At 32.3% G+C, this 57671-nt stretch carries 44 protein-coding genes (1 of these 44 running past the window's edge); 20 read left to right on the top strand and 24 right to left on the bottom strand.

What is annotated here, in order from left to right:
- Both BUC31_RS16395 and BUC31_RS16400 read left to right on the top strand, forming a co-directional pair.
- The coding region (locus BUC31_RS16395; RefSeq protein WP_170861975.1) for a T9SS type A sorting domain-containing protein at positions 1-381 on the top strand (381 nt) is incomplete at its 5' end.
- A gap of 256 nt (positions 382-637) precedes the next feature.
- Positions 638-1729 carry a GNAT family N-acetyltransferase gene (locus tag BUC31_RS16400; protein WP_073246280.1) on the top strand — a complete coding sequence of 364 codons (1092 nt, stop codon included), beginning with the start codon at positions 638-640 and terminating at the stop codon, positions 1727-1729.
- Positions 1730-1815: 86 nt separating this feature from the next.
- Here the strand turns inward: BUC31_RS16400 and BUC31_RS16405 are convergent, their stop codons facing one another.
- The 10 genes from BUC31_RS16405 to BUC31_RS16450 all read right to left on the bottom strand — a co-directional run bounded on the left by BUC31_RS16405 (position 1816) and on the right by BUC31_RS16450 (position 12614).
- The gene (locus tag BUC31_RS16405; protein ID WP_073246281.1) at positions 1816-2484 is read right to left on the bottom strand and encodes an acyltransferase; all 669 of its coding nucleotides are present in this window, start codon (positions 2482-2484) and stop codon (positions 1816-1818) included.
- Positions 2485-2530: 46 nt separating this feature from the next.
- A complete protein-coding gene (locus BUC31_RS16410; RefSeq protein WP_073246282.1) occupies positions 2531-3658 on the bottom strand; it encodes a glycosyltransferase family 4 protein in 1128 nt (375 codons plus the stop codon).
- A complete protein-coding gene (locus tag BUC31_RS16415) occupies positions 3655-4305 on the bottom strand; it encodes a sugar transferase (RefSeq protein WP_073246283.1) in 651 nt (216 codons plus the stop codon). The genes BUC31_RS16410 and BUC31_RS16415 overlap by 4 nt, the downstream gene beginning before the upstream one ends.
- A gap of 4 nt (positions 4306-4309) precedes the next feature.
- Complete coding sequence (locus BUC31_RS16420) at positions 4310-5374, bottom strand: hypothetical protein (protein ID WP_073246284.1); 1065 nt, start codon at positions 5372-5374, stop codon at positions 4310-4312.
- Positions 5375-5482: 108 nt separating this feature from the next.
- Positions 5483-6640 carry a glycosyltransferase gene (locus tag BUC31_RS16425; RefSeq protein ID WP_073246286.1) on the bottom strand — a complete coding sequence of 386 codons (1158 nt, stop codon included), beginning with the start codon at positions 6638-6640 and terminating at the stop codon, positions 5483-5485.
- Between the two features lie 31 nt (positions 6641-6671).
- Positions 6672-7724, bottom strand: coding sequence for a glycosyltransferase family 4 protein (locus BUC31_RS16430; protein WP_073246288.1), 1053 nt, complete (start codon positions 7722-7724; stop codon positions 6672-6674).
- The gene (locus tag BUC31_RS16435; RefSeq protein ID WP_073246290.1) at positions 7725-8813 is read right to left on the bottom strand and encodes a glycosyltransferase; all 1089 of its coding nucleotides are present in this window, start codon (positions 8811-8813) and stop codon (positions 7725-7727) included.
- Between the two features lie 70 nt (positions 8814-8883).
- Entirely contained in the window at positions 8884-10218 is a 1335-nt protein-coding gene (murJ, locus tag BUC31_RS16440) for a murein biosynthesis integral membrane protein MurJ (RefSeq protein ID WP_073246292.1), read from the bottom strand.
- 149 nt (positions 10219-10367) lie between these two features.
- A complete protein-coding gene (locus BUC31_RS16445) occupies positions 10368-11540 on the bottom strand; it encodes an O-antigen ligase family protein (protein WP_073246294.1) in 1173 nt (390 codons plus the stop codon).
- 9 nt (positions 11541-11549) lie between these two features.
- Positions 11550-12614: a glycosyltransferase family 4 protein gene (locus BUC31_RS16450; RefSeq protein ID WP_073246296.1), complete on the bottom strand. Its 1065-nt coding sequence runs from the start codon at positions 12612-12614 to the stop codon at positions 11550-11552.
- 193 nt (positions 12615-12807) lie between these two features.
- Between BUC31_RS16450 and BUC31_RS16455 the strand changes: the two genes are divergently transcribed.
- A complete protein-coding gene (locus BUC31_RS16455) occupies positions 12808-13752 on the top strand; it encodes a glycosyltransferase family 2 protein (RefSeq protein WP_073246298.1) in 945 nt (314 codons plus the stop codon).
- Between the two features lie 68 nt (positions 13753-13820).
- On the opposite strand, the gene BUC31_RS16460 is transcribed toward BUC31_RS16455, so the two are convergent.
- The 7 genes from BUC31_RS16460 to BUC31_RS16490 all read right to left on the bottom strand — a co-directional run bounded on the left by BUC31_RS16460 (position 13821) and on the right by BUC31_RS16490 (position 23746).
- Positions 13821-15800: a polysaccharide lyase domain-containing protein gene (locus BUC31_RS16460; protein ID WP_073246300.1), complete on the bottom strand. Its 1980-nt coding sequence runs from the start codon at positions 15798-15800 to the stop codon at positions 13821-13823.
- A 614-nt stretch (positions 15801-16414) separates the two neighbouring features.
- Entirely contained in the window at positions 16415-17695 is a 1281-nt protein-coding gene (locus BUC31_RS16465) for a nucleotide sugar dehydrogenase (protein ID WP_073246880.1), read from the bottom strand.
- Between the two features lie 140 nt (positions 17696-17835).
- The gene (locus tag BUC31_RS16470; protein WP_073246302.1) at positions 17836-18828 is read right to left on the bottom strand and encodes an SDR family oxidoreductase; all 993 of its coding nucleotides are present in this window, start codon (positions 18826-18828) and stop codon (positions 17836-17838) included.
- Positions 18829-18918: 90 nt separating this feature from the next.
- Entirely contained in the window at positions 18919-19854 is a 936-nt protein-coding gene (locus tag BUC31_RS16475) for a hypothetical protein (RefSeq protein ID WP_073246304.1), read from the bottom strand.
- A gap of 1 nt (position 19855) precedes the next feature.
- The gene (locus BUC31_RS16480; RefSeq protein WP_244534069.1) at positions 19856-21193 is read right to left on the bottom strand and encodes an MBOAT family O-acyltransferase; all 1338 of its coding nucleotides are present in this window, start codon (positions 21191-21193) and stop codon (positions 19856-19858) included.
- A 136-nt stretch (positions 21194-21329) separates the two neighbouring features.
- A complete protein-coding gene (locus tag BUC31_RS16485; protein ID WP_073246308.1) occupies positions 21330-22352 on the bottom strand; it encodes an NAD-dependent epimerase in 1023 nt (340 codons plus the stop codon).
- Positions 22349-23746, bottom strand: a complete 1398-nt coding sequence (locus BUC31_RS16490) for a nucleotide sugar dehydrogenase (RefSeq protein WP_073246310.1) — start codon at positions 23744-23746, stop codon at positions 22349-22351. The genes BUC31_RS16485 and BUC31_RS16490 overlap by 4 nt, the downstream gene beginning before the upstream one ends.
- Positions 23747-24034: 288 nt before the next feature.
- On the opposite strand from BUC31_RS16490, the gene BUC31_RS16495 reads away from it, so the two are divergent.
- The 4 genes from BUC31_RS16495 to BUC31_RS16510 are packed head-to-tail and all read left to right on the top strand — an operon-like array spanning position 24035 to position 30279.
- Positions 24035-25123, top strand: coding sequence for a DegT/DnrJ/EryC1/StrS family aminotransferase (locus BUC31_RS16495; protein WP_073246313.1), 1089 nt, complete (start codon positions 24035-24037; stop codon positions 25121-25123).
- Positions 25120-27057: a polysaccharide biosynthesis protein gene (locus tag BUC31_RS16500; protein WP_073246314.1), complete on the top strand. Its 1938-nt coding sequence runs from the start codon at positions 25120-25122 to the stop codon at positions 27055-27057. The genes BUC31_RS16495 and BUC31_RS16500 overlap by 4 nt, the downstream gene beginning before the upstream one ends.
- A gap of 38 nt (positions 27058-27095) precedes the next feature.
- Positions 27096-27878 carry a polysaccharide biosynthesis/export family protein gene (locus tag BUC31_RS16505; protein WP_073246316.1) on the top strand — a complete coding sequence of 261 codons (783 nt, stop codon included), beginning with the start codon at positions 27096-27098 and terminating at the stop codon, positions 27876-27878.
- 34 nt (positions 27879-27912) lie between these two features.
- On the top strand, positions 27913-30279 hold the full coding sequence (locus BUC31_RS16510; RefSeq protein WP_073246318.1) for a GumC family protein: 2367 nt from the start codon (positions 27913-27915) through the stop codon (positions 30277-30279).
- 6 nt (positions 30280-30285) lie between these two features.
- On the opposite strand, the gene BUC31_RS16515 is transcribed toward BUC31_RS16510, so the two are convergent.
- Together BUC31_RS16515 and BUC31_RS16520 are read right to left on the bottom strand one after the other, a co-directional pair.
- A complete protein-coding gene (locus BUC31_RS16515) occupies positions 30286-31026 on the bottom strand; it encodes a tyrosine-protein phosphatase (RefSeq protein WP_073246320.1) in 741 nt (246 codons plus the stop codon).
- Between the two features lie 361 nt (positions 31027-31387).
- On the bottom strand, positions 31388-32140 hold the full coding sequence (locus BUC31_RS16520) for a helical backbone metal receptor (protein WP_073246322.1): 753 nt from the start codon (positions 32138-32140) through the stop codon (positions 31388-31390).
- A gap of 321 nt (positions 32141-32461) precedes the next feature.
- Here BUC31_RS16520 and BUC31_RS16525 point away from each other — a divergent pair, with 321 nt between their 5' ends.
- The 3 genes from BUC31_RS16525 to BUC31_RS16535 all read left to right on the top strand — a co-directional run bounded on the left by BUC31_RS16525 (position 32462) and on the right by BUC31_RS16535 (position 37311).
- The gene (locus BUC31_RS16525; RefSeq protein WP_073246324.1) at positions 32462-35839 is read left to right on the top strand and encodes a methylmalonyl-CoA mutase family protein; all 3378 of its coding nucleotides are present in this window, start codon (positions 32462-32464) and stop codon (positions 35837-35839) included.
- Positions 35840-35948: 109 nt separating this feature from the next.
- Positions 35949-36530 (top strand): MiaE family protein, encoded by a 582-nt coding sequence (gene miaE, locus BUC31_RS16530; protein ID WP_073246326.1) that lies wholly within the window; start codon positions 35949-35951, stop codon positions 36528-36530.
- Between the two features lie 409 nt (positions 36531-36939).
- Positions 36940-37311, top strand: a complete 372-nt coding sequence (locus tag BUC31_RS16535; protein WP_073246328.1) for a hypothetical protein — start codon at positions 36940-36942, stop codon at positions 37309-37311.
- A gap of 69 nt (positions 37312-37380) precedes the next feature.
- Here BUC31_RS16535 and BUC31_RS16540 read toward each other — a convergent pair whose 3' ends face one another.
- From BUC31_RS16540 to BUC31_RS16560, 5 genes are all read right to left on the bottom strand, one after another.
- Positions 37381-37962 (bottom strand): hypothetical protein, encoded by a 582-nt coding sequence (locus BUC31_RS16540; protein ID WP_073246330.1) that lies wholly within the window; start codon positions 37960-37962, stop codon positions 37381-37383.
- Positions 37963-38125: 163 nt separating this feature from the next.
- Positions 38126-39373, bottom strand: a complete 1248-nt coding sequence (locus tag BUC31_RS16545; RefSeq protein ID WP_139251997.1) for a hypothetical protein — start codon at positions 39371-39373, stop codon at positions 38126-38128.
- A gap of 80 nt (positions 39374-39453) precedes the next feature.
- A complete protein-coding gene (locus BUC31_RS16550; RefSeq protein ID WP_073246334.1) occupies positions 39454-39810 on the bottom strand; it encodes a PEGA domain-containing protein in 357 nt (118 codons plus the stop codon).
- Positions 39811-39882: 72 nt separating this feature from the next.
- A complete protein-coding gene (locus tag BUC31_RS16555; RefSeq protein ID WP_073246336.1) occupies positions 39883-40239 on the bottom strand; it encodes a DUF6567 family protein in 357 nt (118 codons plus the stop codon).
- Between the two features lie 575 nt (positions 40240-40814).
- Positions 40815-41813, bottom strand: a complete 999-nt coding sequence (locus tag BUC31_RS16560) for a hypothetical protein (protein ID WP_073246338.1) — start codon at positions 41811-41813, stop codon at positions 40815-40817.
- Positions 41814-41947: 134 nt separating this feature from the next.
- Here BUC31_RS16560 and BUC31_RS16565 point away from each other — a divergent pair, with 134 nt between their 5' ends.
- From BUC31_RS16565 to BUC31_RS16610, 10 genes are all read left to right on the top strand, one after another.
- Positions 41948-43174 carry a PDDEXK-like family protein gene (locus tag BUC31_RS16565; RefSeq protein ID WP_073246341.1) on the top strand — a complete coding sequence of 409 codons (1227 nt, stop codon included), beginning with the start codon at positions 41948-41950 and terminating at the stop codon, positions 43172-43174.
- A 246-nt stretch (positions 43175-43420) separates the two neighbouring features.
- Entirely contained in the window at positions 43421-45793 is a 2373-nt protein-coding gene (gene hsdR / locus BUC31_RS16570; RefSeq protein WP_073246343.1) for an EcoAI/FtnUII family type I restriction enzme subunit R, read from the top strand.
- A gap of 139 nt (positions 45794-45932) precedes the next feature.
- The gene (locus tag BUC31_RS16575) at positions 45933-46427 is read left to right on the top strand and encodes a hypothetical protein (RefSeq protein WP_073246345.1); all 495 of its coding nucleotides are present in this window, start codon (positions 45933-45935) and stop codon (positions 46425-46427) included.
- Positions 46424-47854 carry a class I SAM-dependent DNA methyltransferase gene (locus tag BUC31_RS16580; protein WP_073246347.1) on the top strand — a complete coding sequence of 477 codons (1431 nt, stop codon included), beginning with the start codon at positions 46424-46426 and terminating at the stop codon, positions 47852-47854. The genes BUC31_RS16575 and BUC31_RS16580 overlap by 4 nt, the downstream gene beginning before the upstream one ends.
- Position 47855: 1 nt before the next feature.
- Positions 47856-49496: a restriction endonuclease subunit S gene (locus BUC31_RS16585; RefSeq protein ID WP_073246349.1), complete on the top strand. Its 1641-nt coding sequence runs from the start codon at positions 47856-47858 to the stop codon at positions 49494-49496.
- Positions 49493-51697, top strand: a complete 2205-nt coding sequence (locus BUC31_RS16590; RefSeq protein ID WP_073246351.1) for an AAA family ATPase — start codon at positions 49493-49495, stop codon at positions 51695-51697. Before BUC31_RS16585 ends, BUC31_RS16590 begins: the two co-directional genes overlap by 4 nt.
- Positions 51684-52658 carry an HNH endonuclease signature motif containing protein gene (locus tag BUC31_RS16595; protein WP_073246353.1) on the top strand — a complete coding sequence of 325 codons (975 nt, stop codon included), beginning with the start codon at positions 51684-51686 and terminating at the stop codon, positions 52656-52658. The genes BUC31_RS16590 and BUC31_RS16595 overlap by 14 nt, the downstream gene beginning before the upstream one ends.
- Before the next feature lie 309 nt (positions 52659-52967).
- Positions 52968-53669 carry a ribonuclease HI gene (rnhA, locus tag BUC31_RS16600; RefSeq protein ID WP_073246355.1) on the top strand — a complete coding sequence of 234 codons (702 nt, stop codon included), beginning with the start codon at positions 52968-52970 and terminating at the stop codon, positions 53667-53669.
- A gap of 25 nt (positions 53670-53694) precedes the next feature.
- Positions 53695-56103 carry a UvrD-helicase domain-containing protein gene (locus BUC31_RS16605; RefSeq protein ID WP_073246357.1) on the top strand — a complete coding sequence of 803 codons (2409 nt, stop codon included), beginning with the start codon at positions 53695-53697 and terminating at the stop codon, positions 56101-56103.
- A 10-nt stretch (positions 56104-56113) separates the two neighbouring features.
- Positions 56114-57671: the 5' portion of an McrB family protein gene (locus tag BUC31_RS16610; protein ID WP_073246359.1), read on the top strand. Its footprint extends 785 nt past the window's final position; only the first 1558 of its 2343 coding nucleotides appear in the window; its start codon is at positions 56114-56116; its stop codon lies off the right edge, out of view.

Consider the following 57671-nt stretch of genomic DNA (forward strand, 5'->3'; position numbering starts at 1 on the left):
GACGGGGAACTGGATGTTACCTTCCTTCACGGTACTGAGAATACATTGGTCAATGCCATCGAAGTGAAGAAAATGATCAGTGTAAGTTCAAAAACTCGTTTTGTAATTAATGAAACAATTAACAAATTTGATTTCTCTATTAGTCGTAATCCTATTACCACAACAGATCAAATTCAATTATCAATTGTGAGTCCGAATGAAGTAGCGGGAATAATCAAAATTTATGGATTGGATGGTAAATTAATAAACACTACTAAAGTCAAGTTCAATGAAGGTAGAGATGAAGTAGTGCTTCCTAATTTAAACTTACAGCAAGGCTACTATTTGGTGCAAGTTGAGAATAATGGTGCGTTCATACTTAGAAAGATATTGATTAATTAGTTGTTTTAATTCAACTGATAAAAGTGTAACATTTGTCGTATAAATTGACAATTAGTAGACATTTAACTACTTTGTTGGCAAGAAATTTTATATTTGAATTAGAATTTAAAATACTTTTTTGTGAAGTTGTGCTTTTAGTGAATAAAAATAAGCTGAAGTACTCCCTAAATAACAGTGTTTAATTCTATGTATTAAAAGTAATTGTCATAACAATTCTTTTAGATTTAAAACGTTCTATTTTACAAATTAACCATACATGCAGTCTACTCAGACCTACAAATTAACTGTACAAGCGTTAGATTCAGAAGAAATATTAGATTTATATTCGAAATCTTTAGATAGTCTAAACTGTGTTTGCCCATATTATGCTTACGAACTTTTATTAAGTGATGAAAATGAAATTCAAAAACTTCATTTTTTCTCATTTAATGATGAAGATGGTTCTTTGCTAGCTATTATGCCTTTCTTGGTACGCGATATCATTATCAATGATGAGAATACGGGTCTAAAAGATGTAAGTAGTCCTTGGGGTTATAATGGTCCATATTTTAAAGAAAATGCTAGTTCTGATTTAAAAACGAAATTTTGGAAGCAAGTTGACGAATGGTATGCTAGTGAGAACATCGTAACAGAATTTGTTCGTTTTAATTTATATGGTCATTATTCAGAATATACTGGTGAAACAGTACACACGCTACTAAACGTTAGAGGAAATATTACAGATTGGGAGCAGTTTTGGTCTAATTTAAAATCGAATACTAGAAATCAATTTAGAAAAGCTGAGAAATTAGGTCTTTCTTTCAAATTGGTATATAAAGACATAGAAAAGGAGCACATAGCTGCTTTTTATGATTTATATATAGATACTATGGATCGTAGAGATGCAAAAGACTTTTTCTACCATAAATTAGATTATTTCGTTCATTTATGGGAAATGAATAAAGATAAATGTGCTATTGGTTTAGTTTATAAAGATGGTGTAGCCATTTCTACTGAATTATTTCTTTTAACACATGATACTGTATATTCATTCTTAGGGGGTACAGATGCAAATTATTTTAAGCTAAGACCTAATGAGTATTTAAAAATTAATGCCATACAGTGGGCGGGTGAAGCTGGTTTTACCTATTACAATATCGGTGGTGGTTTGTCTAACAGTAAAGAAGATAATTTATACTTATATAAAAGAAAATATTTTCCTTTAGATGAAGATGTAGATTTTTACACTGGTAGAAAAATCTTAGATGAAAAAGCCTATGATAAGTTGGTGGCCATGAATAAGTCAGATGCTGATATTGTAGCTTCTAAAGACTTAGCTAATGGTTATTTTCCTAAGTACCGAATGTAATATTTAGGGTTTTATGGAAAAGGTTCTTAATAGTAATTTTATTAAAAATGGCTGTTTTAAATTGTTCTAGAGTATAGAATTTCCTCTTATTTCCAATGTGCGTCTTCTTTTAATAGTTTGGCAGGATGCCCGCCTATTAAGCAGTTCTTTTGCTCAAACCTTCCTTTTACTATAGAATTACTGGCTACTATACTGCCATCAGCAATGTAAGATCCTTTATAAATTTTTACACCACAACCGATCCACACATTATTACCTATATAGATATCTTTTGTTCTTGGTACCTTCTTAGGGTTTTTGACTTTTTTTGGATAATATATTTCATGAAAGTCTTCATCTAAAAACTGACAATCCCAAGATATGGCACAGTTGTCACCAATACTGACTTTGTGTACTACGACCATTTGGGTATAAGAATTCATATAGCCGCCTTTACCAATCTCTAAAACACCACCTTCTCTTACATCTATCTTACAGCCTTTTCCAATCGAAAACCCACCTTTAAAAATAAGTTGACCACTAATGTTTAAAAAAGTTTTTTCCGTGGGAGTGGCAAAATTTACTGTTCGTAAACCTATAAGAACTCTTTTACCTTTAGTGGTTATATTTTTGTTACCGTAAATTTTAACCTTGGGGTATAGAACAATGTTCTTTTTGTGAACGAGCTTGTAAAATAAAGAATACAATACCACTTTTATAGTGCTAATGTTCCCTTCATCGCAAACTTCTTTAAGTTTGAGGTATTGATTTTTCATTAATATTGGCTAGTGGATAGCAAATATATAAATACCAAGAGGTATTTTAAAGTAATTCTTTATAAACCTCCAAAGTATTGTTGATCATTTGCGTTTTTGTAAACTTTTCTAATGCTGTTTTTCTAGCCGCAACACCTAATTTACTACGTAAATCTTCATTTGTCAGTACTTTTTCTAAAAGCTTCGCTAGTGCAGCTTCATCATCCATTGGGAAAATAAATCCGTTTTCACCATCGGTAATTTGATCATAAGCGCCATTAGAATTTGAACGAATAACACAGCAGCCACCCATCATAGCTTCTACGGCAACTAATCCAAAAGTGTCTGAGCGTGAAGGAAGTACAAAAACATCGAATAGTTGATAATAGGGCTTAGGATCTCTAAACGACAGAATTGTTATTTGATTTTGTAGCCTATTATCTTTCAAAAAAGTGTCAAACCACTCTTTTGATCCATTAGATTCATAATCACCTAAGAGAACAATATGTATTTTTTCTTTTAGTTCGGGCGATAGGTATTTACCAATGGCGTTGGCTAAAACATCTTGCCCTTTCATTGGGGTAATTCTACCAACCACACCAATTATAATTTTATCTGTTGGTATATGTTCTTTTTCTTTTAGGGCAACTAATGTAGCGGCATCTTCTACTTCTGCAAATCGCTCATCTATACCATGGTATACCATACGTATACTTTCTTCTGGCGAATGCATAACACGCTCGGTAAATTCTTTAGAACCTTCACTTACTGCAATCAGTAGGGTAGGGTGCTTGTATCTGAAATTAGGTGTTATGGTGTCTGCATGGACTGTAGAGACACATTTTTTGCCCAAAAGCCATGGTACAAATGTCATATTTGGCGAATGGCAGTGAATAACATCGGCATTTATTTTTTTTACTTGTAACATTACCTTCGAAAAGCTGAGAATGGTTTGTATTCCCTTTTTAATAGCATTTCCTTTAGGTTCTTTAAAATAATGCATGTGTACCCCAAGATGCTGGAATTCACTTTTAAGGTTGTCAAAAAACTCGGTATTATTTGAAGATTTTATTTTATAACCACTGGTTAAAATATGAACTTCATGCCCCTTCTCTACCATACCTTTAGTTAAATCTAAGATATTGGTAGCAAGCCCATCTTTACCAAATCGCATTACAATAAAGAGAATTTTCATGAGATAGGTTGAATATGTTGAAATTCAGGTTGTCTTTGACGAATAAGGTCCATGGCCTCAGTAGTTGGGTTGGCATTAGGGTCAACTTCAATATCTGCAGATTTTATAACTTTTTGAAAAGTCATCCATAGAATTTTTACATCATTAGCAAAACTTAAATTTTCGACATATTTTACATCGTTTTCAAATTTGCTTTCCCAAGTAATTAAATTTCTACCAGATACTTGCGCGAGACCTGTAATACCTGGTCTTGCAACAAATCTTTTACGTTCTTCAGTAGTGTAGTAGGGTAGGTATCGTATTAAAAGTGGTCTAGGCCCTATTAAACTCATTTCACCCTTGATCACATTCAATAATTGTGGTAATTCATCTATTGAAGTTTTACGAACAAATACGCCAAGAGGTGTTAAACGTTCACTATCAGGTAATAAGTTGCCTTCAGCATCACGTTTGTTATTCATAGTTTTCAATTTCAAAATCGAAAATATCTTTTCGTGTCTACCAGGTCTTCTCTGAACAAAGAAAGGGCTTTCTTTAAAACTGATGGCTAATATAATTGCGGTTATAACTACAATAGGTAAAACCAAAAGAAAGCCAAATAGGGCAAGAAAAAAATCTAAAGGTCTTTTAAAGTATTTTTTATACATGATATTATTTATTAGAAGTAATCCAATTATTAATTGTTGTGATGATATAGTTTAAATCGGTAGTATCAAACCTATAATCCATATGAATATTCAGCAAATAGGTATATTCGGTGGTCAAATCGTTTGTGGGCCATAATAATGCCGGGTAAATTTGATTTGTTACCAAGTGCTTTTTTAATTCATTTAAAGTGTCTAAGCTTTTGAAAGCTAGTAATAACCCAAAAGGAGCTTTTGTTTCGTGACGCACTATTTTAAAAGTATCGCTTTTTTTAAGCTTTGGGTAGGTATAATCTACATTCTTTTTTTTGAAACTATTAAAGTCGGTATGTATATATTGATTGATAAAAGCTGCATGAGCTGCTGAAACTTTATAGACTTCATAAATAGAGCGTACCATCAATTCTCCATTCATGTACTGCTCTAAATAACGTTCTTTTTGCCCATTTTTAGTACAGGTAGCTTTTAGTTCCATTGAGCCTATAATGGTATCCCAAGCTTCGTTCATTGGGTTTTCACCAGAATAACTGTCAAAAATATCAGAATTATTTAGGCTAATATCACTTTTAGACGCTTTAGGTTTCCAGGCAATACCACCCATTGGTATAGGTAATGTTTTACGTAACGATGCAAAACAAAAGTCAGCTTTACTGTTTAAGCTACCTTCGCTTAACCAACCATGCGAATGGTCTTCAATGATAATTGGTCTATCGCCCTCTGGTATATCTGTATTTTTTAATCCCCAGTAATTATTGACCATCACCAAATCTTTGGTAGACTTAAATTGGGTCCAATCAATTTTTGATTCAGGATCGAAAGGGTCAACATAATAATATTTTATGCTCTCAAATTCATGATTCATCCATTCTTTTACAAACGGGCAATAGTATTGAGGCATCCAAATAGTACCTATAGGGGTAGCTGCTTGAATTCTTTTAATTAAATATTTAAGTGCATACCTACCGGCGTAGAAAAGTATAGTCTCACCAAAATTAGGTGTACTTACTTGGGGCAACTTTCTGCCGTAAGTGCCTTCTATAAAAGATCCGTAACCAATAATCTCTTTTTGCATAGTACAAAGAAACCAAATTCAAATGATAGTTAATACCGTATTCGAAGAAGTTCTAATTTAATTGTTGAAAGGAATAAATAATTATAAAACTATAAAAGTATATGTGTCTTAGTTGTTTTTAAGTAACGCTTCATATTCTTTATGCAAAAGTTGCCAAATCAACTTTTGATCGTATCTGTCTATTATCATTTGTCTGCATTTATCTGATGAATAGCTATTTAAATCTCTTTCAATAAATTCAGATATCGCTTTTTCAAGTAATGGGGTATTTTTTACAGGAACAATAACTCCATTTTCACCAGAAATAATAATTTCGTTACTACCATTAATATCACTGACAATGACAGGTACTCCCATAGCTCCAGCCTGCATTACTACATTTGGGAAGCCTTCTCTATAACTTGGAAAAATCATAGCATCAGATATCGCCAAATACGGTCTAACATCTTCGATCCAGCCTGCCATTTTAATTTTTGGATGTGTATCTAAAATTTCTTCAGTTTTTGGCTTAATAGGGTCTAGGTCCTTTTCAGGTGTACCGCCTACAATTAACGTGACATTATCAAACTTAGTGGCAACTTCAACAAAAGCATCTACTAGTTCGTGAATTCCTTTATCATTTACTATTCTGCCTAGAAAGATTAAAACAGTCTCTTCTTCGCCTATGTTTAATGATTTTCTTAAGTCGTTTTTTGCTTTTTCAGAGAAGAGTGCGGGGTCAAAATGTTCTATACTTACCCCGTTAGAACTGCCTTCACCTATAACTTTTAATTTACTCGGTTTGGTGAATTTTTCCTGTTTTACAAAAGCATCTAAACCTTTTGAGTTAGGGTATACTTTTGTAGCACAAGCATACGTTATTTTTTCTACTACATTTAATAGAATTCTTTTTTTCCCTGTAGCTTCCATTAAAGGCAAGCCTGCAATGGTATGTAATCTATTGGGTACACCTGCTAATAATGCAGCTAGAAGCCCTAAAGTACCAGCCTTAGGCGTGTGGGTATGTACAATTGCTGGTTTTTCTTTTCTAAAAAAAGTATATAGTTGCCAAACTGCCCTTAAATCCTTGAAAGGGGTGATTTTTCTGGTCATGTCTATACCTTTAGTACGTACCCCCTCTATTTCGGTAACTTCAGCTAATACCGGGTCTTTTGATGATACACCAATAATATCATAGAATTGGTTCATATAAGACAATTGCCCCTTAAGTAATATTTTAAGAGATGATGCTACTGTAGTAACTCTAATTATTTTTTTATTGGACATGTAACGTTATTCTAAATATTTAAAACATTATCTAGCACTGTGAATATAACTGTTGATGACGGTCGTATATTTTATCGATGTCAAATTCTGTATGTACTTTAATTTTAAACTTCTGAGCTTTTTGTTGTGCTTTTTGATAATCAGACATCAAATCTATTACTTTTAAGTGAAAGCTGTCTAATTCAGCTAGATATCCTGTGGTGTCATCTAAAAAATCCGGTATACTACCAACGGGGGTTGTAATTACAGGTAGACCAATAGATCCTGATTCCAATATAGAAATAGGCATCCCTTCCCAAAGAGAAGGCATAATTTGAGCGCTGAAATCTTTTAAAATATCAGGTACATCATTTCTAAAACCCATAAGTTCTATATGGTCTTGTACTTTGAGTTCATCTATTTTATGAATCAATGAATCTTTTAGCGGACCGCTTCCTAGAAAATATACCTTAAAATTGGTATATCCATTATCTTTTAACTTTACTACCAAGTCAGGTATAAAAAGTGGATTTTTCTGTTCTGTTAAGCTTGCTAAAAATAAAAATTTAAATATTTCAGGATCATTCGGTATAAGTTCTTTACTGTTTTTAAACTTAATTAGGTTAATTCCATTAGGCAGTATTACTCCTTTTTTTAGATACCATTTTTCTCCTCTATCAGAAAAAATAATGTCTTTAGCCCTTAATGGTTTTGTTATAAATAACAACCATCTACGCATAACGCTACTTACAATATTGTTATGTAAAGTGAACACAATCTTTAATGAAAAACCACTTAGTTTTAATAATATGGCCACCCATAGCGCATGAAACATATGGCAATGAACCACAGGCTTTGGTTTAAAAGGTGTTAGAATGCTCTTTAGTTTTTTAAGACCTTGACCAAGCTGAGAAAATGAATCAATGTTTAAGAATTCGCACGTTATGCCTAGTTTGGTAAACTTATGTTCAATGTCATTTAAGCTTGTAACAGAAATGACTACGACTTTTTTATTATCATTCTTAGCTCTTTGGCTTAGGTCTAAAACCAAATGTTCAGCGCCACCACCAGATAGACCAGTTATAATATGAATGTTATAGGTCATTTAGTTATTGGTTTTACTTAAAAATAGATTCTCATAATCTGCAATAATCTTACTTTCATTATATCTAGAAACTACAGCATTTCTTACTTCAGCTAAATTCCAATCTTTACTGACTGCATGCACAATTTTATCTAAATATTCGTTTTGATCTTCAGCAATAAAACCATTTACATCCTCAATTATTATTTCATTTATACCACCAGGGGCGTTAAATGCAACCACAGGTGTGCCTACTGCACAACTTTCTAATAACACATTAGGGAAACCTTCAACAAAAGAACCTAATAAAAAGATATCATGCTGCTGTAGCAGAGTAGAAACTTCGTTAGAAAATGGAATGTGGGTTACTTTATCGGCTAGGCCATATTGTTTTATAACACTAAAAATTTCATCTTTTAGTTCTCCGTTACCAACGATAGTATAAGAGAAAGGTATTTTTAAATCTTTTAGAACTTCTAAGATTCTTAAATGCCCTTTTCTGCCAGAAAGACTACCTACGGTTATTAGTTTGACCGGCTCACTCTTGTCACGTAATTCTGTTTTTAGTTGGTATTTATCGGAAATAGGATTGTTTATAATAGCAATTTTATCTTCTGGAAAATTAGATAGTTGTTTAATGTCTTCAGCCATATCTATAGATTGGCATACCATTACATCTAATTTGTGCATTAAATATTTATTGAGCCAAGGTGGTAAAGTTGCTTTTATATGTTGCACCTCTGCTAACTTACTTATCACATTTACTTCTCTACCAATAAAGATAGTCTTTGAGAAAAATATTTTGCACAGACCCAGCATTATATTTACATGACCAATGGTGCCAAAAACAATATCTGGTTTTCCATTTTTTATAGTTTTATAAACTGTGCCAAAACTTCTAGAAACCCTGTCGTGATTTAGAAATACTACGTTAACATCTGGTACTTTAAATGTAGCATCTTTATTGGATCCTATGACGAAAAGGGTGGTGTCAAATTTAGATTTGTCAATTTTTTGTGCAACAAAAGACACTACACGTTCAGCTCCTCCAGCTCTAAGTGACGGTATGAAAAAGAATATTTTAATTTTATTTTTACTGGAGTTCAGCATATCTGAAATATTATAATATTTATGTAATTAGGTTTAATTATTCTTTTGGTATTTAGTTATTCAATTCATTTTAAATAGCAAATGTTTTTGAAACACTTATACTATACCAAAATGTAAAAATCATTTTTAAAATGATAACTACACTCGTGCAAATGGCAATACCTAGAATACCATAATACTGTATAAATACATAATCTAAAATTATGTTTAAGATTAAAGCGACTAGTGATGAATATGCCATAAACGCATTTTTATTGATACTAGTTAAAAAATTAACTACAACCATACCGCAAATTGTGAATGGAGTGTGTATCAGAAATATCTTTTGCATGGTAGAAACTATAGTTGAATCTTCAGAGGTGAATTTATTTCTCTCATAAAATAGTTCAACTAGAAAATCTGAAAATAAAATTCCTACAATTGCACAGATGGTAGAAACTATAAATAAAAGTTTCACCATTTTTAAGTAAGAATTAAAAGCTTTTCGTTGATTGTCAATAAACATGCTTGAAAATTTGGGTAATAAAACATTGTTTAAGGCCACTACTAGAATACCGATTAAAAATGCAGGAATCTTTTGTCCATAATTAATAGCCGCAATTGAACCTACAAGTAATTGGGCAGCAAAATACTGATCAACGACACTATTCATACCTGTTAAAAAACCAGACGAGACTTTCGCAGGTACTTGTTTAAGCATTAATTGAACGTTGTCATCTTTTATGTTCGGTTTAGAAATAGAAATAATATTTTTTTGTAAGCAAATAAAAATTAAAAATAGTATGCCCAATACAGAACCCACTAGTGTACCTATTGCGAGAACATTATAACCTAGTTCTTCTTTGAAAAAAGCAAGAAATAAAATCGTGATTATTGGAATAAAAAAACTAGGTAAAGAAGAATAAACAAATTCTCCTTTAATATTCAACATTCCAGATAGAAGAGATGAAATGCCCCATAAAAATATACATGGAGCCAAGAAATAAAACTGAGACTTAATCATTGAATAAAAAAGCTCATCATGATTAGGAAAAAGGGTTTCTAAAAAAATATCTGTTATTAGGTATGCAATTAAAACAAATATTGCTGATGTTACTATGGTAATTAAAAAACCGGTAGCTTGAAATGAAGCAGGATTTTTTCCTCGCTTTAACTCTGCAACATAATTTGGAATAAACACGCCTTTAAATGCGCCTAAAAAAACATTTTGAATAAAACCAGGTACTAATATAGCAATGAAGAATGTGTCTAATATTAATGAAAGGCCAAAACTAGAAGCAATATAGGTTTCTTTGAAAAAACCCAAAAATTTACCTAATAATGTAATGCTTGCTACAATAAGTAAATTACGAGCAGTACTATTATTTTTGGAAAAGATGTTTTTTATAAACTGTTTTGGATTCAAATTCAATATTTAATCAATAAATTTTTATTTTTTTGGAATATATTTTAACGGGAGTATTATTTACCATTTAAAACCCTTTAAATAACGATTTATTGTAATTATTAAGAAATAACTATCATTTGAAAATTTTGAATTATTCTCTTTAAGTATTATGCTTCTATTGTATTAACCTTAAGGTTAATTAAATCTTCTTGTTTAGAAGTTTCCTTTACCTGAATATGTATCCATAATAAAATAAAAAGTGAATAGTTAGATGTGAGAAAATTATGATTTGTCATTAAAAATAAACTAAGACCTAGCATCATCATTAATAAATGTGGTTTATCATTGAAAACTTTATAACTTTCAAAAAATAGCCAAATCATATATACAAGAAATATTGTTATCGGGATAATTCCACCTTCACCCCATATTAAGAGATAAGTATTGTGAACACCAACTGGTGGTGCAATACCAGAGCCAAGAAATGATTGATATCCATTACCCAATATCGGTTTGTTTTGCAATGCGTCATAATATCTGCTCCATGTATGCCATCTAGAATCTTTGTCAATGCCTTTTGATTTTGATTCATTACCTGTTAGAGATGCGCTTATCTGTTCCAATCTTGGATTTTTAACGGGAAGAAATTCATTATATATAAGTAGTGAACTAAGTATTCCAAAACCTATTGCTAGCATTTTAATATTTTTAATACTTAGTTTAATTGATAGTATATTTATTAATATCCATGTGATTACGAATGTTCTTGAAAGTGTAAAAAGACCTAAAAGTGTAAAGGCTGCTTTACCAACGATTTTATAGACTTTTGGCAATAAAAAAGAGGCTGAGAAGCCCATAAGACAAATAAGACCTCCATTGTTGGGGTCTAAATAAAAACCACTATACCTGCCATAATCAGCCTTAGGGTCATTAAATAAAAACATATTTCCTAAAATTGATAATGCTCCAATCATTAAAAACCACCACATTTCAATTTTACTAGTTTTTTTTAAAACTTCATAGCCACCCCATATCACAATGAAGTATTTAATTGCGATTACAAGAAAAAATCTAAAATCGGGCATATACTGTTGGTCAACTAGACCAGATATTAAAAAGTAGGATAAACCAAGTAGTAACATACCCTTACTATTACCACTTTTGCCATTGATTACAACATATAGGACTAATAAAGCATAAGATATGTAGCTAATCAAGGATGAAATTGAGCCATTCATATATGTTAAAAGAAAAGCAGGTAAATTCCATAGAAAAAGTCCTAAGATTAAATATCTTAGAACTGGTAAACTATTTTTCTCTTTGTCTAAATTACTTGTCATTGATAGTAACTATTGGTTAACAGATAAAATTAATTTTTCCCACTTTTCTAAAATAGCGTTCAATCCATAATTTGAAACAGATTCTGGACCTTTTTTTGCTATTTTAAGTCTAAAATCAAAATCGTTTATTAATAATTCAAGACCTTCTTGCATAGCTTTGCTATCTTGATCAGTAATTAATAAACCGTTGCTATTGTTTGTAATTAATTCACTCGGACCTGAAGTGCAATTATAAGAAATGCACGCCATTCCGTTAGATAATGCTTCCATAAGACCCATTGGTAATCCTTCAAATTTTGAGGGTAGGGCGAAAATTTGGGAATCTTGCATAATCTTATCTATCGCTTTTACGAAACCTAAAAATTTAACCTGTTTTTGTATTTCTAAATCAAAAGAAATTTTTTGTAATACTTTTAATCCCTTTTCTCCATCACCAGCAATTACTAAGTTCCAATCTTTATTTTTTTTAAGTATAGGGGCTGAAATGTGTAAAATTTGATCAAAGCCTTTATTTTGATATCTATTCAAAGAACCTACTACTAATATGTTTTTTTTTCTTTCTTCGAAAGACTTAATTTCAGTAGGAATTATCAATGGATTAGGCATAATTTCAACATTTGCCTTGAAATTTTCATAATATGGTTTGTCAAATTTTGTAAGTACTGTAGTTACATCAGCAAATCTATAGAAATACTTTCTAATGATGTCTTTTTTTCTGGTAGAGGGGGCTGTATGATTTGTGTGTTCGGAAATTATTAACTTAATTGAATATATTTTACTAACAATTATTGCCGTTAAGTTGTTTGATGGTAAAAATGAAATTAAAATATCTGGTCGTTTTTCTTTTTGTTTGTAATAGGTGAAAAGATTTTTTATCGAGCGTATTGTTTGATTTTTATTGTTACCACCATGTAGTTTTACACGATTAATATTTGTAGATAGTTCGTAATCCTGTCCTTCATGAAAAGTAATTAATTCTACTTCATGATTATTAACAAGACCATTCGCTATTGTTGACATGACGCGTTCTGCACCACCACCAATAAGAGAAGGTATTACGAAATGTATTTTCATTTTGGAATTATAATTTTAAACTGCGAATATAGAACCTACTTTAGGAATATTCCTATAGTAATTGTTTAAACGCATTTTATGGCGACAAAATTATATAATGTGATATATTAATCTTACTACTATTTAGTAATTAAAAATAGCTATAGTGTGTTTATGGTTTATAATTAATATTTTCGTTATTTATTTATATAAAATGTTGAAAAATTTACTTCCTGTTTTTAATTTAATCGAAGAGGAAATTTATAAATACAAATTTACTGTATTTGTACCTGTATATAATGCAGCGGAAACCATTAGCTTAGTTTTTGATTCTTTAAATGCTCAAACCTTTAAGGATTTCGAAGTTATTATTATTAATGATGGATCTTCTGATAATTCTCATGAAGTTATAAATAGTAAATTACCGGATTTGAGTTTTGACCATACTTATATTAATAACATTGTTAATGTAAACAAATTTGGTATATTATTCGAAGCAGTTGAAAAAGCTAAAGGTGAGTTTTTTATAATTCATGATTCTGATGACCAATGTACATCAAATGCTTTAGAAACATTTTTACGGCAGTATAATTCAATACCCAGCGAATTAAAAGACAAGATAAGTGGTGTTACATGTAAATGTAAGAATCAATTTGGAGAGGAAATAGGTGCGAAACTACCAGCAGATCCTTTGTATAGTAATACTTTCGAAAGTTCAATTAAATATGGTCTGTCTTTTGAGAAATGGGGCTTGGTAAAGACCAGGCTACTTAAGAGTATAAAAATCGATAAGTTTATTGTAGGTAAAGGAATGATTCCAGAAAGCTTTATTTGGATGATTTTTGCAAAAAATAAGTTTCTAACTAAATATTGTTCTGATGTAATTAGAATTTATTTTGTAGACAATCAAAACAGTTTGTCTACATTAAAGTATGATAAAAAAGCTCTTGGAATGGGTTTATATGCCATAATGTTCATGAATTATTTTTATGAGGATTATTTGCTAGTTTATCCAAAACACTTTATAAAAAGGCTTGTGTCTCTTTTAATGGCAAGCAAATATTTAAAGTACACTTTTAAAGACTATTATCAGAGTATAGATTCTGTGATATTAAAAATTATATTCTCTGTACTTTGGCCTTTTAAATCTTTCTTATAAAAAAATAACCTTGTTAATAATTATATTAACAAGGTTAAAAAATCCTTTTATTGAAATATACTATTAATTTATTTTGAATCTACTTGATTCATATATTCTTCAATATTTTCATAACCGTCACCATCAAAGTCACCTTTGTAACTTTGATTTAGATTTCCAAATGTTCTAATTTCCCAAGCATCAGCCATTCCATCATTATCTGAATCATAAGAGTTTGGTCGTGAATTGGAAGGAATATTAGGTAAAATCCATTCACTTACTTGGTGCCAGGTTTTTTCAGTTCTATTAGCTACAATATCTAATAGCTTACTGTCATTGGAATCTAAGAATACTTGAACCTCGCCACTGTTGTCTAAGAATTTATTAGCACCAATATTTCTATCTACAATCATTTCATTATAAGTTTGCTGAGCTGTATTTGGAGTTAATTGGTTTGGGATATTATTATGGGCATGTTTCGAATTGGTAAAAAAGGAATCCGAAAGTTTATTTTCTCTTTTGTAAAAATCTACCCAAATACTTGTGTTGTCAGAATTTGCATTAGAATAATAATTAAAACCTTCATAACTGTTACCTTCAGTAAAAATAACAGGATACTTGTTTAGACCTAATTCTTGATGAGCATGGCTAACTGTCGAATTACTTGCAGGTCTACCATGCCAATTGCCAATATGATTAAGGTTTAACTGATAATATGTATTCATCATTTTAGATGGTGAATCATAAATTAAATTATTAATTACTTCAGCATTACCATTGTAACTTATATTTGGTGTTCGATTTCCTCCAATAATAGCATTATTATTAAAGCTAACGTTATCGACAAAATTTTCAGGATTGTTTGGTTTGTTAGAGTTTACACCAATTGCAACATTAGTGTGACCATCAGCAAGAAGGCAGTTCTGTATGGTCAAGTTATTTATGCCATTACCCTCCGCAACTACAATTTCGTCTATGTAAGCACCCACAAGTTTGTCATATGAAAAAGATGCACTACAATTTGATAACATTATATTTTTACCGCCATAAAACAAGAAAGCCCAAGTATATGAATCATCATCTGCAATTCCGTCTATATTTCGTTTGATACCATCCTTATCATAAATTGGTCTACTTCTTAAATATCTAAATATTAAATTTTCGTTATCACCATGTCGTCCATCCAGTCTGAAAGAACCACCAGTTAAAGTAATACCTCCTTGTGGTGCCGATTGACCAAATATTGTTTTATTATTTACGCCATACATTCCATCATAACCAAATTGTGCCTGAGTTCCTCCTACACCTAATTCAATATTACCTGAAATGTTAAAAACGATATAGCCAACATTTTCATTTTGCATTGCCGGGAATAATCCGCCTTCGTAATATTCATCTTTGCCATTTTCTGCTGGAAAATAGGTTAAAGCTTTATTTCTGTCTAGTGTATTGATTATTGCTAAAGCTTTTCCTCTTCCTCCTGTAGCATTAGAGCCACCACCATAGGCGCTAGGGAATGCTTTTACAGGTCCGTTATCATTAACTGATATAGTTACAGTTGCTTGTTCTTCAGTTCTTTCACCAGTTTCCTCATTAACTACTTCTGCAGTATAGGTGAAAGTATCTTCCTCAGGTGCTGGAGTTGTTTCCTCTGGAGTTGTTTCTTCTGGAGTTGTTTCTTCTGGAGTTGTTTCTTCTGGAGTTGTTTCTTCTGGAGTTGTTTCTTCTGGAGTTGTTTCCTCAGGGCTGGTATCGTCTCCAATTTTATAAGTTAAAGTGTTGTCATCATTGATAGTTACAAAACCATTAATAGGTGATGATGTCTCTATGATAGTGATATTGCTATTAGAACTTACATTATCATTATTTAAAACATCCATTAAAATGGTAGTTTGACCTTCGGCCATATAAAAACTATCATTAATTAACAACGCATTTTCAAATTGAGTATCATCGGTAGTAATTACATACTCAGATAATAAATCGGCATCTTTACTGCAGGAAAATAGAAATAAGGTGGCAAAAACTGACAGGGTCAATTTAGTGGAGAAACGAATGAACTTTGACATAAGTAGGTAAATTGCTTTTGAATTAAAAATAATTACTATTTGGGTTACAATAATAATCTAATAATTTAATTGGTCGATGAAATAACTGTTATTTTCGATGAACTGCATGTATTGTTTTGGGGCACCTGATGTTCAACGTTGTAAATCAATTTTTATTTCTGTAAATTAAATTATTCGATTAAAAGAATTTTAAACATTCAATTATTATTTATAACCCTATGGTTACGTTCCTTCTTAGATGATTGGATGTTTTTGATCGATGAACTACACTGTTTTTTTTAAAAAATCGACCAAATACTCATTTTCTTAACATCCAGCTAACATTTTTAAGAATTTTTCTAATCCGTTAGCTATTTTTTTTAATTCTAAAAAGTGACGCTTGACGCTGAACGCATAGCGCTTACTGCTTTTTGAAAAACGCTAAACACTTATCGCAGAACAATTCATAATTTGTTCTATAATAACTATTGCTATTCTTGAATTACTATTCTTAGTGCGTAATAGATATTGAAGAATATCTACTGTATAGTGGAGAAGATTATAAATTATGTCAAAAAAAAGCTTGTAAGAATATCTCTATTCATACAAGCTTTTAATTTTTGAATCGAAAAGTTTTACAACCTTGCGTCTACGTCTTTCTTAAGAATGCCTTTAACGTCATATAAGACACCTTCTGGCTTAAGTAAACTCTTTAGTTCCATTTCTAAAAATTCTTTATGTGCTACCGTTAAAACAATGGCATCGAATTTTTCAGTTGGTAATTCTTTAACGACATCCATTTTATATTCATGAGCAACTTGTTTTGCAGAAGCCCAAGGATCATAAATAGTAACATCTGTTCCGTAAGATGTTAAATTGCTAATAACATCCACCGCTTTGGTATTTCTAACATCTGGGCAGTTTTCTTTAAAAGTGATACCTAATACTAGAATTTTACTGCCTTTGATTTTAATATCTCTTTGAACCATTAATTTTATAACCTCTGAGGAAACGTATTTACCCATGGTATCGTTCATACGTCTACCTGCTAATATAATTTCTGGATGATAGCCAAATTCTTGTGCTTTTTGAGCAAGGTAATAAGGATCAACACCAATGCAGTGACCACCGACTAAACCTGGCTTGAAAGGAAGAAAGTTCCATTTGGTACCTGCTGCTTCTAATACATCATGGGTATCGATGCCCATTAAATTAAATATTTTAGCTAATTCATTAACGAAGGCAATATTAATATCACGTTGCGAATTTTCGATTACTTTGGCAGCTTCAGCTACTTTTATAGTTGGTGCTAAGTGCGTACCTGCAGTAATAACAGAGGCATATAGTGCATCAACTTTTTTTCCTACTTCGGGAGTAGAACCTGAAGTTACCTTAAGAATTTTTTCTACAGTATGTTCTTTGTCTCCCGGATTAATACGTTCTGGAGAGTAACCAGCAAAGAAATCTGTATTATAAACTAAACCGCTTTCTTTTTCTAAAACCGGAATACACTCATCTTCAGTAACCCCAGGGTATACCGTTGATTCATAAATAACCGTGTCACCTTTCTTTAATACTTTACTTACTGTTTCAGAAGCTTTGTACAGTGGGGTCAAAATAGGTCTGTTGGTGCTGTCTACAGGAGTTGGTACGGTGACAATATAATAATTACAATCAGCAATATCAGCTAACTGGTTGGTGCAAAATAAGCCAGTTTCCATTTTTGGACCATCTTTTTGTACAGCCTGTAAAATATCATCTTCAACCTCAAGAGTACTATCATGACCCTTTCTAAGTTCATTAATACGTTCTGTATTAATGTCAAAACCTATAACAGGATATTTAGTTGCAAATAATCTAGCAAGTGGCAAGCCTACATAGCCTAAACCAATAATAGCAATTTTAATGTCTTTCATAATCTTAATACTACGGTTATTTTTACTAACCTTAAATTTATCAGAAAGGTTGCGATAAGCAACCATTGTTTATATTTTAACTCCTAACTCCTAACTCCTAACTCCTAACTCCTAACTCCTAACTCCTAACTCCTAGAATATTACTTCAAATTCTCCCAATACCATTTAACCGCCTCTTTAAGTCCAGTTTTAATATCAAATTGAGGATCGTAGTGTAATAATTCTTTTGCTTTGTCAACAGAAGCTAAGGAATGTGGTACATCGCCTGCTCTTGTAGGGCCGTATACATTTTTCACGGCTTTTATTTTTGGGTCGTATTCCCCTAAATACTCTTTTAATAGTTCTGTTAATTCGTTTAAATCGGTACGTTCACCATAAGCTGTGTTATATACGGTATTCATCGCGTTTTGGTTGTCAGAAACTATGGCGCGAACATTCATTTGAATTACATTATCGATATATGTGAAATCTCTAGAAAAAGAACCATCACCATTAATAACGGGAGATTCATAATTCATTAGTTGCATTACAAATTTTGGAATTACGGCAGCATAGGCACCATTAGGATCTTGTTTTCTTCCAAAAACATTAAAATAACGCAAGCCGATCGTTTCTATACCGTATGTTTTACTGAATACATCTGCATATAATTCATTCACATATTTTGTGATAGCGTAGGGGGAGAGCGGTTTACCTATTATATCTTCTACTTTGGGCATATTGGTTGAATCGCCATAGGTAGAGGAGCTAGCTGCATAAATAAAACGTTTTACCTTGGCGTCGCGTGCAGCTACCAGCATATTTAAAAACCCAGATACATTAACATCATTACTGGTAATAGGGTCATTTATAGACCGTGGTACAGAACCTAAAGCGGCTTGATGTAAAATGTAATCTACACCGGTACATGCTTTTTGGCAATCGTTCAAATTTCTAATGTCACCTTCAATTAATGTAAATTTTGGATGATCTGCTAAAGGTGCGACATTTTCGCGCTTACCCGTAGCAAAATTATCTAAGCAGGTAACTTGATTGCCGTTTTGTAATAAGGCGTTACAAAGGTTAGAGCCTATAAAGCCGGCACCACCTGTAACTAGTATGTGAAAATTAGAATTAAGATTGTATAAACTCATGTAATTTTAATATAATAGTAAAGTTGTATATAAGAACTCTGTAATTTGAGCATTAGTATGTTAAATGTTCATTTAATATAGATAAATAGATTAATTATTTATGATTAATCTAGCTTTAATCGAATCTGTAAAGATATCTGCTCCTTTATTTGACAAGTGTGAATTATCTCTCCAATTTTCTAATGATCGATTATTTTTAAATATGTCGGTAAGATTCCAATAGGTTATTTTCTTTTTACTCAAATATAAACCGAGGGCATTGTCATCATCTTTGCAATTATCTTTGTAAATAGGTGCGGTAAAAATTATTAAACGCTTGTTATTGTTTTTGCAAAATGTGTCAATATCATCTATGTACTTTTTGTAAACAGCATTAAGATGATAGTTTTTTGGACATGGAGTATTTGCGCTTTGAGCGCTTAATTTTTTAAATATATCTTTTTGTTGTTGAGTAACTGTTATGGGGTCAAACCCTCTATAGTTCTTAACGTCGTTTTTTGGATAAAAGTAATTTTTTAATAAACCTAGCGTTGATCCGTTAAAATTTATGGTCCAAAAAAACTTTTTCAAAAAAGTGGTTTTGTTGAGATTGTCAAATTCTCTTTTTATTACTTTATTCTGATTATAAAGCTTAGATAATGCTTTGATGTCATCCCCGTCATATAGTGAATCGTATGCATACCCAGGTGATAAGTGAAATAATACTACTTGTTCTTTGTTTTTAGGTAAGGTCATCAATAATGAAGCTGCTGAAGCAATTTTCGCACCATCCATTCCAATATTAAAAGACTTATTTGATAACTGTTGATTATCAATATGATGATTAGCTCTGGAGCTACCAAAAACAATTAAATCTAAATCATCTTTTTCTTTTAAAAATTGATTCACCTTGCCGCCACTTTGACCTGTGAAAACATTTTTGTTCAATTCTTCTAAACCAAAATAGACGATTTTATCCAAAGCATATGCTATCAACACCACTATAAGTGTTAATTTGAGTACATAGATGAGGCTATTTTTTTTCATGTTAAAATTGAAAATATATGAAATTGTTTGATGTAGAATAAAAAAGATTCGTTAACACGATTACTATGCTACAGAAGACGGCAATTTTTAAAGGATTAAAATTTTTACCAAAATTTTCTAATGCTATTTTTTTTCTAAAAAGATAATAATCAAATGCGATGCCTATTGTTAATACAAATAATGAATTGGCCATTACATTAATATCACCAATAAATGGAATTCCTCCCTTAAAAATTAAAATTTTACTAATGGCGGTAATAGCACTGTTTAGTGTAGTGGCTCTAAAAAATACCCAAGCAATTAGTACAATAAAGAATGTAAGCGGATATCCTAAAAATGCGAACTTATTTAAGAAATTAAATCGAGAATTAGATTTTATATATTTTTCTATACTTAAAACTAGCCCATGAATACCGCCCCAAATTATAAAATTCCATGAGCTACCATGCCAAAGACCACCAAGTAACATTGTAATCATTAAATTACGATAGGTGATTTTTATTCCTTTTCTATTTCCTCCTAAGGAAATGTATAAATAATCTCTCAGCCAAAATGACAATGAAATATGCCATTTTCGCCAGAATTCTGTTAATGATTTAGAGAAATAGGGTAAATTGAAATTTTGATGAAACTTAAATCCCATAACTTTTGCCGTACCTATAGCTATATCTGAATAGCCAGCAAAATCAAAATATATTTGAAAAGCGTAGAAAAAAGTGGCTAATAATACGGTACTAGAATTATACAGACTTGGATCGGCGTATATGGTATCAACATAAGTCGCAAGGGTGTCAGCAATTACTATTTTTCTAAATAAACCAATAAATATCTGTAAAACCCCTTCATTGAACCATTCTTTATTAAATTTTCTTTTCTTTTCTATTTGGGGTAAAAGATTAGAAGCGCGTTCAATAGGTCCGGCGACTAATTGAGGAAAAAAAGCTATATAAGTAAAAAAAGATAAAAGACTTTTTGTTGGTTGAAAAGTTCTTCTATAAATATCTATGGTATAACTCAATGTTTGAAAAGTGTAAAAACTTATACCTACTGGTAATATTATATTTAGAGTTAAATCATTCGGTTGCCAACCAAAAGTAGAAACTGCTTGGGTAAAAGATTCGGCAAAGAAGTTATAATATTTGAAAATTGACAGAAAACCTAAATTCGCTATCAAACTGACTATTAGCCAGCACTTTCGTTGCTTTTCTGTATTGGCTTTATGTATAGATAAGCCGGCAATATAATCGATAACCGAACTAATGATTATTAAAGAAAGAAAACGCCAATCCCACCAGGCATAAAAGATATAACTGGCCCCTAAAAGCAATAAGTTTTGCAATGTAAGCTTATCACTTAAAAGCCAATAAAGTATAAATACTATTGGGAAAAATATTAGAAACTCGATAGAATTGAAGAGCATGTACTACTAAAAATTAAAATCAGTTCTGGTAAAGGTGAAATTTGAATCGTAAAATTTATAAGTAATAGTCTTTGTACCAAGTAACAAAACTATCAACACCTTCTTTTATAGGGGTATTTGGACGATAGTCATAATCTGCAATCAAATCATCTACATTTGCCCAGGTTCGTTCAACATCGCCCGGTTGCATAGGGTACATGTATTTTTTGGCTACCGTGTCTAAACTCTCTTCTATGGCGGTGATAAAATCCATCAATTTCACAGATTTGCTATTACCAATATTATAAATTTTAAAAGAACCTTTTTTCTCTAGTTGCTTAGTAACCGGTTTTTGAATAATACGCACTACACCTTCTGTAATATCATCAATATAGGTAAAGTCGCGCTCTAATTTTCCGTTATTGAATACTTTTATAGGTTGGTCGTTTACAATGGCATCTGTAAATAAGAACATGGCCATGTCTGGTCTGCCCCAAGGGCCGTATACTGTAAAGAAACGTAACCCAGTTGTTTTAAATCCATATAGGTGACTATACGAATGTGCCATAAGTTCATTACTTTTTTTAGTGGCAGCGTATAAACTTACAGGGTGGTCAACAGCATCGGTAGTTTCGAAAGGTATTTTTTCATTCAAACCATATACACTAGAACTACTGGCATACACCAAATGTTTGATTTTGTAATTTCGGCAACATTCTAATATGTTTAAAAAACCAACTAAATTACTATCTACATAAGCTTCAGGATTTTCTAGACTATAGCGTACCCCTGCTTGTGCCGCTAAATTACAGACTACGTCAAAATTTTGTGCCTTAAATAACTTTGGTAGGTTTTCACGATCTTCTAATGCCAGTCTTATAAATGAAAACGTAGCATTTGAAGTGCTTTCAGTTAAAACATTAAACTGTTCTGCATCATCTCTAGCTATGCCAAGTTCATTTAACCTGGCATATTTAAGATTTACATCATAATAGTCGTTTATATTATCTAAACCAACAACCTCATGACCTTTTTCTACTAAACTTTTTGAAACGAAAAAGCCAATAAAACCAGCAGCACCGGTTACTAAAATTTTCATGATTGCCCTATTTTGTAATAATTGAATCCTATTTCTTGCATGGTGTCATTATCTAATAGACGTCTGCCGTCAAATACAAATGCAGGCTTAAGCATTTGCTTGTAAATTGTTGTCCAGTCATAGGTTTTAAATTCATCCCATTCAGTCAAAATAGCAATGGCGTGTGCTTCTTTTGTGACTTCAATAGGTTCTTTGGTTACAGTTAATAACCTTCTATTTTCTTCTGGTGATCGCGTGTTTAGGTAATCTAAATCTGCATAAATACGTTCTTCTGAAACCTTTGGGTCATAGACTATAATCTCGGCACGCTCCTCTAATAATGCGTCTGCAACAGCAATGGCAGCAGATTCTCTGGTGTCATTAGTGTCTTTTTTGAAGGCCCAACCATATATGACAATCTTTTTACCTGAAATGGTATTGTATAAACTGGAAATAATGTTCTCTGCAAAACGACTTTTTTGATAATCATTAGCAATAATGACCTGTTCCCAATAATCGGCAACTTCATTTAAGCCATATGATCTTGCAATATATACCAGGTTTAAAATGTCTTTTTGAAAGCAAGATCCACCAAAACCAACTGATGCATTTAAAAATTTTGGACCAATACGACTATCAAAGCCAATGGCTCTAGAAATTTCTTGAATATTGGCATCTGTTTTTTCACATAATGCCGAAATGGTATTAATAGAAGAAACACGTTGTGCCAAAAATGCATTGGCAACAAGTTTAGATAGTTCTGACGACCAAACATTGGTTTGTAAAATACGTTCTTTCGGTAGCCAATGCTCATATACAGCACTGAGGGCATCTTTTGCAGCTTGACCACTTGGTGTGTCGTTACCACCGATCAATACACGATCCGCGTGTATAAGATCTTCAATAGCAGTACCTTCTGCCAAGAACTCTGGATTCGATAAAATTTCAAATTTTACAGCATTACCAGTATTATCTAAAATGTTTTGAATTGCTTGAGCAGTTCTTACAGGAAGTGTAGATTTTTCAACAACGATCTTGTCATCTTTTGCTACTTTGGCAATGTTACGGGCACAAAGTTCTATAAATTTTAAATCTGCAGCTTGCCCTTTACCTTTACCATAGGTTTTGGTAGGGGTGTTTACTGAGATAAAAATCATTTGCGCTTCGTCTATAGCCTTATCAACTTCTGTAGAGAAAAAAAGATTTTTCCCACGTCTTTCGCCTACAATTTCTTTTAACCCTGGCTCATATATAGGTAGTGTATCTAAATCGTCTGTATTCCACTGATCAATACGGTCTTGATTGATATCTACAACCGTAACTTGTATTTCTGGACATTGTTTTGCAATAACCGACATTGTAGGTCCGCCAACGTAGCCAGCGCCTATACAACATATTTTTGTAATCTTTTTCATTAATGGTTTATTGGGATTAAAAAAGCAAAGATTAAAAAATAACGCTCGATTAGGAAATATATTTTAGATGAAGTCGTTATTTACAGGGTTCAATAACCTGTACGAACGATAAATGGTACATGCCATTTCCTTTAACCGATAATTTACACGTATTAAACGAATTATAATGTTAATTCAGTGTTTTGGTTAAATGTATAGTTAATTTTGAATCTTATATTTGTAATCCTAAATTGACAACTATTGAAAACCGTTTCAACACCTACTAAAATATGGCTTTCGTCTCCGCACATGGGAGGTACAGAGCAAAACTATGTTAATGAAGCCTTTGATACGAATTGGATCGCTCCGTTGGGGCCTAACGTAAATGCTTTTGAACAGGCGATAAAAGATGAGCTTGGCAATGCCGTTCATGTTGCTGCCTTAAGTTCTGGCACAGCTGCTATACATTTAGGCTTAGAGTTATTAGGTGTAGGAAAAGATGATGATGTCATTTGTCAAAGTTTTACTTTTTCGGCGTCTGCCAATCCTATTGCATACTTAGGTGCTCATCCTGTTTTTGTAGATAGCGAGTTAGATACATGGAATATGTCGCCTAGTTTATTAAGAAAGGCAATAGAAAGTGGAATAGAAGAAGGCAAGAAACCTAAAGCAATTATTGCAGTGCATTTATATGGTATGCCTTACAAGGTTGCCGAAATAAGAGCTGTTGCCGATGAATTTCAAATTCCTATTTTAGAAGATAGTGCCGAAGCATTAGGGAGTTCTTATAATGAAATACCTTGTGGAACTTTTGGTGATATAGGGATTTTGTCATTTAATGGAAATAAAATTATTACGACCTCAGGTGGTGGTGCATTGGTTTCTAAAAATAAAGCCTATGCTGAAAGAGCTATATTTTTAGCAACACAAGCAAGAGATGAAGCCCCGCATTATCAGCATTCTAATATTGGTTACAATTATAGAATGAGTAATGTATTAGCAGGTATTGGGCGTGGCCAAATGGAAGTTTTAAAAGATCGAGTTAACGCACGTAGAGCCAATCATCAATACTACATAAAGTCATTAGATCAATTTAAAGAAATTGAATTTTTAAAGGAGCCTAACGGATATTTTTCCAATAGATGGTTAAGTTGTATCTTAACGCCGTCTTTTGAGATAAGAGAAAAGCTTAGGTTGGCGCTTCTAGACCAGAATGTTGAGTCTAGACCTTTATGGAAACCCTTACACTTACAACCTATATTTAGTAATACTAAGCATTTTGTAGATGGAACCTCAGAATCATTATTTGAAAGAGGCCTTTGTTTACCAAGTGGTTCTAACTTATCTAATGAAGAATTAGAGCGTGTTGTAACAACCATCAAAAACGTTTTATCATGATACAGAAATACCTAAATTACAGTGCACAGCGCTATGCCTCTAAGTGGCTTGTGTTGGGCATTGACCTACTAACGGTAGTTTTCTCGTTTGTACTATCTTATCTTATTCGATTTAATTTAACCTTAAATTTCGATGTCCATAACTTTTTGGTTCAAATACCTTTAGTGGCAGGAGCTGCTTTATTAGCCTTCATGATTGTAGGTTCTTATAAAGGTGTGGTACGACATACGGGGGTTAGAGACGTGTATAATATATTTAATGCCGTATGCTTTTTTAGTATACTGGTTATTTTTGTTGTTATGGTGAACAGACAATTAGATGTGTTGAGCCAATTCACCATACCATTATCTATCATTATAATTAATAGTTTAATCACTTTTGTTGGTTTGGTTGCCTCTCGTTTTGTTTTTAAATCTTTTTATAACAAAATGAACAGCAACATTAAAGTGACCAAGAATATTATCATTTATGGTGCGGGTGATTCTGGTGTACTTACACACAGTGCCATTGCCAACAATACCAAAAGCAGGTATAAGGTTATTGGTTACATTGATCGAGATGCAAAGAAAATAGGAAAGAATATTAACGGTGTACCGGTATTTGGAAGAAAAACATTAACCGAAGCGTTCATTGTTAAGAATAATATTTCAGAAATTATTTTCTCTATACAGAATATAGATTCTAGAAAACTAAGAAAGACCGTTGAAGGTTTGGTTGATTTACCTATTGTAGTAAAAATAGTACCACCTATTGAAGATTGGATCAATGGAGAACTAAAAGTTTCTCAAATAAAACAAGTGCAAATTGAAGATTTATTAGATCGTGCACCAATTACTATAAAGAATAGTAAAATTGCGATGGAGTTAATGAACAAGACCGTTATGGTAACTGGTGGAGCGGGTTCTATTGGTAGTGAGATTGTTCGCCAAATATGTAATTATGGGTATAAATCTTTAATTGTTATTGATTCAGCAGAGTCAGCATTGTATGATCTGCAACAAGAATTAAAGCAAAATGGATTTCATAATTTTATTCCGATCGTAACAGATATTAGAGATAAAAATAGAATGAATGCACTTTTTGGAGAACACAGACCAAATGTTGTTTTTCATGCTGCAGCATATAAGCATGTTCCTTTAATGGAGTACAATTCTTATGAAGCCATTAAAATTAATATTGGCGGTACTAAGAATGTTGCAGATTTATCTATTATACATGGTGTTGAAAAATTTGTTTTCGTATCTACCGATAAGGCAGTGAACCCTACCAATGTAATGGGGGCTACCAAGCGTATTGCAGAATTGTATATTAGTTGTATGCAAAAAGAAAATAAAACTAAGTTCATAACAACCAGATTCGGTAACGTACTTGGGTCTAATGGTTCAGTAATACCATTGTTTAGAAAACAGATAGAAAAGGGTGGTCCGTTAACCTTAACGCACAAAGATATCACTCGTTATTTTATGACTATACCGGAAGCTTCTCAATTGGTTTTAGAAGCCGGTGCAATGGGTGAAGGTGGTGAGATATTTATATTTGATATGGGCGAATCTGTTAAGATTTTTGATTTGGCCAAAAATATGATCAAGCTTTCTGGCTTGAGGTACCCAGATGATATCGATATTAAAATTACTGGTTTACGACCAGGTGAAAAGTTATATGAAGAATTATTGGCCAATGGAGAAAATACCTTGCCAACCTATCATCAGAAAATTAAGATCAGTAAAGTGCGCGATGTAGAATATGCGAAAGTAAGATCAAAAATTGATGAACTTTGTATTACCAATATGTTTTTTAGTGGGAATACGGTTAAGCTAATGAAGGAGATTGTTCCAGAATATGTGTCTAAAAATTCAGACTTTTGTGAACTTGATAACCCATCTGAATCTTCAGATGATCAGAATAAAGCGCCACTTAAAATTGTACAACCTTAATTAGTATAACATTAACCATTATTAATATTTTTAGAAAAATGAATACATTGAAAACGAAATTTAATCACTACGGCTTATTGGTGTTTTTAGGAGTACTTATAGCTTCATGCGGATCGAAAAAAGATGTGGTATACTTTCAAGATGCAGAAGATTATGAAACTATTGTAAGTGATAATACACACGTAAATACCTTTAAAGTAGATGATGTAGTCGGTATTAATGTATCAACCTTAGATGCGCTGGCGAGTATGCCCTTTAATTTATTTTCTTCTGCACAAGGGGAAGGTGGTTTTGGTCAACCACAACAATTGGATTATATCGTTGATAAAAATGGTGAAATTGATTTCCCGGTAGTGGGTAATATTAAAATTGTAGGACTTACACCTGAAGAAACAAAAGCCTTGTTGAAACAAGAATTAGAACCGTATTTAAAAAATCCGATTATTAATATTCGTTTGAGAAACTTTACAGTAACCGTTTTAGGTCAAGTAAATAGACCAGGTACGTACCAAGTAAATGGAGAGCAAATAACTGTTTTAGAAGCTATTGGTCTTGCAAATGATTTAAATATAAAAGGTAAGCGTGATAATGTGTTGGTGATCCGTGATTTTAATGGCACTAAAGTATATACTCGTATTGATTTGACCAAGAAGGCAGCATTGAATTCACCTGTGTATTATTTGACACAGAATGATGTGGTGTATGTAGAGCCAAACCAGTCGGCAGTTACACAATCAACCTTAGATAATAGAGCAGGTTTAACGGTGTCTATTGCATCTTTAATTATTACGACAGCTGTAATTATACTTACAAGAAGCTAGAATTATATTTCAATTACCCAATTCAATATATTTTATGAATATTTCTGATAAAAAAGAGGATATTAAAAATGTGATTTCCACCTACGCAAAGCAATGGAAATGGTTTTTAGTCTGTGGAATTTTAGCGCTTGTAGCAGCGTATGTTAATATACGATACACGGTGCCAGAGTACGCGGTGAAATCTCAAATACAAATAGTTCAAGAAAAGAGTACGCCAACAGGAATGAGCGTATTTCAAGATTTAGACATGCTTGGTGGTGGAAACAAACAGGTGGAAGATGAAATAGAAATCATTGCTTCTAGATCTAATTTTATTGATGTAGTCAATGAACTAGGGCTAAATAAAAAGATAATGGCTTTGGGGAGTGTTATCAATTCTGAGGTGTATAAGAGTCAGCCGTTTAACTTAAATTTTATAGCTTCTGATTCTATTATTAAAAATGCCAATTTTGGTTTTTTCATTGAATTTTCATCTGCGAGTACCTTTGGGTATGTAGAAAATGAAGGGGAGCCTGCTAAAATTTATTCTTTTGGTAATGGTATAAAAACGCCTGTAGGCGATATGGTGATTACACCAAATGTAAAAGATGTAAAAGCATTAATTGGGAAGAAATTTCAGGTGAAGATGAGTCCGATAGAAGACGTGGCAAGATCATTGAAGACTGCAGTTCAAATTGTTGTTTCGGCAGAATATTCAAATATACTGGATGTTACCATGACTAGCCCTATTCCAGAAAAGGCAAAGGATATTATTGATAAGTTGATTGAAATCTATAATAGAAATGCCGTAGAGGAGAAGAAGCGTATCGCTGATACTACATCAGATTTTATTAATGATAGAATTCAATTGATATCTGGTACCTTAACTAACGTAGATAAAGATGCACAAGAACTATTGACGCAAAAAGGGATGACAGGTTCTGGTCTTGAAGTTGGTGCTGCTGTACAAGTTAGTGCAGGTAGCCGTCAAAATCTTGAAAACGCTAAGGTGCAATTGCAAATGGTTAGTGGATTAAAAGATTACGTTAGCGGAGAAACGGGTTATGATGAAATGCCTGTTGTTGATGTAGGTAGTGGGGCATTAAGCCAAGCTACGGTACAATACAACACCTTAGTGTCTGAACGTAAACGTTTATTGAAAAGTGCAGATGAGCAAAACCCAATGATCGTAAACCTAGATGAACAATTAGATGGTTTAAAAAACACCATGGCATCTAGTTTAAACTCGTTGGAGCGTAATGTAGGTATGAATGTAAGTACCCTTCAAAGTCAATTAGGAAGAATACAAGGTACTATATATTCAGCACCACAAAATCAGCGTGAGTTAAGAAATATTACAAGAAAACAAGAAACGACTGAAGCTTTATACCTATACTTATTGCAAAAACGTGAAGAGTCTCAAATAACATTTGCGTCTGCTGCACCAAAATCTAATGTCATTGATACAGCGTATGTTTCTAGTCCTACACCTGTAAAACCTAAAAAAGCAATTACCTATTTGGCAGCTTTAATGCTAGGGTTGTTATTGCCGTTTGGTGTAATTTATGGTAAGGATCAGTTAGATACTAAAATTCATAATAAGCATAGTCTTGAAAAATACACGAAAGACGTGCCTGTATTAGGTGAATTACCAAGGCTAGCGAAAAAAGATAGTAAGATTATAATAAATGATGACCGTTCTGTATTGGCAGAGGCATTGCGAATTATAAGAGCTAACCTTGACTTCTTAATTAAAACGAAGCGTGCTACTGATAGTAATAAAAACAATGTTATTTATATAACCTCAAGTACGCCTGGGGAAGGTAAAACGTTTGTATCTTCTAACCTGTCGATGATATTGGCAAGTACCGATAAAAAGGTGTTATTAGTAGGTGCAGATATTAGAAATCCGAAATTATATACGTTCTTTTCAGGAGATTCTGTAGATAAGTTAAAGACGCCTTCTAGAAATAAAGATGCAGGATTAACAGAATTCTTATTGGACGATTCTATTCAAGTTAAAGATATTATTCGACCAATGCTTGTACATCATAACACGATCGATGTGATATACTCAGGAAAAATACCACCAAACCCTGCAGAACTTTTAATGAGTTCTAAAATTGAGGATTTATTGGCAGAAGTTTCTGAGATGTACGATTATGTAATTGTTGATACTGCGCCAATGATGGTGGTTAGTGATACGTTATTGATTGCGCCTTATGCGAATCATATTATATATGTTACTAGAGCAGGAGTAACTGATGAGGCTGCAGTGAAGTTTCCTTTAAACCTTCGTGATGAAGGGAAATTGAAAGGAGTTTCTTTTGTAGTGAACGATGTTACCTTAGACGAATTAGGCTACGGCGGTAAGTATGGCTACGGTTATAATAAGACCAGTAAAAAGTGGTGGAAGTTTTAAACTATTTCACTTAAAATTATAAATAGTCTTTTCAATTATAGGCTTAATAAGCATCAATGTTTTTTCATTGATGCTTATTTTTTTGAGGTAATTTAGTTGTGAGATTTTATGGACATCACTGGCAACAAAATCTATTAAATTATTCTTTAAAAGATATAAGGCCGTTTGTTTTACTTCTTTACCATAATAGTCACCTAAGGACAAAATATTCAACTGAAATAACAATCCTTCATTCTTATATCTTGAATAAGCCTTTAGGTTTTTATGCAAATAAGCATACCGCTCAGGATGCGCGAAGATTGGAAACAAGCCAGCACTTTTTATTTTTTCGACCGAACTATCAAAATTTATAGAAGCCTGTAAATACGACATTTCTATTAAAAGATAGTTTTTAGCCAAAGGCATGATATCTTTATCTTCTAAGATTTTTTCAAAACCCGAATCAATCATATGTTCAGCAGCAGCTTCAATCTTTACATGCTCTAAATTATTCATTTTTAAAGCATTCTGAAGTAGCGATAATGAGCTTGTTATGGTGTTTGGATTGTTAGGATAATAGTTCTCCATAATATGCGGAGTACATATAAAATCTGTTACTCCAAATTCATTAAAACCTTTTATAAGCTCAAGAGAATCTTCAACAGTTTTGGCTCCGTCATCTATTCCTGGTAATATATGATTATGAATATCGATAAACCCTTCTAGATGATCTATTAAAAAATATTTTTTAGAGAAAAAGCTGAACATAAATTAAAATTAGATTTTGGTAATCTGCAAAGGCAGATTGCACCAAAGTTAGTGTTTATTACTATTGTAGGTTTTTGGCATATGCGCAAAGTATATAAACATAGGTATTTTACTTGTTCTACATATTATCTTCTATGTGGATAACTATAAAATTGTGCTATTATTTTAGGTAAGAAATGGTTTTTACATTGTTTAAGCCTTTGGGGTTATCTCGACCTTGAGTTGTAGCTTGGTAAAGATGGAGTACTTTTTTAAATTATTCGGCTTTATTAGTTAGATTGGATTATTAAAAGGTGTTACTCAAATAGTATATTATAAATAATTTATAGTAATTAAAAGAGTAAGCTCAATAGTATATAATTTAAGATTCAAGAGGCTTTACATGCAGCTGTCTTGAGCCGTACCAGGAAAAGAATTCTCCGTCAGCTAATCTAACTTCTGTGTTTTTCAAAACACTTTTAATTACTTTGAGGTGTTCGTTATTAAACGGATAGGGTTCTGAAGATAATAATACCATATCTGGGTCAGCATCACTAATTTCTTGCAACGTAATACTGGGGTAACGATTTTGGTTAGCAAATACGTTTATATATCCACACCTATTTAGCATGTTGCTAATATAGGTATCACCACCAATTGTCATATAGGGGTCTTTCCAAATAAGATAGACGACTTTTATTGATGGTCTTATTGGTTTTAATGTACTATTTAGTTGATTAATGATTTCCGATGCTCGTTTGATGCTAGAAGTTATATGACCAATTTGTTCTATCATGCTGAGACTGTCTTCAAAGGTTTTAACATCGCTCATCCATATAGGTGCAAATTCACTTAAAAATTCAATCTGATCCTTTACATTTTCCTCTTTATTTCCGAGAATCAAATTTGGCTTAAGTTGTAGAATTTTTTTTAGCTTCAGGTCCTTTGTGCCACCAATCATACTTTTTGTTAGATACGGTTTATTGGGGTGCACACAGAATTTGGTACAACCAATTACTTTATCGCCCAATCCTAAATCGAATAATAATTCTGTGATGGAAGGGACAACAGAAACTATTCTAGAGGGTTTAGAATTAATTTCAATTTGATTTCCCAGTTGGTCATTATAAATCATCCTTACAGCAGTAATAAGAGTCGTAAATCTACCCTTTTTTATGTAAAGTATTTAGTAAACAAAATCAATACATAATTTCAAAAAATATCAATTCGGCAAATTCCAGATGCATATTTGTTAATCAATCAAATTTTAAGCTCAGAATTGAAGAAAATTTAAATAATACTAATTAAAATCTTTATTTTCGTATCAGCCAAAAATTGTTGTTGTAACATCAATATGTTTAAAATCTGTACTGTATTGAACAACGATTTATTGAAACGTAATTGATTCATCACGCGGAAAAAATCAGGTTGCTAAAAATTAAATTGAGCATAACAAATGAACGATATCACACAAACTCCTTATAAACCTCAAAACCATATTCGTATTGTAACTGCGGCTTCCCTTTTTGATGGTCACGATGCTGCCATTAATATTATGCGGAGAATTATACAATCTACCGGTTGTGAGGTTATTCACTTAGGTCATAACCGTTCTGTACAAGAAATTGTTGATTGTGCTATTCAAGAAGATGTGCAGGCAATCGCAATTACTTCTTATCAAGGCGGACATGTAGAATACTTCAAGTATATGTATGATTTGTTGCAGGAGAAAGGAGCATCGCAAATAAAGTTGTTCGGTGGCGGTGGAGGAACAATTCTACCTGAAGAGATAGAAGAATTACATGCCTACGGTATTGAGAAAATATATTCTCCGGATGACGGTCGTGCAATGGGACTTCAGGGTATGATTAATGACTTGATTCAAAAAAGTGATTTCACGATAGGGGAACATTTAAATGCAGAATTAAGCGGATTAGAGGAACTTAGTTATGCCGATATTGCTAGATTGATTTCTGCTGCAGAGAACTTTCCTGAAAAACATGAAGATGTTATAAATATTATCAGAAAAAAGATTGAAACAAAAAAGGTAGCTCCCGTATTAGGTATTACCGGTACAGGTGGCTCAGGTAAATCATCGTTAGTAGATGAATTAGTGCGCCGTTTTCTTGTTGATTTTGAAGATAAAAAGATTGCGGTAATTTCGGTAGATCCTTCTAAGCGTAAGACTGGTGGAGCATTATTAGGAGATCGTATTAGAATGAACGCCATTTTTAATGATAGGGTATACATGCGTTCTTTGGCTACACGCCAGTCAAATTTAGCCTTATCAAAATATGTGAAAGATGCGGTAGATATTACCAAAGCTGCTGGTTTTGATCTAATTATTTTAGAAACCTCGGGAATTGGTCAGTCAGACACTGAAATTACCGAGCATTCAGATGTGTCTTTATATGTTATGACTCCGGAATACGGTGCGGCAACACAACTTGAAAAAATTGACATGCTTGATTTTGCGGATTTAATTGCTTTAAACAAGTTTGATAAAAGAGGGGCTTTAGATGCTTTGCGTGATGTGAAAAAACAATACCAGCGTAATCATCAGTTGTGGGATACTCCGGCAGAAGAGCTTCCGGCTTATGGTACTATTGCTTCTCAATTTAACGACCCAGGTATGAATCAATTGTACAGGTCAGTTGTTGATACCTTAGTAAATAAAACAGGAGCAGAGGACTTAATATCGACCTTTGAAAGTTCAAGGGAGATGTCTGAGAAAATTTACATCATCCCACCAAAAAGAACAAGATATCTTTCTGAAATAACAGATACTATTCGTGATTATAATGAAAGGGCAGAGCATCAAAAAGCGGTTGCCCAAAAACTATTTAGTCTAAAAGAATCTTCTGAAATATTAAAAGATAAGGAAGATGTATTAAGCGCGATTGAAGACGCGAAGAAAGAATTGCAATTAGACCTTGACCCGCATAATAAGAAAATAATAGAAGAGTGGAATGAGAAGAAAGCTAATTATGAAGGGGATTTTTTTACTTACATAGTTAGGGGTAAAGAGGTGAAGGTAGAAACAACGACCAAATCTTTGTCGCAGACACAAGTACCAAAAGTAATTTTACCTAAGTACGAAGGCTGGGGAGATATATTGAAATGGTCTTTGCAGGAAAACGTGCCAGGAGAATTTCCTTTTACGGCTGGGGTTTTTCCTTTTAAAAGACAAGGGGAAGACCCAACCAGAATGTTTGCTGGTGAAGGCGGACCAGAAAGAACGAATAAGCGTTTTCATTATGTTTCTAAAGGATTGCCTGCAGCTCGCTTGTCTACAGCATTTGATTCGGTAACACTTTATGGTGAAGATCCAGGTGATCGACCGGATATTTATGGAAAAATCGGAAATTCTGGTGTTAGTATTTGCTGTTTAGACGATGCTAAAAAATTATATTCCGGATTCGATTTATGTGCGCCGACTACTTCGGTTTCTATGACAATTAACGGTCCTGCAGCTACTATTGCCGCATTTTTTATGAATGCCGCTATTGATCAGCAATGCGAGAAGTATATTAAGCAGAACGGACTAACAACTGAAGTAAACAAAAAGATTGATGACATCTATAGGAAATTAGGAGCTAAGCGCCCAACCTATGCAGGTGAGTTGCCAGAAGGTAATGATGGTCTTGGTTTGTTTCTTTTAGGGGTAACCGGTGACCAAGTATTAAAAGGAGATGTTTATGCTGAACTTAAGGCAGATGCATTATCAAAAGTACGAGGTACGGTACAGGCAGATATTTTAAAAGAAGACCAAGCACAGAATACTTGTATTTTTTCTACTGAATTTTCATTGCGTTTAATGGGCGATGTACAACAGTACTTTATAGATCAGCAAGTCCGTAATTTTTATTCGGTCTCCATTTCTGGATATCACATTGCAGAAGCAGGGGCGAACCCAATTAGTCAGTTGGCATTTACACTTGCAAATGGCTTTACTTTTGTAGAATACTACCTCTCTAGAGGTATGCATATTGATGAGTTTGCGCCCAACCTTTCTTTTTTCTTTAGTAACGGACTTGATCCCGAATATGCGGTAATTGGTAGGGTGGCAAGAAGAATTTGGGCAAAAGCCATGAAGTTGAAATATAACGGGAATGAACGTTCTCAAAAACTGAAATATCATATTCAAACTTCAGGGCGCTCTTTACATGCCCAAGAGATAGATTTCAATGATATTAGAACAACTTTGCAGGCACTTTATGCCATTTACGATAATTGTAATTCATTGCATACCAATGCGTATGATGAGGCAATTACAACGCCTACAGAGCATTCTGTTAGAAGGGCTATGGCAATACAATTAATAATTAATAAAGAGTTTGGCTTGGCTAGAAACGAGAACCCGATGCAAGGATCTTTTATTACCGAAGAGCTAACTGATTTGGTTGAAGAAGCTGTTATGGTAGAGTTTGATAGAATTACCGACCGTGGCGGAGTGCTTGGAGCAATGGAGAGCATGTACCAGCGTAGTAAAATTCAAGAAGAGAGTTTGTATTATGAAACAAAGAAGCATACTGGGGAGTTACCAATTATAGGAGTAAATACCTTTTTGTCTTCTAAGGGTTCGCCTACCGTCATACCTGATGAAGTTATTCGTGCAACCGAAGATGAGAAGAAGGCACAGATTAGCAACCTTGAAGATTTACAAGAAAGAAATTCAGCTATAGCAGAAGAATCTTTAAAAGCGTTACAAGATATTGCCTTGAACAATAAGAATACTTTTGAGCAATTAATGGAAACAACTAAATATTGTTCTTTAGGTCAAATTACACACGCCATGTTTGAAGTAGGAGGGCAGTATCGTAGAAATATGTAGTCGCTTTGAGGATGATGCTTAGCCATTAATTTTTTAATTCAAAAATATATAACATGTTGATTGTTGTAGTTCCTTTGCTGACGCCTATTTTTACAAAAAGAAATTAGCCATGCTTCATTTAAAATTAGCTACAGATCCTCGTTGGGTTGGTATTGTTGAAAAGAACATAGAAGAGATATTAACCGATCATGCATGGTGCGAACAAAAGGCAGCTACTAATGCAATTACCATTATTACGCTTAATTCTGAGTATCCAGACTTAGTGACGGATTTACTTCTGTTAGCTCAAGAAGAATTGGTGCACTTTCAAATGGTTCATGATATTATTAAAAAGCGCGGTTATACTCTAGGTAGAGAACGTAAGGACAGTTATGTAAACGAGCTTTACAAATTCATGAACAAAGGTGGTAATAGATTACAGTCTATGGTAGATAGGCTATTATTTTCTGCTATGATAGAAGCAAGAAGCTGCGAACGCTTTAAATTACTTTCAGAAGAAATTAAAGATCCAGAATTATCTAAGTTTTATTATGATTTAATGGTAAGCGAAGCTGGACACTATACCACTTTTATTGGTTTTGCTCGTAAATATGGTCAAGATGTTGATGTCGACAAGCGTTGGCAAGAGTTAGTTGAGTTTGAAGCAGAACTAATTAAGAACTACGGAAAAGATGAAACTATACATGGGTGATATTTTTGTTATTGTTATTTGCCGATACAGGAATTATAATCCTATATATAACGGGGTTTAACGTATTTTGAGGTACAATAAGTCCCGGAAAGTGCACGGAAATTAGCAATTTGGCTAATCTGAAGATTGAATATAGTAACTAGACCGTAATTTCCCTAAAAAAATATGAATAACTATAGAAAGTGCTTTATAGTGCACTAATTAGTATTTTTAGTTCTTTTACATTTAAAAAATTTATTTAAAGTGCATTATAGTGCACTATCGAGAATCAATTTTGTCTATGAATTCTTCTCTTCAGAAAAGCCGGGTAAACTAATCCTTTTGTTTTTTTTAATTTTAAGATTTTAATTTAGGAGACAATACTATGTTTGGTAGGAAGTCTACACCGAGGAATGTAAAAAAATAAATTATGAACACAAATCAAGAAATTTTAGATGAATTTGGAAAAATATTGATATCCGATGTATTTGACAAAGGGTATGAAATTATTAAAAATGACGTTTCCGATCTTGCGGAAACAGAAGGTTATGAGAATCTTTTTGTCAATATGAATAATGATCAAAAAAGGGAAATAGAAAAATATACTAAAGAAGTTTTAGAAGGTGCTTTATTTAACTTTCTTAAAATGTTTGAAGAAAAAGAACAATTTAAATTAATATATCAAAATGAGAATATACCAGTGAATTTGGTAAAAATTAGTGAGATGTTAAAGGCAGAACCTATTATAGAAAATGGTTGGATAAATCGATTTAGCGAATTTAAATTTACTGATAACAAATAATTATCTATCGAATGCCTAGTAATATATTTTATTAATTGAATTTTAATTGACAGTAAGAATGAAAAAAAATTATAACAACCCACTCTGTTTCCCAAACATGGGCTTGTATTTATCCCAGAGTTCTTGCTCGTAAAGCTCTAATAGATTGATAGCATTATCTTCTTGACTTGGCATATCAATTTTATATAGAGTTATTTTGATTTTACAATTAATATCCTTCGGAAATGAGTAAAGTAGGTGCATAGAATATACAGTTTTACCACCTAGCCCAAAATGATTTCGTATTCGTGTAGCTAAATTTTTTCTTTGACTTGAACCTACATAGAGATATTTACAAGGATCGTTTTTATCATTGACTTTGGAATAGCTTCGATCACCTTTTTTTTTCTTTTTAATTGTCTCAAAATTCTCCTGTACTTTTTCATATTTGTCACAGCCAACAAGTTCTACAGTATATATAATGTCATCCTCAGAATTTTTAAAGTATGATTTTATTCTTTTACTTAATTCTTCTGAATTTTCTTTTATAAGTTCTGATGAATCAATAGTGAAGTCATCTTTGTATAATTCTATGCTAGTCTTAGAGGCTAGTTCTTTTGTCAAAGCTAGTCGTTCAAGTATACCGTTTTTTAATTGTTGGGTTAGATTCATGCTTACTTTATTTTTTGGTATAATGACTTTAAAAAAAATATATTAAATATTTTAGCGCACTGCTTGTTTAGAGATTACTTGTGTTGATAGTGCTATATGTAGACTACATATTACTAAATACAAAATACGTTTAGATTCAGATATTTAAAACCATAGTTTTACTTTAAGATAAAACCTTATTAGTCTTTACAAAATCCCATTTTGTTTTTGGAACTGTACTATAATTCTTAACATCCATTATTTTCAAAGTAGCTTTTGATGGATATTCATAACAAAGCATAACTTCATTGTCAATTGCTTCTAAATAGAATCCCTTCATGGACTTAGGTCGGTTTTTTGCTTGTGTCTGATTAAAAAAATGGTCAAATGTACTTTCTCCTATTTCTTTAAGTAAAATTCTTATTGCATCGGTATCATTATTTCTAAACATAACCTTTAGTTTTACTGGGGTAGGTTCAATATGAATTACAGAATCCATAAGGACTTCTAAGGGAGTAACTTCGGTATTAAGTACATATTCATTTTGAACTTTGAAGGATTCACTGTTTTTTATTGAACTAGCACCAAATATAGATGATACTAAACCATTAGCCATAAACAAGCCTTGGTGTGCACCTTTTGACATTTCAATTGGGACTCCAACGTAAGGTTTAAATCCGCCGGCTATTAGGGCTGAATCCTTAATTAAATGAGCTCCAATACCTGCCCACATTGAACCAATTGCCAATTCTTTGTTGTTGTCAATAAACTTTTTTGATATATCCCAAAAGCGGTGTCGAGTAGGTGGTAAATTTTTATGTATTTGATCGTAAGTGTTAAGAATACCACGAGAAGTAAATTCAAATATTATACCCGAAACTATAGAATGGCTCATCCAATGGCGATGATAACCAATACCTGCATGTAAATCCAAGTCAGGTATACCTCCTTCTAAATCCATTCCACCCGCTGACATATAAAAAATCAAAATTGACATTACCCCTGAAGCCAATTTATCCACTAATTCGTTCTTGTTTTTTGGTATTTCTTTACTTAAAGTCTTTAATATGTCAGGAGCATTTTGTCGATAATGATCTAATTTTTCTAATCCTTTTTCTGTGTAGTTACTTAGCTTATCGAAATCTCTATTCAAGGATATTTTAATACCATTTGTCTTATACGTTTGAAACTTGTCAGTACTAAAGTCATATACATTTTTTGCTAAATTCTTTAGTTCGACTACTGCGTTTTTCTTAGAAGTATAAGTTTCTTTTGTAGTCTCAATAATTATTGACAATAATAATTCCCTAATTTCATTCTCATTGTATGTCTTCTTGATAGCTATAGTCAATTCTTCATAGATTTGACTTAAGTAGGTTTCACCTTCTGGGGTGATGACGAGAGTTTGCTTAGGAATAATTGTTGTGACCATACTCATCTTTTAAAAATACGGTTTTCTTAATAATCAATTGTTTGAGGTCTAGAAAAGTGACATTGTTAATTTAATAATTCTTAATTTTCTTCAACCGGTCTTAAATCGTAAATACGTCCCTTTTCATATTTCATGATCCATAAGAAAGGAACTAGTAGAAATATTCCACCAATTAACGGACCTACGGCTACTTTTTCGTCTTTAGAGAATGTGTCGTTGTAAGTTTCGTAGCCTTCTTTTTCAATTCTTATGGTATTGGAACTACCTACAATTTTTGAGTCTTTGTGCTTGTAAGGGGTTTGACCAACATATTCTCCATTTACATAGATTTTGGCATCACCAGGAACAGTGGTTATCATAGTTGAGCTTGCACAGCTTGTGAATAGGATTATAGTTGCTAGTAAACAAGCTTTCGTTTTTAAAAATTTTAGTTTCATTTCGTAGTAATTAATATGCGGTATCAATACTGTTAGAACAGAGTTAATACCGCATTTGTTTAATGATGCTGATTAGTTGAATTCTACAATGTCTGCAGTAACGTAACATTTTGTAGTTGCTACTATACCCAAGAATGTAGAGTATTTAAAATCTACGATTACATTTGCTAAGGTTTGGTTATCCCTTAGTGCAAAATTTTGTAACATATTAGCTTTTGCTTCTTTTACAATTGCTTCTCTTTTCATACCACCAATTCCTAATACATAGGTAGCTTGTGATTTACCCTGAATGTCTCTTTTTAAATAGGTAAAGTTGTTTGAACTTAACGCAGCTGAATTGGTCATAGATCCTGTTAATGCAGATGCACAACTAGAAAACATAATTGCAATTGATAATGCTAAACTTAATCTTACTAAAACTTTTTTCATTATAAATAAATTGTTTGGTTCCTACTCATATGGCTTTTCAGTTCCGCCTCGTTTTTATAGTGATTTCTGAACTTCACTTGTAAGTAAAAGGGTGTTTTATTTTACTCAATTTCAAAGAAAAGTATATTGCAATTATTTTGTTTACGGGATTCCGTAGTTCAGTGAAATATTTTTTAAATTTATTTTAGAGTTAACAAAATCATAGTTCTGACTTCCATTGTAGGGTAGGCGCTGTCCACCAACACCAACCATAATTAACCCCTATTTAATATATCTAAGTATTGGATAATAATGATTTGTGGTATTAGGGTAGGTGGTGGTAGCTTACGGGGTAGCTAATATGTAATTAAATGGGTAAGTAATTGTAATAGATTAGGGTTGGAAATGGTTAACAACTGTCCTATGTGTTACCCCCAAACACTTGATGTTGGTAGCTATTGGTAAGCTTAGGGTAGGCATTCGGGTAGCAAATGGTAGTTGCCTACCCCTTAAAACACTAAATTTTTAATAGTAGGGTAGGCTAGGGTAGCTATATGGGTAGGTGATTGGGTAACCATACATAACCATATTCAACCCTAATTTTGTAATGGGTCCAAATCATTAATCTTTGTGGTTACCCAAGCCAACCATTTTTCGGTTTTTTTATTGAATGTTCCATTTCTGATTTCATTTTTTTTTTTGGCATCCATAAACTTTCTTAGAAGTTCTGCCCGCTGCCAATTTTCTGCGTCCGTATAAAGTTGTGTTGTTTTATCTTCTTCAATTTTTTGAAGTCGTTTTATTTCTTGTTGTTTAAGTAATTCTATTTCCTTCAACTTCTCTTCTTCTGCTTGCTGTTTTCTTACATCTCTCCAGTAGGTCAGATCTTTTTCTATATAATCCAGAATATTTGGTATTCGCTCTTCAATCTTTATTTTCTCTGTATCTAACCAGCCTTTTCTTGCATGATATCCTGTTAAAAATTCTAATTTATTGCTCTTAACAAATTCCAGTCTGCTCCAGCCGTTATCATCTGTTAGTCTTACTCTGTGGTATTTCTGTCTAAGATTTATTTCTAGCGTTTGATCATATAGTTCCACATTGCACCTTCCGTATTCAAACTTAATTTTCATACCTCTTTGCTCCATGTTGTAGAGGAAGATGTTCATGAAGCTTAAGGCTCTTTTTTGTATTTTTTGATCGGTATGTATGGGTAATACGTTCTTTTGTCTATCCCATTTCATTCTTCCGACAGCGTCTATATAAGATGTAGTAATATTCAATTCTTTCTTAGCTCTTGTAACCAATGGGTGTGTTTTCTTTGGGTATAGAATTTTAGGTGCTGTCTTAATATTCTCTTTTACCTTTTTATATACTTCTAAATCTATTTCCTTATGAAAATCAATCTCTAATGGTAAAGCCGTTTTAGATACAGGTTTGCCAAACCGTAGTTTAGTCCAGTAACCTAATTCAGGTAATGGTATTTTGTTTTCAGTACACAATTGCTTAAAATCTGTATATGCTAATTCATGTTCTTTACAGATTTGTTTTAATGGCTTTGACCATACCAATTCATATAAATCTTTAAGTTTCATAATTTTATTTTTTCATCTTACGGAAACCCGTAACGCTAATTCTATAATTGTTATAATTTGCAAGAAGGCTCTAAAATTTTGGTTAGGGCTTTGTCTAATCTTAATAAAAGGTAAAGAATAACTACACATTTGCAATGAATCAAATATCGTATAAAGAGCTATTAAAGAGTATTGGTGAAATTTCTAAAAAGTATGAGGAACTTGAAAAAGTGTCAGGGGAGGCTTTTAATATTTTTAAGGTAATAAATATTACTTCAGAAGAAGTTAGGTTGCATTCAAAATTTTTAGCAGAGTTATTGAATCGTAAAGGATTACATGGACAAGGAGATGTATTTCTAAAGCTTTTTGTAAAGCAGTTGGGTATAAAGTTAGATACTTCGTCTACCACAGTTGAAGTTGAAAAATATATTGGGGTGAAAACAGATACTACTGGCGGGTATTTGGATATTTATATTTCAGACAATAAAGGAGGATGTATAACTATAGAAAATAAAATTTATGCAAAGGATCAAGAGAACCAGTTGCTGAGATATTTTAATCATAAGGCAAGTAATATTTTATACTTAACATTATGGGGTGACGAACCTGATGTAGATAGTCGCAAGGATTTACTAGTAGATAAACATTTTAAAATAATTTCATATCAACAAGATATAATTGGATGGCTTCAAGAATGCCGAAAAGAAGCTGTTGAGCTACCGCTATTAAGGGAAGGGATTACGCATTATATTAATTTAGTCAAGATATTAACAGGTCAAACAGGAACAACAAAAATGAATAATGAAATAACGGATTATATAGTTTCATCGCCGAATATCTTAGAACAGGCTAGGTTGATTGCAAATAATATGAATGATGCTAAGGTTCAAATACAATGGTCATTTTGGGAAAGTTTGGAAGAAAAGTTAATTAAGGAAGATTTAGTATTATTAGATAAGAAAAAAGTTAATTGGCAAAATGTAGATGATTATTATAAGAAAGGCGGAAATAAGAATGCCTATTATGGTTTTTGGGTGAAATTGTATCAACAAAATGATGTGACCATTCATTTTGGAATTGAATTATATGATAAAATTTATTTTGGATTTACTGTTGAAAAAAACGGTGTTGGTGGAATATCCAATCTTGCGGAGTTTCATGAATTTAGAGACATGGTTGCTCGAATAAACTCTAATTATAAAAGTACCGATCATGGTTTAGGATGGAGAGATACTGAAGAGGAATTGAATTTTAGAACGTTCAATTCACAAGCTATTTTTGATCTTGCAGACGAAAAGAAACTAGATGAAAAAACAAGTGATATTGCAAAGTATATAGCAGGAGATATTAAAGCCATGAATGAGAAGTTAAACAGTATTTAAAAGTTTAGTACTTGTAAATATGGATAAATTAACTCACAAGTTTTATGCTATTTATTTCATTATTAGTTGGTTGTAAATCTTATGATTTCTACGTTGATATCATTGGTAAGTAATCGTATATTTAACCTCACAGCCGTTTGTTGAATTTTCCCTCTAACAACAAATAAGTTATTATTTAAGTAGTATAAATTAGTTCTGTTTTAATAGTAAGTATTATTGTTTTGTGAACTGAAGGACAAATTTTAAATGAACAAAAAAGACCTTTCCGAAAGAGATATTTGCACCAAGTTTATAAATCCTGCTATTCAAAAAGCAGGTTGGAATATGAGGACTCAAGTAAGAGAAGAAGTTTCTTTTACCGATGGTAGAATTATAGTGCAAGGAAATCTTTATACAAGAGGTAAAAGCAAACGTGCCGATTATATCCTGTATTATAAATCTAATATTCCAATAGCTGTTATTGAAGCTAAAGACAATAAAAAGCCTGTTGGTAACGGAATGCAGCAGGCGTTAGATTATGCAGATATTCTACAAATACCTTTTGTGTTTACTTCTAATGGAGATTCATTTGTATTTCATGATAAAACGAATACATCTGGTGCTTTAGAAAAAGAAATTCCTTTAGATGATTTTCCGTCTCCAGAAACTTTATGGCAGAAGTATTTAAAGTTTACAAATATTGAAACCCCAGAGGCACAAGAGATAGTTGAAAATGATTATTACGCTGATGATAGCGGAATGACGCCTAGATATTACCAACAAAATGCCGTTAACAGAACCTTAGAAGCTGTTGCTAAAGGTCAAGATAGAATTATCTTGGTAATGGCAACCGGTACTGGAAAAACCTATACTGCTTTTAATATCATTTGGCGTTTATGGAAAACAGGCGTTAAGAAACGCATCTTATTTCTTGCAGATAGAAATGCATTACTCACACAAACTAAGAATGGCGATTTCTCCCCTTTCGGAAATGATATCATGCATATTATTAAAAACCGGAAGATTGATAAATCCTACCAAATATATTTTGCACTTTATCAAGGTCTAACAAGTACAGACGAAGATAAAAATGCATACAAAGAGTTTAGTCCAGACTTTTTCGATTTAATTGTAATTGACGAGTGTCATAGGGGTAGTGCTTCTGAAGCTTCGGCTTGGAGAGCAGTTTTAGATTACTTTAAAGGAGCTACGCAAATAGGTTTAACAGCAACACCTAAAGAAACTAAAGATGTTTCTAATATGGACTATTTTGGAGAGCCTGTTTATAATTACTCTTTAAAACAAGGTATTGATGATGGCTTCTTGGCACCTTATAAAGTAGTTAGAATTACTACAAGTATAGATGATGGTTGGAGACCTACTGCAGGCTTAATAGATAAGTATGGTAATGAAGTAAAAGACCGTATTTATAACCTAAAAGATTACGATAGAACATTAGCGATAGATGAACGTACAGAAGTTGTAGCAAAAAAGATAACAGAGTATCTTAAAGCAACAGACCGTTTTGCTAAAACCATTGTTTTTTGTACCGATATTGACCATGCAAATAGAATGCGTCAAGCTTTAATAAATGAAAATGCAGACTTAGTAGCTAAACATTGGAATTACTGCGTCAAGATTACAGGCGATGATGAAGTAGGCAAACAAGAACTAGATAATTTTACAGATGTTGAAGAACGTTTTCCTGTAATAGCTACAACTTCTAAAATGCTGACTACGGGTATTGATACAAAAATGGTGAAGTTTATTGTGTTAGAATCTAACATACAATCTGTAACTGAATTTAAACAAATTATTGGTCGTGGTACTCGTATTCGTGAAGCAGAGGGTAAAGTCTACTTTACGATTATGGACTTTAGAAAAGCGACAAATATATTCGCAAGACCCGATTTTGATGGTGATCCTGTTCAAATTTATGAACCAGAGCCTGGTGAGCCAGTAGTTCCACCAGAGGATGACACTACACAACCAGATAATGAGGAACCAATTGACCCTGGTGATTTTATACCTCCTACAACCCCAGATATAGGTATTGACGAAGGGGAAACAGAAATAAAGAAATACTACGTTAATCAAATTCCCGTATCGGTTGTTCATGAGCGTGTTCAGTATTACGGTAAGGATGGTAAGCTGATTACAGAATCTTTAAAAGATTATTCTAGAAAAAATATATCGAAAGAGTTTAGTTCATTAGATGATTTTATTCAAAGATGGAATGACTCAGAAAAAAAAGAAGAACTAATAAAAGAATTAGCAGAACACGGTGTACTATTAGAAGCTTTGCGAGAAGATGTTGGTCAAGATTTAGATGCTTTCGATTTAATCTGCCACGTTGCTTTTGATCAACCCGTACTTACAAGGCTAGAAAGAGCAAATAACGTGCGTAAACGAAACTACTTTACCAAGTACAATGAAACAGCGCAGAAGGTTCTAAATAGCCTTTTAGACAAGTATGAACAAGAGGGTATTATGTCTATAGAACAGGGTTCTGTATTAAAAGTTCAACCTTTAAGTCAAATGGGTTCTCCTGTTGAGTTGGTAAGAGCCTTTGGTAAGAAAAAAGATTTTGACCAAGCAATAAAGGAATTGGAAATCGAAATATATAATACAAGTGCTTAGTAAATACGGATACGACATATTTAAAGCATGCCAAAATGTATCCTCACGCTACAGTCGATGGCGTTATCAAGGAAATACTAGATTTCAACAGATTGAGCGTGTTTTTGCATATGAGTTGTATCACCAATTGCGATTAATAATGCTGGAAGAGGAGGTTAACTACGCTCAACTTCAACTAAATGGTGAAATTAGTAAGCTAGATAATAATTTAACTTTAGAAGGATGTGGATATGATGGGGATAATGAGTTTATCATAGAGAAATTAGGCAGAAGATTAAGAGTAATTCCGGATTTAGTGCTACATAAGAGTCAGAATTATCGAGAATTTGATGGGCAGAAGGTGATTGTAGAAATTAAAACTGGCGATGATAACCCTACACATGATATATTTGATTTAATCAAACTCTTAAATTTTGTGGAGCAATTGAACTTTGAAAATGCAATTTTTGTAGCAGTAAATAAGGATAGGCAACAATTGAGTAATGATATAAAAAAGTCTTTTGAAAATTTAGGGAAAGAATCATATTCAAAGTGTAGCATAATTTTCTATACAGGAGTTGATTTAAATAATGACAATCTTTTACATCCTAAAGTTTTTTTCAAATCAATAGAGGAAATAATTAATAATAGATGAGTAACATAACAACCAACATAAAGGGCATACGCGATATCATGCGTAAAGATACAGGAGTAGACGGAGATGCACAACGTATCTCTCAAATGGTGTGGATGCTTTTTATGAAGATTTTTGCCGATAAAGAAGAAGAATGGGAAATTACGATAGATGGTTACGAAAGTCCTATTCCTGAAAAATTCAAATGGCAAAATTGGGCAGCAGATGATGAAGGGCGTACAGGTGATGAATTAATGGAGTTTATAAACAATGAACTATTTCCTGCACTTAAAGAGTTGGACATAACCATAAGTCCCCAGGCTCAAATTATACGTTCGGTATTTGATGACACCTATAACTACATGAAAAATGGAACACTCTTCCGTCAAGTTATAAATGTCATTAATGAGATAGATTTTAATAGCACTACAGAGCGTCATTTGTTTAATGATATCTATGAGACTATTTTAAAAGAACTACAATCTGCGGGTTCTTCTGGGGAGTATTATACACCCAGAGCGGTTACCCAGTTTATGGTAGATATGATTAATCCACAATTGGGAGAAAGCATCTTGGACCCTGCATGTGGTACCGGTGGTTTTTTAACTTGTACGATAGACCATTTGCGTGGACAAGTAAAAACTCCGAAAGGCAGAGATGTTTTGCAAACTTCCATTAGAGGCATTGAAAAAAAGCCATTACCCCATTTACTGTGTACTACCAATTTAATGTTGCATGGTTTTGATTTGCCAACAGTACGTAGAGATAATTTATTAAGTAAGCCTTATGCAGATTGGGGTGCAAAAGATAAGTTGGATATTATTGTCACTAACCCTCCTTTTGGTGGAGTGGAAGAAGATGGCACGGAAACCAATTTCCCTAAAAAGTTTAGAACCAAAGAAACAGCCGATTTATTCCTAGCTCTAATTATTAAGCTACTTAAAAATAATGGACGTTGTGCTATTGTATTACCAGATGGTACTTTGTTTGGTGAAGGCATGAAAACTCGCCTTAAAGAGGAGTTGTTAGAACGTTGTAACCTACATACCATAGTACGCTTGCCTAATGGCGTTTTTAACCCTTATACAGGTATTAAAACCAATCTATTGTTTTTTGAAAAAGGAACACCAACCAAAGAGGTTTGGTATTATGAGCATGTGTACCCTAAAGGCGTAAAAAGCTACAATAAAACCAAGCCGATTAACATTAATGAGTTTGATGTAGAAAAAGCCTGGTGGAACAACCGTAAGGAAAACCCATTTGCTTGGAAGGTTTCTATGGAAGAAATAAAAAAGCGTGGTTATAATTTAGATATTAAAAATCCGCACCAAGAAGTAGATACATTAGCAAGTCCCGAGGTGTTGTTGGAAAAGTTTAGAGCTACCGAAGAGAAAATTTCTACTATACAAGATGAAATTATAAATGTGTTAACCGAAGCTTTAAAATAATATGCAGCTACTAAAACACTTTAAAGAACTTACGGTTAGACTTAAAAATGTTGAAGAATTAAAAGGTTTGATTTTACAGTTGGCATTACAAGGGAAATTAACAGCTAATTGGAGAGAAGAAAATCCAGATATTGAGCCTGCTTCGGAATTGTTGAATCGAATTCAAAAAGAGAAAGAAGAACTAATTAGAGAGAAAAAATTAAAGAAAGAGAAATTACTACCTGAAATATCTATTAATGAAACTTCTTATAAATTACCAAATACTTGGCATTGGTGTAGGTTACAAAATATAATTAAGATTTCTTCGGGAAAAGGATTGACTTCTGCCAATATGGATAAGTCAGGAAAAGTCCCAGTTTATGGTGGTAATGGTATAACAGGATATCATAATATTGGAAATGTAATCAAACCTACAATCGTAATTGGTAGGGTGGGTTTTTACTGTGGAAGTATACATCTTACAGAAAAAAATGCTTGGGTAACAGATAATGCCTTTATTACTTATTACTCAGAGGATAATATATCACGAGATTTTCTTTTATTGTTATTAAGTGGTACAAACTTGAAAGAAGATGAAAATGCAACAGCTCAACCAGTTATTTCTGGCAGAAAGGTTTATCCAATTGTAGTTTCTCTTCCACCACTAGAAGAACAAAAGGAAATTGTAAACGTAGTAGAAACCCTTTTTAAAGAAGTAGAACAATTAGAGCAATTAACGGTTAAGCGTATTACTCTAAAAGAAGACTTTGTAACTTCTGCTTTAAACCAACTGACTACAAATAATGCTAACCAAGAATGGACTTTTCTACAAGAGCATTTTAAAAGTTTCTTTAATGAAACCACTAACATTAAAAAGTTACGAGAAACGGTTCTACAATTAGCCGTTCAAGGAAAATTAACTGCAGATTGGCGGGCTAATAATCCTGAAGTAGAAGATGCTTCAATTTTATTAAAACGAATACAAGAAGAGAAAGTACAACTTATTAAAGAGAAAAAAATAAAAAAGGAAAAAGCCTTACCGAAAATTACTAATGAAGAAATTCCTTATAAATTACCTGATGGTTGGGTTTGGTGTAGGTTTTACGAAATTGCGAATATTGCTTCAAATTTAGTACAGCCAGAAGGGTATCTTGATTATCCACACATTGCACCAAATGTGATTGAAAAGAATAACGGTATTCTTTTACCTTTTAAAACTATTAGAGAAGATAAGGTTATAAGTTACAAACACTTATTTAAGCCTGGTCATATTTTGTATTCCAAAATACGTCCAAATTTGAATAAGCTAGTTAAAGTTGATTTTGAAGGTCTTTGCTCTGCGGATATGTATCCTATTGATAGTTATATTTTTCAAGACTATTTATTCTTATTTATGCTTTCAAAAGAATTTTTAAGACAGTCTGTAAAAAATGACACAAGAGTTGCAATGCCAAAAATAAATCAAACAGAACTCAATAAGGTTATTATTTCTATTCCTCCACTAGAAGAACAAAAAGCCATTGTTCAAAAAGTAAATGCTTTAATGGGTTTATGTGATGCTTTAGAGCAAGAGATACAACAAAGCCAAGCACATAGTGAGCAGTTAATGCAGAGTTGTTTGAGAGAGGTTTTTGAGGGGGAACGTAAAATGGAAGAGGTATGAGTGGGTTTAGGTTGTTGGCAATAAGACCTTCAAATGATTGTGATAAACAATTTTTAAAGAATTTGAATCAAGGTGATTTTTATAAATTTTATCAAGATTATGATTTTGTTATTGATGAAAAAGAAAATAATGTAGTTGAGGTAAAATATAAGTCAAGTGTTCCAAAAAGTCTTTATGGTGAGAATATTAGTGTTTCAGCAGTTGTTGGAAAAAATGGAAGTGGTAAAAGTACTATTGTGGAGCTTTTAAGTCTCTTTGTTTTTTGTTTAGCTAAACAACTTGATTTAATAAAAATTGAAGATTTCAAAGAGTCTCATAGACTTTCTGTTAAAGATCAAAAACGAATAGACGATGAGATAAAAAGATTTAAACTATTTAATTGTGAAATTTATTTTTTGATTGATGAAGAAATACACGGCTTAATAAAAAATAAGCAAGGGTTTGAGAGCATTTCGTATATTAAAACATTATCTAATGATCAAAAAGAGGAATTATTCACTTTAGAATCTAAACTAGACTTATCAAATTTAAGTAAAGAGTCAGAAAAGAATGAGTTTTTAACAAATTCCTTCTTTTATTCTATTTTGGCTAACTATTCTTTATATGGATTAAATACAAATGAAACAGGAATTTGGTTAAGGTCAATTTTTCATAAAAATGATGGATATCAAACACCAATTGTTTTAAACCCAATGAGGACAGAAGGTAAAATAGACATCAATAGACTTACTTATTTATCAAAATCTAGATTATTAGGTAATGTTTTTAAAGAGCTAGAAGAAGGACAAAAGGAAGAAGACAGTTTACGAAGTTTAGTTAATAATAAAATTGTACACAAAATAACTTTACAATTAGATTTTACAAAATTTACAATTGTAGATGAAAATAATCTAAAACCAGGACAGAAAGCAATTGACATTATCGATATTGATGATAAGTCCATTTATTTAGAGTATACCGAGAGAAATAAAAATAGAAATAAGCACGATTATTTTAGTTTGTTAATAAAAGCATTTTTTCCAGAAAATGATTTTGTAGATGTTTCATTTTCTAATAGTAAAATTAAAAGAATTTGTAAAGAATACATTTTAAAGAAAGTAGAAGATGTTATTAAAAAGTATCCACAGTTCAAAGCTTTTAAAAATAGAGTATTCAGAGTAAATACAAAACAAGAAATTATAGAGCAATGTTTTAGTAGATTAGCTGTAGATTTTACTCATAGCACCTTTAAAATTAGACAAGCCCTTAATTTTCTAGTCTATGATTTATATAATTTAAAGAATAGAAGTGGTCATTCTTATGAGCTTTCTACAACGTCTAAAAAAGGTATTGTTGATAAAGTAAATAATAAAAGAAAAGAAATTTTAAACAGCGAACTAAAAGAGAATGAACAACTTTTCGAAATTAATCCTAACGAAAGTGATATAGAAAATAATAACAAGGATAGTTATAGAAGACATAGCTTAACTAACTATTTACCACCTTCCTTTTTTGAAATTGATTTTGAATTTAAAAATGAAGGCTCTTTTAAGGATTTAAGTTCTGGTGAGAAACAGATAATTTATAGTATTAATTCAGTTGTTTATCATTTGATAAATCTTGATTCCATTTATTCTATGGATATAGAAGATGGACTTTCATATAAATGTTTTAATATCGTTTTAGACGAAATAGAACTATATTTTCATCCTGAGTTTCAAAGGGTTTTTATTAATGAATTGATTAAATCTATAAACTCTTTTAGAGGATTTAATTATAATTATAATATTATTTTTTTAACACATTCGCCATTTATACTTTCAGATATTCCAACTTCCAATATTTTAAAATTAGATAAAGGAAATATCCAAAATAACAACAGGGAAGAAGAAACCTATGCTGCAAATGTACATGACTTGTTAGCTAATGACTTTTTTCTTGAAAATGGTTTTATGGGTGAATATGCTAAACAAAAAATTAAAGATTTACTAAGATATTTAACCTATGATGAAGGAAAGGGTGATAAAATAGATAATGAAAAACCGAAATTAAAATGGAATCCGATTCTAGCTGAAGAATTTATAAAAATTATAGGAGAGCCACTGTTGAAATTTGATTTAAGAGAACTTTATTTAAGTAAATTTTTTAAAGAGGAGCGGATTGATGCTGAAATAGAAAGGCTTCAAGAATTAAAAAGAACAGGAAGAGATGATTTCAATTAATCAAAATATTATTTCTAATATTTTAGATGCAAAATCTACCGAGGTTGATACATTAATTGCAGGAGCTAAACAATCTGTTGTCGATTTCAGAAATACTCCTGATAAAAGCGGTGGTAGAAATATTAGAATCCCAATTACTTTAAAACAAGCTGAAATTGAATACTTAGATAAATTAATTAGTGAGTTTGAGAGTATCGTAAAAGCTGACCCTAAAAAACTAAAAGTATTAAAAAGTGAATTTGATGCTGTTATTACGGGCGAAAATCTTGCAAAACATAATAAGGAATTTAAAAATGAATTGCTCGTTAGAATGGGATATTCTAAATTAAGAAATGACTACTACTCAGGCTACTTTGAGAGTACGGGTTTAAAAGCTTGTGTCTATTGTAATTCGCAATTGGCGGTTACAGTGCGTTCTTTCAAAGGCAGTAAATCTGCTAAATTTCAAGTTGATCATTTTTTGCCTAAATCAGAATATCCTTGTTTTAGCATTTCATTTTTTAATCTACTACCAGTTTGCGGGCCATGTAACGGCACCAAACAGACTAGCTTAATTGATTTTAATGTATATTCAAATGACCCACTAGATTTAAAGGATTCTCCATTCAAATTCCGACTAGATAAAAAATCAATTGTTTCTTATAGAATTAATGGGGTTAAGGAGAAACTTGTAGTTAAGTTTGACGATCCTTTAAAGAAAGCTATTAATGAAAATTTTGATATTGAAGGGATTTATTCAACTCAAAAAGACATAGCTGAAGAGCTTATTCTTAAATCAATCATATATAATGAGAAATATTTGAAATCTTTAAGATATTCTTTTGGAAAACTATATCCTGATAAAATTCCAATGGCAGAGAGACTTTTGGTAGGTAATTATACAAGAGTTAAAGACATACATAAAAGGCCTATGTCAAAATTCACACAAGATATTGCAAGGCAATTAAAACTAATTAAGTAATGTCCAAGACCACCAACAATACAAATAGTTCTACCATATGGTTCACCAACGATTGTTGAAGAAGTCGAATTTATCAACAGTTTAATAAAAGCCTTTTTCTTGGATTAAGAATAAACTAAAAGTAGCAACTAAACGAGAGATGGTTCATTTTACGGGCGATTATTACTTATTTGGGAGTAAAGAAAGTATTTCAACTGTTCTAGGACGTTCTGCTAATGTTTGAACCTTATGGAAATATAAAATTGTAAGACCTTAGATGAGGAATTAAATGGGCTAATTAAAAATGGTAAAGAAATATATAAACTACAATTGGAAACTAAAGTTATACCACATATAGAATTATTCACCGATGGCGGTGCAGAACCCAACCCCGGTAAAGGTGGTTTTGGGGTAATTCTTAGCCATAAGGGTAGGCAAAAAGAATTCTTTGAAGGGTATGAACTTACCACCAATAACCGCATGGAACTAATGGCGGTGATTGTTGGTCTAGAAAAAATAAAAACCAAAGCAAAAGTTACGGTGTATTCAGATTCTAAATATGTGGTAGATGGTATTGAAAAAGGCTGGGCAGAAAATTGGGAACGCAACAATTGGATAAAGAAGAAGGGTAACTTAGTACTCAATAAAGATTTATGGGAAAGGTTGTTGAATGTAATAGATGAGCATGATGTAACGTTTAACTGGGTTAAAGGGCATGCCGGTCATATAGAGAATGAACGTTGTGATGTTTTAGCTACCAAAGGTATTAATTCTGAAAATAAAATTACCGATGAAGGCTATTTGGAATACTTGGAGCATATAGATTGGTACCAAGAACAGAAAATAGAAAAAGAGGGAGATACATGTAGAAAATGTAATACTGCAGTTATAAAAAAGAGCCCAAAGAAGAGAAAGATAAAGCCAGGGCAAAATTATTATTATGAGTATTATCTCTTCTGCCCAAATTGTAAAGTCATGTATATGGTAGAAGATGCTAAAAGAGAAGTGTCAGATGACAATACGTTGTTTTAAGTCTCAAATTATTTAAGTGTACCAAATGAAAAACCTATCAACCAAAACCGATTTATCCACATTAAATGACAAGCAACGTGCGGCTGTACTATCTGAATGTAATCGTCTGCTTGTTTTAGCAGGTGCCGGTTCTGGAAAAACCAAAACCTTACTTCATAAAATAAATTACCTAGTAGATGATAAGCTTGTAGACGCCAAAAATATTCTGGCAGTAACTTTTACTAAAAATGCTTCTAATGAGATGCTTGATAGGTTAATTGTATCCGCAGATAAAACGGGTTACTATGAAAAATTTATAAATACTAAAGGTGTTTCCGTTGCTGAAAAGAATAAAGAACGGCAGTCATTTTTGAAAAAATTTCCATGGTTAGATAAGTTAACAGTCAAAACAATACATAGTCTGTGTTATCAAATTATAAAAACCGATGGCGTACATGTATATGATAATAAATTTAAAATAGTAGCCGACCATAAGTCAAGTAATGAGTTTCTTGGCAATACAGCAGAAGAGACCGTTGGCGAAATCATTGAAAAGGTCACCATCAATCTGTCAAGTAACAAGCCGTTTCTCTTAAAATTAAAGCGCTACATATTAGATTACTTTGTAGATTTTATTCATCACTATAAAGAACAAGAGGAGTTTAGACCAGAAAGCAAGTTGTTTACAACTTTAAAAGGAGATAAAGTCCGCTCTAAATCTGAACAGTTTATAGCAGATTGGTTTTATCGTAATAGTATCGATTATATTTATGAGAGACAAGTAAGGGTAGAAGGTAAAACTTTTCACCCCGATTTTTTTATTCCTCAGGCAAATGTTTATTTAGAACATATTAGTAATAAAAGTCACCCATCTTTCTGGAAAGAAGGTCAAATGAAGATTGCAGGTAATACCTGTATAAAAACCTACGATGACGCCACACATAATTCAGCCATATTCAATAAGATTTTAGATCGGGTTATAAAAGGCAAAATAAGCGATGATTTAAGTTCGGCTACAGTGTTGCATTATGATGAGGAATTTTCAAAATTTAGAAAAGAAATTAGAAAATTTTTTAGAGAGGTAAACGAGGTAAGAAATAAGATTGTAAACTCTGAGAAACCTATTGAACAAATAATAAATGAAGCTTCAGAAAGTGATTTTGAGAGAGTTCGTATGTTCTATGAACTTGCAATACCAATCATTAATGAATTTAGCGATTATTGTACCAATAAATCATATTTAGATTTCGACGGTTTATTGACCAAGAGTATTCAATTGTTAGAAGAGTTTCCAAACATTCGTGAAAGGTACCAGGATCGATATAAATATATTTTGGTAGATGAGTTTCAAGATGTAAATAACCTACAAGTAAAATTACTTGATCTACTTACAAAAACGTCAACACAATTATTTTGTGTTGGTGATGATTGGCAGAGCATTTACGGTTTTAGAGGATCTGAAATAGGGTACATCGTAAATTTCAAAGAACATTTTGAAGATTCAGAACTGTTGACTCTCAATTTAAATTACAGAAGCACAGACCCAATAGTTTGCGCATCTACAGAGGCTATCAAGAAGAATAAGTTTCAAATACCAAAAGAAATAAAAGCAGTTAAGCAAGGTGGGCAAAAGATTAAAATATTTTATGAGGAACAAGAAGGACAATCAAATGCTTTTATATGGGAAGCAATTGAAACTCATATTGCCGAAGGCATAAACTCTGAAGATATTTTAGTGCTTTATAGAAGAACTGCAATGGCATCAGATTTAATAAAAGCTTTAAAAAATAGCGGTCACAAAGTTCAATTTAGAACCATACATAGTGCAAAAGGATTAGAGGCTAAAGTTGTATTTATTTTAGGCTTACACTCAAACAAAGGTGGGTTTCCTGATCCATGGTTACAGGATAAAATTTATCAAGTAATTAAACCAACTGATTATGATGATTTGTTAGAAGAAGAAAGAAGGTTGTTTTATGTAGCTCTGACCAGGGCTAAAGACCATCTGTATTTGATATCAAAAAAAGGTGCAGTTTCAGACTTTATTAGAGATATACCAGATGAGTATATTTTCTTTAATCAACCAGAAAATAATAATGATTCAAATAAAATGGTTCTATGCGTTAATTGTGAGTCGAAGCTAGAAGACCATTATAAGTTTTGTCCCACTTGCGGAAATACAGTAGTTGAGGAAGTTGAAATTGATGCAGATTTAACGGCGAAACAAAAAATAGAAGAGATAATAAGAGATTTACCATTTTCAGCTGCTAATGACAATAAGCAAAAAAAGGAAGCAAGAATTAAGTATAAGAGGGCTTATGAACCATGGGCGCAAGAGGAAGATAATATATTAAAAAGCTATTTTCAATCTTTTTCCTTTGAAGAATTAAGTGATCTTTTTGGTAGAACATATAACAGTATCAAATCTAGAATTGAGCATTTGAAAATAAAATAGATACAATTACATGTTTGAAAAAGTTACAGAAGAACATATTCTTAAAGGCATTAAAGATTTTAATGAGAAGGGAATGCCTAACGGTTTTGGTCCATCATCTACCTACGATTTAGTTTTTGAAGGCAAATCATATCCTCCTAAAGCGGTTATGGCCTATGCTAATTTTCACGCTGTTGGAAGAAAAATTGAAAGATATTTTAAAGGAGGTTTAGGTACAGATTGTTTTAATGCCTACGAAAGAAATAATTTTAGTGTAGTGCCAAAGAATCAAAAAACACAAATGAAGAATGTAAAATTAGAATTTGCCGAATGGCTCCTTAATAAAGCACCTGATTCTTACCATTACTACCTTGGTAGTTCAATTAACTCCGTAATTGAAAGATTAGATGAGATAAATAATTTCTTTTCAGATAGAGACCTGTTTTTGGCTGATGAGAAGAGTTATAGAGAACTAATCAACTACATAAAATTTAAAAACTCTAAAGAACAACGATTAAAAAATAAAGAATTTTACGAATACGATAGAAAAAATAGTAAAGGTATTCCTATGGCTATTTTAGGAAAAGCTAACTATACCAAATTCCTAGAGCAAAAGTTTAGTGGAAAAGTGGTTAATTATTGGATTTTTCAAGGTAGTCCTAAAATATATGATGTAACTAGTGCGCTTAAAAATGGTCATCTAAAAAGTTTTAAGGTAGCTGCTCATAAAGAGAATATAAAAATAGGTGATAAGGTAATTCTTTGGCAAACCGGAGAAAGTGCCGGTTGTTATGCATTAGCTGAGGTGACATCTGAAGTTGCCGCTTTTGAAGAGGAACCGATTGAGAAGAATTATTATTTGAACCCGGAAGAGTCTGCGGTTACCGAACGTGTTAGAATTGATATTGAATATTTATTATTGGAGCATCCTGTACTACAAAAGGACATAAGAGGGGACAAGGCTTTTAATGCATTTAAAGCGGGAAATCAAGGTACGAATTTTAGCGCTACAGAGCAGGAATATAATGCAATCTTAAGATTAGCTGAAAATAATTATAGAAGTATTGAAAATAAAAAAACAACACAAATTGCTATGTCAAAATATCCGTTAAATCAAATTTTATATGGTCCTCCAGGCACAGGAAAGACATATAGAACTAAAGATATAGCTTTAAATATATTAGGTGTTAATACTCAAGATTTATCCAGAGAAGCAATCAATGACTACTTCACTCAAAATGTTGATAAAGGTAATATCGTTTTTACAACTTTTCATCAGAGTATGTCATATGAAGATTTTGTAGAGGGTATAAAGCCTGTCGTGGGTAGTGAAGGGCTTACTTACGAAGTTGTTCCAGGAATATTTAAAAAATTATGCTTGCCGGTATATAGAGCATTGGTGCCAGGTGATGTTTTTGGTTCAAGAAATCAATATGAAATTTTTAGTGTAACTGACAGCGTATTAACACTAAAAAGAGAATCGGGTTTTCTTCCGTTAGCAATGGACTTTGTTAATGAAATAATTTCAGAATTTAAAAATGGTAATTTATCTATTGATGACTTTGGTTCAACTAATAGAGATGGTTTAT

The organism is Maribacter aquivivus, from assembly GCF_900142175.1.
GTDB lineage: Bacteria > Bacteroidota > Bacteroidia > Flavobacteriales > Flavobacteriaceae > Maribacter > Maribacter aquivivus.

Coding starts and splice junctions, on each gene's coding strand:
- BUC31_RS16400 (WP_073246280.1), top strand. CDS start 638: ATGCAGTCTACTCAGACCTACAAATTAACTGTACAAGCGTTAGATTCA.
- BUC31_RS16405 (WP_073246281.1), bottom strand. CDS start 2,484: ATGAAAAATCAATACCTCAAACTTAAAGAAGTTTGCGATGAAGGGAAC.
- BUC31_RS16410 (WP_073246282.1), bottom strand. CDS start 3,658: ATGAAAATTCTCTTTATTGTAATGCGATTTGGTAAAGATGGGCTTGCT.
- BUC31_RS16415 (WP_073246283.1), bottom strand. CDS start 4,305: ATGTATAAAAAATACTTTAAAAGACCTTTAGATTTTTTTCTTGCCCTA.
- BUC31_RS16420 (WP_073246284.1), bottom strand. CDS start 5,374: ATGCAAAAAGAGATTATTGGTTACGGATCTTTTATAGAAGGCACTTAC.
- BUC31_RS16425 (WP_073246286.1), bottom strand. CDS start 6,640: ATGTCCAATAAAAAAATAATTAGAGTTACTACAGTAGCATCATCTCTT.
- BUC31_RS16430 (WP_073246288.1), bottom strand. CDS start 7,724: ATGACCTATAACATTCATATTATAACTGGTCTATCTGGTGGTGGCGCT.
- BUC31_RS16435 (WP_073246290.1), bottom strand. CDS start 8,813: ATGCTGAACTCCAGTAAAAATAAAATTAAAATATTCTTTTTCATACCG.
- BUC31_RS16445 (WP_073246294.1), bottom strand. CDS start 11,540: ATGACAAGTAATTTAGACAAAGAGAAAAATAGTTTACCAGTTCTAAGA.
- BUC31_RS16450 (WP_073246296.1), bottom strand. CDS start 12,614: ATGAAAATACATTTCGTAATACCTTCTCTTATTGGTGGTGGTGCAGAA.
- BUC31_RS16455 (WP_073246298.1), top strand. CDS start 12,808: ATGTTGAAAAATTTACTTCCTGTTTTTAATTTAATCGAAGAGGAAATT.
- BUC31_RS16460 (WP_073246300.1), bottom strand. CDS start 15,800: ATGTCAAAGTTCATTCGTTTCTCCACTAAATTGACCCTGTCAGTTTTT.
- BUC31_RS16465 (WP_073246880.1), bottom strand. CDS start 17,695: ATGAAAGACATTAAAATTGCTATTATTGGTTTAGGCTATGTAGGCTTG.
- BUC31_RS16470 (WP_073246302.1), bottom strand. CDS start 18,828: ATGAGTTTATACAATCTTAATTCTAATTTTCACATACTAGTTACAGGT.
- BUC31_RS16475 (WP_073246304.1), bottom strand. CDS start 19,854: ATGAAAAAAAATAGCCTCATCTATGTACTCAAATTAACACTTATAGTG.
- BUC31_RS16485 (WP_073246308.1), bottom strand. CDS start 22,352: ATGAAAATTTTAGTAACCGGTGCTGCTGGTTTTATTGGCTTTTTCGTT.
- BUC31_RS16490 (WP_073246310.1), bottom strand. CDS start 23,746: ATGAAAAAGATTACAAAAATATGTTGTATAGGCGCTGGCTACGTTGGC.
- BUC31_RS16495 (WP_073246313.1), top strand. CDS start 24,035: ATGGGAGGTACAGAGCAAAACTATGTTAATGAAGCCTTTGATACGAAT.
- BUC31_RS16500 (WP_073246314.1), top strand. CDS start 25,120: ATGATACAGAAATACCTAAATTACAGTGCACAGCGCTATGCCTCTAAG.
- BUC31_RS16505 (WP_073246316.1), top strand. CDS start 27,096: ATGAATACATTGAAAACGAAATTTAATCACTACGGCTTATTGGTGTTT.
- BUC31_RS16510 (WP_073246318.1), top strand. CDS start 27,913: ATGAATATTTCTGATAAAAAAGAGGATATTAAAAATGTGATTTCCACC.
- BUC31_RS16515 (WP_073246320.1), bottom strand. CDS start 31,026: ATGTTCAGCTTTTTCTCTAAAAAATATTTTTTAATAGATCATCTAGAA.
- BUC31_RS16520 (WP_073246322.1), bottom strand. CDS start 32,140: ATGATTTATAATGACCAACTGGGAAATCAAATTGAAATTAATTCTAAA.
- BUC31_RS16525 (WP_073246324.1), top strand. CDS start 32,462: ATGAACGATATCACACAAACTCCTTATAAACCTCAAAACCATATTCGT.
- miaE (WP_073246326.1), top strand. CDS start 35,949: ATGCTTCATTTAAAATTAGCTACAGATCCTCGTTGGGTTGGTATTGTT.
- BUC31_RS16535 (WP_073246328.1), top strand. CDS start 36,940: ATGAACACAAATCAAGAAATTTTAGATGAATTTGGAAAAATATTGATA.
- BUC31_RS16540 (WP_073246330.1), bottom strand. CDS start 37,962: ATGAATCTAACCCAACAATTAAAAAACGGTATACTTGAACGACTAGCT.
- BUC31_RS16545 (WP_139251997.1), bottom strand. CDS start 39,373: ATGGTCACAACAATTATTCCTAAGCAAACTCTCGTCATCACCCCAGAA.
- BUC31_RS16550 (WP_073246334.1), bottom strand. CDS start 39,810: ATGAAACTAAAATTTTTAAAAACGAAAGCTTGTTTACTAGCAACTATA.
- BUC31_RS16555 (WP_073246336.1), bottom strand. CDS start 40,239: ATGAAAAAAGTTTTAGTAAGATTAAGTTTAGCATTATCAATTGCAATT.
- BUC31_RS16560 (WP_073246338.1), bottom strand. CDS start 41,813: ATGAAACTTAAAGATTTATATGAATTGGTATGGTCAAAGCCATTAAAA.
- BUC31_RS16565 (WP_073246341.1), top strand. CDS start 41,948: ATGAATCAAATATCGTATAAAGAGCTATTAAAGAGTATTGGTGAAATT.
- hsdR (WP_073246343.1), top strand. CDS start 43,421: ATGAACAAAAAAGACCTTTCCGAAAGAGATATTTGCACCAAGTTTATA.
- BUC31_RS16575 (WP_073246345.1), top strand. CDS start 45,933: ATGCTGGAAGAGGAGGTTAACTACGCTCAACTTCAACTAAATGGTGAA.
- BUC31_RS16580 (WP_073246347.1), top strand. CDS start 46,424: ATGAGTAACATAACAACCAACATAAAGGGCATACGCGATATCATGCGT.
- BUC31_RS16585 (WP_073246349.1), top strand. CDS start 47,856: ATGCAGCTACTAAAACACTTTAAAGAACTTACGGTTAGACTTAAAAAT.
- BUC31_RS16590 (WP_073246351.1), top strand. CDS start 49,493: ATGAGTGGGTTTAGGTTGTTGGCAATAAGACCTTCAAATGATTGTGAT.
- BUC31_RS16595 (WP_073246353.1), top strand. CDS start 51,684: ATGATTTCAATTAATCAAAATATTATTTCTAATATTTTAGATGCAAAA.
- BUC31_RS16605 (WP_073246357.1), top strand. CDS start 53,695: ATGAAAAACCTATCAACCAAAACCGATTTATCCACATTAAATGACAAG.